63 protein-coding genes and 2 pseudogenes (1 of these 65 running past the window's edge) are annotated in these 55865 nt (G+C 53.4%); 19 read left to right on the plus strand and 46 right to left on the minus strand.

Going from position 1 to position 55865, the window contains the following annotated elements; genetic code table 11:
* Complete coding sequence (locus tag C1N62_RS21500) at positions 1–522, plus strand: hypothetical protein (RefSeq protein ID WP_137765785.1); 522 nt, start codon at positions 1–3, stop codon at positions 520–522.
* 210 nt (positions 523–732) lie between these two features.
* On the opposite strand, the gene C1N62_RS21505 is transcribed toward C1N62_RS21500, so the two are convergent.
* Positions 733–1014, minus strand: coding sequence for a hypothetical protein (locus tag C1N62_RS21505; protein WP_137765786.1), 282 nt, complete (start codon positions 1012–1014; stop codon positions 733–735).
* 236 nt (positions 1015–1250) lie between these two features.
* Here C1N62_RS21505 and C1N62_RS21510 point away from each other — a divergent pair, with 236 nt between their 5' ends.
* Together C1N62_RS21510 and C1N62_RS21515 are read left to right on the plus strand one after the other, a co-directional pair.
* Positions 1251–2201: a phosphoribosyltransferase gene (locus C1N62_RS21510; protein ID WP_137765787.1), complete on the plus strand. Its 951-nt coding sequence runs from the start codon at positions 1251–1253 to the stop codon at positions 2199–2201.
* A 3-nt stretch (positions 2202–2204) separates the two neighbouring features.
* On the plus strand, positions 2205–3167 hold the full coding sequence (locus tag C1N62_RS21515; protein ID WP_137765788.1) for a DNA-processing protein DprA: 963 nt from the start codon (positions 2205–2207) through the stop codon (positions 3165–3167).
* A 476-nt stretch (positions 3168–3643) separates the two neighbouring features.
* Here the strand turns inward: C1N62_RS21515 and C1N62_RS21520 are convergent, their stop codons facing one another.
* The 3 genes and pseudogenes from C1N62_RS21520 to C1N62_RS21530 form a co-directional block, all read right to left on the minus strand.
* Positions 3644–3994 carry a hypothetical protein gene (locus tag C1N62_RS21520; RefSeq protein WP_137765789.1) on the minus strand — a complete coding sequence of 117 codons (351 nt, stop codon included), beginning with the start codon at positions 3992–3994 and terminating at the stop codon, positions 3644–3646.
* A 333-nt stretch (positions 3995–4327) separates the two neighbouring features.
* Positions 4328–4729, minus strand: coding sequence for a VOC family protein (locus C1N62_RS21525; protein WP_137765790.1), 402 nt, complete (start codon positions 4727–4729; stop codon positions 4328–4330).
* A gap of 392 nt (positions 4730–5121) precedes the next feature.
* Positions 5122–5763, minus strand: a pseudogene (locus tag C1N62_RS21530) (SAM-dependent DNA methyltransferase); the annotation flags it as partial.
* Between the two features lie 79 nt (positions 5764–5842).
* On the opposite strand from C1N62_RS21530, the gene C1N62_RS21535 reads away from it, so the two are divergent.
* The 13 genes and pseudogenes from C1N62_RS21535 (at position 5843) to C1N62_RS21595 (ending at position 14473) form a co-directional block, all read left to right on the plus strand.
* Positions 5843–7582: a phage portal protein gene (locus C1N62_RS21535; RefSeq protein ID WP_206057805.1), complete on the plus strand. Its 1740-nt coding sequence runs from the start codon at positions 5843–5845 to the stop codon at positions 7580–7582.
* The gene (locus C1N62_RS21540) at positions 7579–8616 is read left to right on the plus strand and encodes a head processing protein (RefSeq protein WP_137765791.1); all 1038 of its coding nucleotides are present in this window, start codon (positions 7579–7581) and stop codon (positions 8614–8616) included. Before C1N62_RS21535 ends, C1N62_RS21540 begins: the two co-directional genes overlap by 4 nt.
* Positions 8617–8773: 157 nt before the next feature.
* Entirely contained in the window at positions 8774–9013 is a 240-nt protein-coding gene (locus C1N62_RS21545) for a hypothetical protein (RefSeq protein ID WP_137765792.1), read from the plus strand.
* Between the two features lie 53 nt (positions 9014–9066).
* Positions 9067–10044 carry a hypothetical protein gene (locus C1N62_RS21550; protein ID WP_137765793.1) on the plus strand — a complete coding sequence of 326 codons (978 nt, stop codon included), beginning with the start codon at positions 9067–9069 and terminating at the stop codon, positions 10042–10044.
* Positions 10045–10206: 162 nt separating this feature from the next.
* Positions 10207–10527, plus strand: a pseudogene (locus C1N62_RS23655) (ProQ/FINO family protein); the annotation flags it as partial.
* A 216-nt stretch (positions 10528–10743) separates the two neighbouring features.
* The gene (locus tag C1N62_RS21560; RefSeq protein ID WP_137765795.1) at positions 10744–10962 is read left to right on the plus strand and encodes a hypothetical protein; all 219 of its coding nucleotides are present in this window, start codon (positions 10744–10746) and stop codon (positions 10960–10962) included.
* Positions 10963–11169: 207 nt separating this feature from the next.
* Positions 11170–11466 carry a type II toxin-antitoxin system RelE/ParE family toxin gene (locus C1N62_RS21565; protein WP_137765796.1) on the plus strand — a complete coding sequence of 99 codons (297 nt, stop codon included), beginning with the start codon at positions 11170–11172 and terminating at the stop codon, positions 11464–11466.
* A 55-nt stretch (positions 11467–11521) separates the two neighbouring features.
* The gene (locus C1N62_RS21570) at positions 11522–11854 is read left to right on the plus strand and encodes a HigA family addiction module antitoxin (RefSeq protein ID WP_137765797.1); all 333 of its coding nucleotides are present in this window, start codon (positions 11522–11524) and stop codon (positions 11852–11854) included.
* A 121-nt stretch (positions 11855–11975) separates the two neighbouring features.
* Positions 11976–12371 carry a type II TA system antitoxin MqsA family protein gene (locus C1N62_RS21575; RefSeq protein ID WP_137765798.1) on the plus strand — a complete coding sequence of 132 codons (396 nt, stop codon included), beginning with the start codon at positions 11976–11978 and terminating at the stop codon, positions 12369–12371.
* A gap of 209 nt (positions 12372–12580) precedes the next feature.
* On the plus strand, positions 12581–12955 hold the full coding sequence (locus C1N62_RS21580; RefSeq protein WP_137765799.1) for a helix-turn-helix domain-containing protein: 375 nt from the start codon (positions 12581–12583) through the stop codon (positions 12953–12955).
* Positions 12956–13008: 53 nt separating this feature from the next.
* Entirely contained in the window at positions 13009–13374 is a 366-nt protein-coding gene (locus tag C1N62_RS21585) for a hypothetical protein (RefSeq protein ID WP_137765800.1), read from the plus strand.
* Positions 13375–13861: 487 nt separating this feature from the next.
* On the plus strand, positions 13862–14017 hold the full coding sequence (locus C1N62_RS21590; protein WP_370465629.1) for a type II toxin-antitoxin system HicA family toxin: 156 nt from the start codon (positions 13862–13864) through the stop codon (positions 14015–14017).
* A 48-nt stretch (positions 14018–14065) separates the two neighbouring features.
* Positions 14066–14473, plus strand: coding sequence for a type II toxin-antitoxin system HicB family antitoxin (locus C1N62_RS21595; RefSeq protein ID WP_137765802.1), 408 nt, complete (start codon positions 14066–14068; stop codon positions 14471–14473).
* A gap of 713 nt (positions 14474–15186) precedes the next feature.
* Here the strand turns inward: C1N62_RS21595 and C1N62_RS21600 are convergent.
* The 33 genes from C1N62_RS21600 to C1N62_RS21755 form a co-directional block, all read right to left on the minus strand.
* Entirely contained in the window at positions 15187–15450 is a 264-nt protein-coding gene (locus C1N62_RS21600; protein ID WP_137765803.1) for a ribbon-helix-helix domain-containing protein, read from the minus strand.
* Positions 15451–15482: 32 nt separating this feature from the next.
* The gene (locus C1N62_RS21605; RefSeq protein WP_137765804.1) at positions 15483–16130 is read right to left on the minus strand and encodes an AAA family ATPase; all 648 of its coding nucleotides are present in this window, start codon (positions 16128–16130) and stop codon (positions 15483–15485) included.
* A gap of 572 nt (positions 16131–16702) precedes the next feature.
* Positions 16703–17590, minus strand: a complete 888-nt coding sequence (locus tag C1N62_RS21610; protein WP_137765805.1) for a RepB family plasmid replication initiator protein — start codon at positions 17588–17590, stop codon at positions 16703–16705.
* 307 nt (positions 17591–17897) lie between these two features.
* Complete coding sequence (locus tag C1N62_RS21615) at positions 17898–18383, minus strand: glycoside hydrolase family 104 protein (protein WP_137765806.1); 486 nt, start codon at positions 18381–18383, stop codon at positions 17898–17900.
* 125 nt (positions 18384–18508) lie between these two features.
* Positions 18509–18838 carry a hypothetical protein gene (locus C1N62_RS21620; protein ID WP_137765807.1) on the minus strand — a complete coding sequence of 110 codons (330 nt, stop codon included), beginning with the start codon at positions 18836–18838 and terminating at the stop codon, positions 18509–18511.
* Positions 18835–20430 carry a hypothetical protein gene (locus tag C1N62_RS21625; RefSeq protein WP_137765808.1) on the minus strand — a complete coding sequence of 532 codons (1596 nt, stop codon included), beginning with the start codon at positions 20428–20430 and terminating at the stop codon, positions 18835–18837. Before C1N62_RS21625 ends, C1N62_RS21620 begins: the two co-directional genes overlap by 4 nt.
* Before the next feature lie 51 nt (positions 20431–20481).
* Positions 20482–20883 (minus strand): hypothetical protein, encoded by a 402-nt coding sequence (locus C1N62_RS21630; protein ID WP_137765809.1) that lies wholly within the window; start codon positions 20881–20883, stop codon positions 20482–20484.
* 2 nt (positions 20884–20885) lie between these two features.
* Positions 20886–23069 carry a hypothetical protein gene (locus C1N62_RS23250; RefSeq protein ID WP_168195930.1) on the minus strand — a complete coding sequence of 728 codons (2184 nt, stop codon included), beginning with the start codon at positions 23067–23069 and terminating at the stop codon, positions 20886–20888.
* Positions 23059–23694: an odaE gene (locus tag C1N62_RS21640; protein ID WP_137765810.1), complete on the minus strand. Its 636-nt coding sequence runs from the start codon at positions 23692–23694 to the stop codon at positions 23059–23061. The genes C1N62_RS23250 and C1N62_RS21640 overlap by 11 nt, the downstream gene beginning before the upstream one ends.
* Before the next feature lie 45 nt (positions 23695–23739).
* A complete protein-coding gene (locus C1N62_RS21645) occupies positions 23740–24126 on the minus strand; it encodes a lysis protein (RefSeq protein WP_137765811.1) in 387 nt (128 codons plus the stop codon).
* Entirely contained in the window at positions 24123–24449 is a 327-nt protein-coding gene (locus tag C1N62_RS21650) for a holin (RefSeq protein ID WP_137765812.1), read from the minus strand. The genes C1N62_RS21645 and C1N62_RS21650 overlap by 4 nt, the downstream gene beginning before the upstream one ends.
* Before the next feature lie 113 nt (positions 24450–24562).
* Positions 24563–24790 (minus strand): hypothetical protein, encoded by a 228-nt coding sequence (locus C1N62_RS21655; RefSeq protein WP_137765813.1) that lies wholly within the window; start codon positions 24788–24790, stop codon positions 24563–24565.
* Positions 24791–24869: 79 nt separating this feature from the next.
* On the minus strand, positions 24870–25451 hold the full coding sequence (locus C1N62_RS21660; protein WP_137765814.1) for a tail fiber assembly protein: 582 nt from the start codon (positions 25449–25451) through the stop codon (positions 24870–24872).
* Positions 25448–25789, minus strand: coding sequence for a hypothetical protein (locus C1N62_RS21665; protein ID WP_137765815.1), 342 nt, complete (start codon positions 25787–25789; stop codon positions 25448–25450). The genes C1N62_RS21660 and C1N62_RS21665 overlap by 4 nt, the downstream gene beginning before the upstream one ends.
* Entirely contained in the window at positions 25786–28632 is a 2847-nt protein-coding gene (locus tag C1N62_RS21670) for a tail fiber protein (RefSeq protein ID WP_137765816.1), read from the minus strand. Before C1N62_RS21670 ends, C1N62_RS21665 begins: the two co-directional genes overlap by 4 nt.
* On the minus strand, positions 28629–29069 hold the full coding sequence (locus C1N62_RS21675; protein WP_137765817.1) for a phage tail protein: 441 nt from the start codon (positions 29067–29069) through the stop codon (positions 28629–28631). Before C1N62_RS21675 ends, C1N62_RS21670 begins: the two co-directional genes overlap by 4 nt.
* Positions 29070–29229: 160 nt before the next feature.
* Positions 29230–30102 carry a phage tail protein gene (locus tag C1N62_RS21680; RefSeq protein ID WP_137765818.1) on the minus strand — a complete coding sequence of 291 codons (873 nt, stop codon included), beginning with the start codon at positions 30100–30102 and terminating at the stop codon, positions 29230–29232.
* 2 nt (positions 30103–30104) lie between these two features.
* Entirely contained in the window at positions 30105–30413 is a 309-nt protein-coding gene (locus C1N62_RS23395) for a hypothetical protein (RefSeq protein WP_240775858.1), read from the minus strand.
* Positions 30395–31531: a bleomycin hydrolase gene (locus C1N62_RS21685; protein WP_240775859.1), complete on the minus strand. Its 1137-nt coding sequence runs from the start codon at positions 31529–31531 to the stop codon at positions 30395–30397. Before C1N62_RS21685 ends, C1N62_RS23395 begins: the two co-directional genes overlap by 19 nt.
* Positions 31531–31875, minus strand: coding sequence for a hypothetical protein (locus C1N62_RS21690; RefSeq protein ID WP_137765819.1), 345 nt, complete (start codon positions 31873–31875; stop codon positions 31531–31533). Before C1N62_RS21690 ends, C1N62_RS21685 begins: the two co-directional genes overlap by 1 nt.
* A gap of 11 nt (positions 31876–31886) precedes the next feature.
* Positions 31887–35855, minus strand: a complete 3969-nt coding sequence (locus tag C1N62_RS21695; RefSeq protein ID WP_137765820.1) for a hypothetical protein — start codon at positions 35853–35855, stop codon at positions 31887–31889.
* 91 nt (positions 35856–35946) lie between these two features.
* The gene (locus C1N62_RS21700) at positions 35947–36840 is read right to left on the minus strand and encodes a morphogenetic protein (RefSeq protein ID WP_137765821.1); all 894 of its coding nucleotides are present in this window, start codon (positions 36838–36840) and stop codon (positions 35947–35949) included.
* Positions 36841–36853: 13 nt separating this feature from the next.
* Positions 36854–37438, minus strand: coding sequence for a phage tail protein (locus C1N62_RS21705; RefSeq protein ID WP_137765822.1), 585 nt, complete (start codon positions 37436–37438; stop codon positions 36854–36856).
* Positions 37439–37440: 2 nt separating this feature from the next.
* Entirely contained in the window at positions 37441–37923 is a 483-nt protein-coding gene (locus C1N62_RS21710) for a hypothetical protein (protein ID WP_240775860.1), read from the minus strand.
* 196 nt (positions 37924–38119) lie between these two features.
* Entirely contained in the window at positions 38120–38614 is a 495-nt protein-coding gene (locus C1N62_RS21715; protein WP_137765823.1) for a baseplate protein, read from the minus strand.
* Between the two features lie 13 nt (positions 38615–38627).
* On the minus strand, positions 38628–38858 hold the full coding sequence (locus C1N62_RS23400; RefSeq protein WP_240775861.1) for a hypothetical protein: 231 nt from the start codon (positions 38856–38858) through the stop codon (positions 38628–38630).
* Positions 38859–38884: 26 nt separating this feature from the next.
* Positions 38885–39211, minus strand: coding sequence for a hypothetical protein (locus C1N62_RS23405; RefSeq protein WP_240775862.1), 327 nt, complete (start codon positions 39209–39211; stop codon positions 38885–38887).
* A 45-nt stretch (positions 39212–39256) separates the two neighbouring features.
* The gene (locus C1N62_RS21725; RefSeq protein ID WP_137765824.1) at positions 39257–39982 is read right to left on the minus strand and encodes a hypothetical protein; all 726 of its coding nucleotides are present in this window, start codon (positions 39980–39982) and stop codon (positions 39257–39259) included.
* 10 nt (positions 39983–39992) lie between these two features.
* Complete coding sequence (locus tag C1N62_RS21730) at positions 39993–41576, minus strand: hypothetical protein (RefSeq protein WP_137765825.1); 1584 nt, start codon at positions 41574–41576, stop codon at positions 39993–39995.
* 59 nt (positions 41577–41635) lie between these two features.
* Positions 41636–43339 carry a hypothetical protein gene (locus C1N62_RS21735; protein WP_137765826.1) on the minus strand — a complete coding sequence of 568 codons (1704 nt, stop codon included), beginning with the start codon at positions 43337–43339 and terminating at the stop codon, positions 41636–41638.
* A 513-nt stretch (positions 43340–43852) separates the two neighbouring features.
* The gene (locus C1N62_RS21740) at positions 43853–44320 is read right to left on the minus strand and encodes a hypothetical protein (protein ID WP_137765827.1); all 468 of its coding nucleotides are present in this window, start codon (positions 44318–44320) and stop codon (positions 43853–43855) included.
* On the minus strand, positions 44317–45066 hold the full coding sequence (locus C1N62_RS21745; protein WP_137765828.1) for a hypothetical protein: 750 nt from the start codon (positions 45064–45066) through the stop codon (positions 44317–44319). The genes C1N62_RS21740 and C1N62_RS21745 overlap by 4 nt, the downstream gene beginning before the upstream one ends.
* 275 nt (positions 45067–45341) lie before the next feature.
* Positions 45342–46157, minus strand: a complete 816-nt coding sequence (locus C1N62_RS21755) for a hypothetical protein (RefSeq protein ID WP_137765830.1) — start codon at positions 46155–46157, stop codon at positions 45342–45344.
* A 188-nt stretch (positions 46158–46345) separates the two neighbouring features.
* Here C1N62_RS21755 and C1N62_RS21760 point away from each other — a divergent pair, with 188 nt between their 5' ends.
* From C1N62_RS21760 to C1N62_RS23410, 3 genes are all read left to right on the plus strand, one after another.
* Positions 46346–46660, plus strand: a complete 315-nt coding sequence (locus C1N62_RS21760; RefSeq protein WP_137765831.1) for a hypothetical protein — start codon at positions 46346–46348, stop codon at positions 46658–46660.
* 52 nt (positions 46661–46712) lie between these two features.
* Entirely contained in the window at positions 46713–47381 is a 669-nt protein-coding gene (locus C1N62_RS21765; protein ID WP_137765832.1) for a hypothetical protein, read from the plus strand.
* 105 nt (positions 47382–47486) lie between these two features.
* The gene (locus C1N62_RS23410; RefSeq protein ID WP_240775863.1) at positions 47487–47678 is read left to right on the plus strand and encodes a hypothetical protein; all 192 of its coding nucleotides are present in this window, start codon (positions 47487–47489) and stop codon (positions 47676–47678) included.
* Positions 47679–47911: 233 nt separating this feature from the next.
* Here C1N62_RS23410 and C1N62_RS21775 read toward each other — a convergent pair whose 3' ends face one another.
* The 9 genes from C1N62_RS21775 to C1N62_RS21815 all read right to left on the minus strand — a co-directional run.
* Positions 47912–48988 carry a hypothetical protein gene (locus tag C1N62_RS21775; protein ID WP_137765833.1) on the minus strand — a complete coding sequence of 359 codons (1077 nt, stop codon included), beginning with the start codon at positions 48986–48988 and terminating at the stop codon, positions 47912–47914.
* Between the two features lie 102 nt (positions 48989–49090).
* Positions 49091–49894, minus strand: coding sequence for a hypothetical protein (locus C1N62_RS21780; protein WP_137765834.1), 804 nt, complete (start codon positions 49892–49894; stop codon positions 49091–49093).
* A 41-nt stretch (positions 49895–49935) separates the two neighbouring features.
* Positions 49936–52002, minus strand: a complete 2067-nt coding sequence (locus tag C1N62_RS21785) for a Dam family site-specific DNA-(adenine-N6)-methyltransferase (RefSeq protein ID WP_137765835.1) — start codon at positions 52000–52002, stop codon at positions 49936–49938.
* Positions 51999–52586, minus strand: coding sequence for a hypothetical protein (locus tag C1N62_RS21790; protein ID WP_137765836.1), 588 nt, complete (start codon positions 52584–52586; stop codon positions 51999–52001). The genes C1N62_RS21785 and C1N62_RS21790 overlap by 4 nt, the downstream gene beginning before the upstream one ends.
* Entirely contained in the window at positions 52583–53146 is a 564-nt protein-coding gene (locus C1N62_RS23315) for a hypothetical protein (RefSeq protein ID WP_206057804.1), read from the minus strand. The genes C1N62_RS21790 and C1N62_RS23315 overlap by 4 nt, the downstream gene beginning before the upstream one ends.
* Positions 53143–54057, minus strand: a complete 915-nt coding sequence (locus C1N62_RS21800) for a recombination-associated protein RdgC (protein ID WP_137765837.1) — start codon at positions 54055–54057, stop codon at positions 53143–53145. Before C1N62_RS21800 ends, C1N62_RS23315 begins: the two co-directional genes overlap by 4 nt.
* Positions 54057–54305: a hypothetical protein gene (locus C1N62_RS21805; protein ID WP_137765838.1), complete on the minus strand. Its 249-nt coding sequence runs from the start codon at positions 54303–54305 to the stop codon at positions 54057–54059. The genes C1N62_RS21800 and C1N62_RS21805 overlap by 1 nt, the downstream gene beginning before the upstream one ends.
* Positions 54306–54390: 85 nt before the next feature.
* The gene (locus C1N62_RS21810) at positions 54391–55047 is read right to left on the minus strand and encodes a phage baseplate assembly protein V (RefSeq protein ID WP_240775851.1); all 657 of its coding nucleotides are present in this window, start codon (positions 55045–55047) and stop codon (positions 54391–54393) included.
* Positions 55034–55865, minus strand: partial view of a phage tail tape measure protein gene (locus C1N62_RS21815; protein ID WP_137765839.1) — the 3' portion only. 182 nt of this gene lie beyond the right edge of the window; 832 of the gene's 1014 nt are visible here — the last part of the coding sequence; its start codon lies off the right edge, out of view; the stop codon is at positions 55034–55036. Before C1N62_RS21815 ends, C1N62_RS21810 begins: the two co-directional genes overlap by 14 nt.

A 55865-nucleotide genomic window follows, 5' to 3' on the forward strand; every position in this document is an offset into this window, starting at 1 on the left:
ATGAAGTATTTTCTGGCTTGCGCATCAGCTCTGGCCTTGTCATTTGCAGCAGTTGCTGCTGAGAAGAACGAAAATGTTACGTACACAGAACCGTCAGCAGGAAGAGACCTACATCTTACCTGCAAAGGTTACCAGGTGAAGGGGACATCCGTAATCCAAATAGAGAGAGCTTCTTACCTTGAAGGGACGGGAGAGCAAGTTGAATTTGCCATCATTGCGCCATATGGTCCTTCTGATGGATTCAAAGTTTTTTTTGATTCTTGGGGTTTTACTTCTTTTGGATTGATTGAAAGTCATGTGATGCATGAGAACTGGTCTTTAGTTCATGTCGGAGGGAAGGTGTCGGTTAAGGAGAGTAAGATTGATTACTCCTTTTTTGATAACCGACCACAGGATTTATTGAGCTATAAACCGAAGGCAGAAATATTTCTATATGACTGCCGCAATTCTGATAAAAGGCCATCATGGGTGGACAGAATATACAAGAGAACAGAAATCTTTAAGGGGGACATAGAAGGCTAAAATACTGCATATAGTATGAAAACCACCATTCACCTTTGTGCATAGCCATGCAACCGCGCCAAAATCATCAGGGGCGTTTTTTCACGATGCGGGCGTGGAAAGGTACCGGAAAACAGCCCGGACGCGGCAGAAGCGCGCTGAAGGCCTCTGCGGGGGTGCGCCCAAGTACTGTTATGGTAAATGCGAAGAGCCTGGAGCACATGCCTCAGATTACTGCATTACTCTGAGAGCTTGGAATACCCATACTGCAATGGGATAGAACAGGTATAGAAAGACGGTGGCTTGCAGCCCTTTGATCAGCCACCGGGTATGACGCCAGAGGTTGCGTTCATTTTCATTGGCTTCCTGAATACGTTTCTGCGTCTGCTCCTGAAGCGGCATAGTGCCATCCTTGAATGAGGGGTCTAGAGTCCAACATAACGAAAAATGCTTTTCCATCAAGTGCGTCACCGGAATGTTATGTTTGTTTTGGCAGAGTTTGCCTGTCGCCATCACTTTGATGTCCGCTTTTCGCTCAAAGCGGACCTGACGGACAACTGTACAGACCGCTTTGTGCCAGAAGCGGACTGTTCTAACACCTTGCGGATTTAATAAGCTGGGGACAGACCAGTGAGGAGGTTTACGAAGATTAAATCAGTGACTAGAAAATCAAAATATGCTAAAAACTTCCGAATAAAAAATTTATTATAAATTTTGTATAAATTTAAACCACAGCAAAGGAAAAGATCATGACGATCATTTTATTCATTATTGGTATAGTTGTTGTCTCATGTATTTATGAAGCTCTTTTTAAGAGTAGCTCAGTTAATGACATCAAGAAAAGCAATAGTGGGACTCAATTTAAGAAAGTTGAACCAAATAAAAATGCAGTAAAAAAAACATCGCTGGAATCATACGAAAACATTTCAAAAAAAGAAGACAACCCATCATTTAGTGAAAGCAATGCTGCAATAAATTACATATTATTTAATGCGAAAAAAAATTCAGAAACATCCCTTGCAGAAAAAGAAAGCAAAGCAGTAAGTCTTGAAGAATTATTTAGCCAAATACAAAACCTGTCTGATAAAAAGTTTGTTTTTTTCGATGCATTTGAATCTAACGGTTTGTCATGTTATTTTCTACATGACTATTATCCGTTAAAATATACTGACATCTCTGAAAAAAACAAAGAAAATAGAAAGATTGTTTATGATTTTAAAGATGGTTTGTTAAATGAAAAAACAAAGAATATCCCTAAAGAGATAGCGACAATTTTGCTGAATAGTTTTAGTAAGGATTTACTAAAAGAAACAATATTTATATGTCTTCCTTCCTCTACACAGCTAAAATATAGAAGAAGATATACGCGCTTCAGTGAAGAAATTTGTAAATCTTGTGGAATGATAAATTTTTTCCAGCATGTATCCTATCTTTGGGATAGGAAAGCAAAACATATTGAGGGAATCTCTGCGGGCAGTGAATTATCTCACATTTATTTCCCTGAAAAAATAGTAGAAAATAAGAATATAATAATTTTTGATGACGTTTTCACTACAGGGAAAACACTCCACGCCATGGAATCAAAATTAAAGCTATACGGAGCAAACGTCGTGGCAGCCATTTTTATTGGTAAAACTTATGATCAGCATAGAATCAAAAAGGGCATGCTCCGAAAAACCTATTCTTTGATTGAGGATTAAACTATGGGATTGAGTGCATCAAATATTTTATTCCTAAAATCAGTTCCTTACGTAGGAAACCAATCAGTGTTAAAACTTTTAGGGCAAGATAAGGGAAATGATTATGTATCTGTAGCCGATATAATTGACTTCTTTCTAAGCACTTCAAAAATGAAGACCATTAGGTTGGAAACTTTAGATTTCCTGAAAAGCAGAGAAAAATGCAATAAGTTATACAATGAAATAGAAAGAAAAATTGATATAGGTTATTGTAGTGGTGTCATTCCTCTTGGTTATAATGACGACAATTTTCCTACATCATTAAAAATTATAAAAAATAAAAGCGGGGGTAATATTGCCCCTACTGTTATCTTCTACAAAGGGAATGTCGATTGTTTAAGCTATAGTCAAAATGCTACTGTTATTGGCTCTAGAAAACCTACTGAGCGGACAAAGAAAGCCGGGGAGTATATAGCAAAATTTCTTTCGGATAATGATTTTAATATCGTAAGCGGCTTAGCCAAAGGATGCGATGAAATAGTCCATTCGGTTGCAGTATCTAGAAAAACAAAAACCACTGCTATTTTGCCACAAGGTATCGATAAAATTTACCCTTCCACTAGTACAAAGCTAGCCGAATCTATCGTTGATACAGGTGGTATTCTTCTGTCTGAGCTTATGATTGGCGAACGTGTAACTAAATATAGCTTAGTAGAAAGAGATAGATTGCAAAGCGCTATTTCAGATAAAACTATCGTTTTACAAACAGCAATAGATGGAGGAACTATGCATGCAGCAATGAGTGCGCTATATAATCTGAAAAAACTCTATGTCATCGATTACAAATCTATAAATAGTGAGGATGCTGTTTTTTATTCAGGATTTGAGCATTTACTAAGCAATGGCGCGCAAAAATTGAATTCGAATGAAATGTATAATTTAGTGACAATGAAAGAGAACAAAAAACAAGAATCTTTATTTGACTAATAACTTTACGTAGCTAAGTGGATACATAATGGCAAGCTGGTCAACTGCCTAATAATCAGTTATCTGGTACTGACCTGCTTTCCGACGATCATCACATGTTAATATTAGTCATGCCGCCCGACGGTAATGAAAAATGAGAACATCCGCTTCTCGCTCAAAGCCGACCTTATGCCGCGTCAAGCCACGTTATGGCAAAACAGCCCGTGCTGTCGATAGCGTGGATAGCCAGAGATTATCCCCTACATGGCCCGTACCGCCGTAGCTAGTGCGGACCATCGGGAACCGAAGTAGGGGGATCCCTACAACTGGCACGTGCTGTCGTTAGCAATTGGGCGATTTGAGAGAATTGCCTGCCTGTCGCGGACAGCTATGAGAGAGGTGAGATCGGTCGTGTTTAATCCGCCGCCTGTTCTGCCGGCTCCGCCCACTTATCCACCGTTTCTGTGGATAACCCGCGGCCAGGTCTGCCTGACCTGCTACCACAACGCCGTCATGATGCTGGGTTCGCCGTCGGCCATGCCCCAGAACATCACCTGCAACCGGGGCATCAGGCCCATTCCCGCCATCACCGGGTTCAGGGCCTGTGCCGGGTCAGGGTGAGCCTCCCGTTCGGCCTGGAGTGTGATCTGTAACGCCTCAGCGTCAGCCAGATGTTCAAAGGTCAAAGCCATGGACACGTCCCGCCCCCAGTAGCCTGCCCCCAGGTAAAACAGATCGCCCGTCACGTCCGGGCGCCGGATCACAAATCCCATTGGGCGAATATCTTGTTTATTGTTCGACTGCACAATGTGTAGCCAGAATTCCCGTGTTCCCGCTTCTTTACTCATCACTACCTAATAATCAGCGATATTTTCCAGTCAGGATGCCATAGCACGTCTTCTTTCCCATACGACGGGGGACTCAATTCAGGCAAAATCAGAAGGATGCCAGGTAGCGCGAGGATCCCGGGCAGCCCGAGATACATAACAAGGCCGTGGATGAGCCGCGGCGGCACGACCCATGTATGGGAAACATGTCTATTTTGGTTCCCGGCGATCCACGCTAGCGACAGCACGGGCTGTTTTGCCATAACGTGGCCTGACAGGGCGAAACGTCCGCTATGAGCGAGAAGCGGACATGGTATGGGGCCGATTACACATTAGTAACCTGACCCAGAAGATTTAATTTTGCTTGTTCTGGTATAGATCCCAGCGGTTACCGTAAATGTCTTCAAACACCACGACCATCCCGTAATCCTCCTCCCGCGGCTCCTGGCAGAAGTGGACACCCTTCGCTTTCATGGCGTTGTAGTCGCGCCAGAAGTCGTCAGTCTGTAAGAACAGGAAAACCCGTCCACCGCACTGGTTGCCGATAAAGCCTTCCTGCCGCTCGTTTGAAGCACGGGCCAGGAGAAGATTACAGTCGCTTTCCGGATTTGGCGTCACAACGACCCAGCGCTTACCCGGCTGCGGGGTGTCTTCTACCAGCGTAAAGCCCAGCTTATCGGTGTAATACTCAATTGCGCGGTCATAGTCGTCGACCACGATCGCCACATAACCCATGCATCGTTTTTGCGTTCTCATTTCTGCTCCATCAGGTTTCAGACACAGCTTTCTTGAAACAACTTTTTAACACAATCTAACGCTACTAGCTGCACAGATGAGGCCAAAATAATAACGTCCGCTTCTGGCACAAAGCGGACATATCTCATCCGGCGTTTTGTCGCCGTCAGTCAACCTAGTCTCTTTGTATCAGGCACGGCGGTTGCTCCAACTTTCTCGTATCATTTGTTGCCATAGATGCACTGCAACGAGGCATTCAACTGCTGTCGCATTTGTCGCCGTTAGGCTGGGAAAACATCAATCTGACAAGCGATTATTGAAAGCAACCGGATACCGGCTTTTCGGTAAATTTCGTCAGCGGCGACCAGCTAAAGTCCAAAGGTCAAAAAAATAGTCCTGGCGTACAATAATTATCGATATCCAAAATAATCCCTGTCGCGCTCTTTGGCATAGGCCTTATCCAGGTTAAGCGTATCGCCGCGCGCATCGCCAAACGGCACGTTGCCCACGCCCCCATCAAAGCTGTTATCAGGCGACCCGGCGGCCAATGCCTCGAATGGCGTCACCCTTACGTCATCCTCGGGGTGCAGCAGCTGGTTGATACGGCCGGATACGGCGCTGATCTCGGTGGCAGTCATAATGGTGCCGCGCGGCTTGGTCTCGTTAAAGACCCCGACACCCGAAGACGGCTCCAAGGTATTGCCCGAGTCCGCTCCGTAGAGCTTCATGATCTCCCACGTACCCTCAGCTACATGCTGCGGGGAGTAATACTCATGCGTCGATCCGCCGATCCCGCCCTCGCCGGTGTACCCCGCCAAGGTCTGACGCTGCTCGTCTGTCAGCTGCGCACCGTCTGGCAGGCTCTCCAGCAACGCGATCGCTTTCTGGTTAGCTTCCTTGCGAGCGCGCTCGATAGACACCCCCGCCTGCTTGCGGATCCCGAAGGTCACAACCGGCCGGCGGCTGGCCAGCGATCGGATGATCCGCACAATCTCTGAAATCGAGTTACAGCCCTGAATGGCGGCACTGATTTTGTTCCGTAAATCGTCAGGCATTCGCCATCTCCAAAGTGAACATTTGCTACGTTGCCGCCACATTCTAGGAATTCTTACATCTAAGAGGGTTGTGGCTCCGATGCCGAAATTTGCATACGACACCATTCGCAAAGCACTGGAAGCAGCAATGCCCGGTAGCGCATCGAATAAGGGGGTTCCTTTGGCACTGGGTCCCACCAGCAGCGGCGGTAATGGCGTGGTTTATTCACGCTCTGCCCTGTTTGGCAACGATGCGGCGGGAAAAGACTTCACTGACACGCTGGTTAATCCTGGCGGGCAAGTCTTAGATGAGGCGGTGCTACCTGAAGATCGGCTAATGCGCTATCCGTTTTTAGAGGAGATGGCCGCTTACCCAACCCTTTCGGCCGCGCTCAACATCCATATCTCCTATGCGTTTTCGATAGACAAAACCACCAATCTTTCGTTTCGGCTGAAGCCGGTAACCAATAGCGAAGACAAGGATTTTGAGTCTGCACAAACGCTCTGCGAGGAGCTGATGGCGGACATTGGGCGCACCATCAACGACGAATTACCGGGCTGGGCAACCATCATGGCTGTGTTTGGCACGGGCTATATCCGGCCGCACACCAAGCCCAAGGTAGGTATTACCGGCTTTGAGTCCAATTTCTACACCCTGCCCTATTTCATCCGTGAGTATGAAGTGGGTGGCCAGCTGGCCGGCTTCACCGGGGACTACCTGAAGGATGGCAATGGTGCGCTGGTATTTGCCAAGCCGTGGGAAATGGTGCCAATGCGCATCCCCTATTGGCGGCCGAAGAAAAACCAAATGCCGATGTACACCGGCACCGAGCAATTCAGCCTGTTATCTGATCCTGAAAAGCGCGTTCCCGTTGAGACCCAAAACTATGGGACCAGCCTGTTTGAGTATGCCTATGAACCGTATCTCAACCTACGGGCGGCCATCCGCTCGGTAAAGGGCACCCGCTTCAATGCCAGTAAGGTCGATCGGCTGATCGGGGTTCAAATGTCCTCCCTTGACCCGGCGCGTGGCGCGGAATACAGCCGTACCCTTTCCCAGCAGCTCAAGCGGTCTGCCGAACAGGTTGAGAAGCGGGCGCGCGGTCACAAAACCGCTCCGACCGTGATCAATACCCTGCTGCCTATCCTGGGGGCGGACGGCAAAGGTCAGCTGCAAATCGACACGCAGACAATCCCGGTAGACATCACCGCTCTGGAAGACGTGATGTTCCACATCAAACAGCTGACCGCCAGTGTTGGAATGGATTACACCATGCTGGGCTTTGCTGACCAGATGTCTGGCGGGCTGGGGGAAGGCGGTTTCCTGCGCACGTCCATTCAGGCCGGCATGATCGCCAGCTGGTTGCGCGGCGGTGCCGCTGAGATGATTTACCGGATGTGTGACATTCACCTTGCCTTCAAATACGGGAAGGTTTACCCGCCCGGACAACGCCCGTTCGAGATCGAATTTAACTCGATGGCCACCAGCATCGAACTGGAAGAAAACGCCGCGCTCGATGGCCGCGCCAACTACGCCAGTGTGCTGGTGACCATCATTGATGCCATTTGCAATAACCCATCACTGGCCGGCTCCGAGACGTTCAAGCAGCTGGTGATGGGAGACATTTTAAAGGTGCCGCAGGAGCGCCTCTCCCTACTGCTGACCGAGATCAAAAACGCCCCCAGCACAGAGGGCAACAACATGATGGAGAGCTTGGGCATCACGCCAGACCAGACGATCAGCGACCCGGATTTGCTGGCCATCATGAAAGCTATGCCCCGTGGCGATCTGGAGGACGTCATATTGAAAACATTCTGTAACCAAGAGGAAAAGCCATGAGTCAGAAGGTACTCGCTACCCATACCGATCGCTTCTCGCTGTTTGAGAAGGTACGCAAGGGCAAGCAAAACAACCGCAACTACATGCTGGAGGCGGTGAAATCGATGATTAACAGCCCGGAGACCCAAGAGGGGCTGCGACTGGGTGAGCTGTACGGCTATTACGGTCACACCCGCCGGGTAATGACGGGCAATATGGAGCTGCCGGAGACAGCGGTGGTGATGGTGGAAGGCAAAGCCGTGGTATTGGACAACGTGCCCTCCAACCGCACCGTTGAGCTGTCGGTTGACGATGACGGCGTAGTAACCCATACCGAAGAGATTTTTGAGACCCCCACCGGCAAGATCGTGGCCTCCATGCTTGAATCTCGCGCGGGCGGCTGGTCATGGGTGACCACCGGGCGCGATTCCCCGGCGATCTCGATCCCCAAGGCATTCTATGGTTTCGACTATGTGACCATGCCGAATTTCATCAGCAAAGACCATCCAGCCGCAATGCATGAAAGTGCAGATTCACGTACAGCGGCGATGCTGGAATCTCTGCAAAATCAGGGCTTCAGCAGTGACGCAGCCACCAGCATTATCGAGCACTATGATTTGCTGAGCCACCGCGAAGCCATGATCGAAAGTGTGCTGCGCGTAGAGGAGCTGGAGAGCACCACCCTCATTGCTACCGGCCAACTGTTGGCAAAGGAGCGTGAGCTTGAGGAAACCCGCGCCATGCTTGAATCCTTACGCACTGCGAATGCCCAGCAGGGCAACATGATGGAAGGCCGTAAGTCCATGCTGGCCAAAGCCCTCGACCGGCTGCCGGTATTCGTCACTGAGCGCCATCGTTCAGCACTCGCCAACATGCAAACAGAGGATGATCTGGCCGTCGCAGTAGCGCTGTTTGAATCGCTTTCTCGCCCAGAGATCCGCACCCTACCTTTGCATAATGATGCAATTTTTGAGAGTAAAAAAACGAGTTGCGCTGTAGGGTACGACGACAATTCGATCGTATCTTTCACCAATGAAGTACCACGATTCGGGTAAAATTCAACGCCTTAAATATACCCATATGATAATTGTGGATTAAAGGTTTAGTATTGCCGCTTGATCCTTTACACGATCCGCGATTAAACTCCTCGGCGCATTGAGATCCTCTTAGGTTTCAATGCGCTTTTTTTTCAGTCACTCAAGGAGCTATTCCATGGAAAACCAGCACCGCTTGATTAAAACCTATCGAGAGCTATCCGCTGAAGAGATCGCCTTAATGAATAGCGGCAAAGAGCTTGAAACAGCCGTACAGGCCTATGTTAACCGCCTGCATGAGGCGCATAACGCTGGGGAAGTGGTGATTGAGCAACGTTGGCTGGCTATCGGCAAGACCGATATTGAGAAAGGTTTTATGGCCGTCATTCGCGCTATTGCAAAACCTGACGTGGCATAAAAAAAAGGCCACCGAAACGGTAGCCTTACAAATAATTCAAAAATCTAAACCTGATGAAAACTATACCAAAAAAAACCTGTTCTTTCAAGGAGACAGGTGATTTAAACGGCTATGGCCTGCGTCGCGCCATTGAAGCCCTGACCAATGATTGCTTGCCCCGCCCCGCGCGCGTTGTCCTGTCACAATGCTGCTCCGTCGCCGCCAGCACCAGTGCCTTCAAAATCACTATGGCTCGCTCCAAAATGGCAGAATTGTGCGGGGTAACCTCTGCAACCATCCGCCGTCGCTTCAAAGACTCTGTGAGTGCCACGATCATCACTGAAACTGCCGTATTTGATCGTAAGGCAGGCGGGTTCGGCCAGATGCCTACTGAGTACCAGTTTACCAAGCCATTTTTACAAGCTGCCAAGGCCTTTTGTAAGGCATGGGATACGGGTACAAGAGAGGTTAAGACATTAGCCCAAAAGGCCTTTAATGAGGCCATAAAAAATCTTCAAAATAAGCCACTTACCTCGGACACCCCCCGATCAAAATTATCGGCCACCCCCGATCAGGATGATCACCAAATACTTGGATTTACTGAATACGAGAATCCAAAAGACTATGCGGCTCCGCCCGCAGATTTTGACAGGCCAAAGGCCAAAAGTTGGGATGATGCCCGTGCAGAACGCGCCACGACGCAAGCACAGGATCACAAAGCCCGGCAGGAAGCAGCCCGTGCCAAGCGCCAGCAGTCCACCAGCAAGCTCAAGGGGCTGGCAAGGTGGGCATTCAATGGCAGCCGCGCCACCGGCAGGGCTACGCCACAGACAAGCCACAATGCCGCCCGCATGAGAGAGTCAGACCAGCGGCATGAGCAAACCACCAAAGATGCGGCACGGGCACACCGCGAGGCACTGGCAAGCGGGTATAGCCCTCTTGATGCTATTCGCCGTGTGATGCCCGGCTACCGCCCTACTACCACCAGCAAGGATCACCATGACACATACCGGGACGTTAACCAGCCCACGCAAGCCAAAGGGGCGTTTTAAGCCTCGCCAGCCGTCTGCCACCCGCTCTCCTGCCCCGACGTCGGAGGAAATCAAAGCGGCGCACACGCAGGTAGGGACTGAAATCACCCGAAAGAAAAACCATAGCCAACGGATGTTTGTGAAAAAGCTGTTCCCGGCGCTGTTTTCTGGCGATCACCCCTCCCGATGGAGAAAGGGATCAAAGACGCCATGCTGACGTCGATTGTGCGCCGTGGGCTGGACGTATCCGAGGCACGGCTACAGGCCGCACTTCGCGCCTGTTGCGCGTCGCTGGTGTACCGGGCAAGGGTATGCGCTATGCGTTTTCGCCGTGACATAGATGGCAAGCCAGTAGAGGCCATTGAGGAAGAAGACAAGAACCACGCATGGCAGAAAATTGTGGAGTATCGGGCGCGCCACCAGCTCCCCAGTTGCCGCCGGTGTGGAAGAAAAGCGCCGTTAAGAAGCGTCCGGCCAAGCCCGGCAAGCGTCGGGCACGGGTAGTAACCAGACCCGGCAGCACAGATCGGGCATCAAAACCCACGGCCAAGTAATCCTGTACTGGCGCGATGCCCGCGCCGGTCATATAATGCACAGATATCCCGTCCGGGATAGTTTGTAGTGGTGTTTGCAATGGCCTTGGGTTACTCTTGGCCTAAGAATAATCCTATAAAATGCCTCATTGGGGCAGATGCTGACACACGTCTTGAGAGCTATTCCATGAACGCAGAAAAATCTTTACGCAATTTAGAGCTGACCAAGCTGTTTGGTATCTGGCGCTCCAAGGGCTTTGAAAAGCCCGTGTCGCATGAACCCCGGATCACCCGGCCTGATTGCTCGGTCTATTTTGCCCGGAAGAAATGGATCATCATTGACGATAGCGGCAATAAGATCGCTACATGCGATACCCTTCGGGGCGCATTAAACCGCACTCACTGATCATCTGCGCTGACGCCAAAGAAAGCCGCCCCACGGAGCGGTTTTTTTATGTGCATTAAAATCCTTTTGCGTTCATAATCGCACACAATGACCCCGAAAAAGGCATGCCATGAGACCAATAAGAGGTATGTGTGTATCTTTTTTGGTTGCATCATGTAACCGATTTGGATACAATGATTTCACTCAAGGCAAGCACTAAGGGAAGTGATGATTAGTAGTTTCCGGGGTGGCAAGGATAGCAATCTGAGCCAGTTTATGCAGGAAGGGGCGCGAGTGCCGACTATACCGGCCTCAATTGAAAGTGCTCTCTCACGAAAGCTTAGTGTTATTGACTCGGCTACGAAAGAAAGAGACCTTTTCAACCCTCGGAGTAACAATTATGAGCGACTGTCTGGCACCCTTGATGGATGGTCTAGCATAAGAGTTAATATCCACTGGAGGTTAATATTTCAGTGGCGTGATGGATGCGCCTACGAGATATATTTAGACCCCCATAAGTATTAGAAGCATGGGCGGGGCGAAAGCCCCACCCATTTTCTTTACAGTGATAGGTGAGATTATGAATAAAATGATGGCAAATCCTCCAAGCGTTGGTGAAATTCTGGTCGAGGAGTTTTTGAAGCCCTGTAACATCACTCAGCAGCAGCTTGCCGACGCTATGGGCATCTCTCGTAAAGTGGTTAGCCAAATTGTGAATGGGAGCCGTCGCCTTACTGTGGCCGAGGGTGCCTTGATTGCTGCCCTGTTCGATATGAGCTGTGACTTTTTCCTGAACATCCAGCACATGAGTGATCGCTGGGAAGCGCATTTACTGACAGAGAAACATCGTTGGACGCCTTTAGTGCCCAGTGAATTTCCGTATGATGATGAAGTCGCGGCACCAGCGAAATAGTCCTGCATGTGCTTGAGTGTCGAATGGATGCGCGCCCCTCCCCAGTTAGCTGGGGAGCGTTTTACGTTGTAGGGAAAGCTGGTAGAAGGCCTACTGGCCGCCTTGCCCAAGGAGAAAGAAAATGACATGCCTAAGTTGTGGTTATCATGAGTTTGTAGCCGGGAAACGCAGTGTGCCCTACCGTTACAAGGGTAAGGAGACAGTCCTGCTCGATGTCGATGCAAAATATTGCGCCATGTGCGGTGATATTAATCTCTCAGGGGATTTGGCTGATGACTACATTGCCAAGGCGAAAGCCTTCCAAGCCTTGGTAGACGCAGATTACCCGGATGCGAAATTTATCGCTGATGTGCGCATAAAGCTGCACCTTACGCAGAGAGAGGCCAGCAAAATTATCGGTGGTGGCAATAGTGCATTTAGCCAATATGAGGCAGGCAAAAGGAAAGCATCACGCTCTACGATGATGTTGTTGCAGTTGCTGGATATGAACCCTGACTTGCTGAACATAATCCGTTAATACGCTTTTGCGCGGCAGACAATCCCTCGCTACCTCCCTGCACTGAAACAGAGAAACCGCCTCTCAGGGCGGTTTTTTTTACAACCTTTTGAACCCTAAAACCTCAATTAAGTTGTTTTAATAAAACCAAATGCTTGCTAAACAACCCACAAAAGGTTATATTGTTGTTATTCCGCAGGGAACACGCTCTTTAACAAGTTGAGGGAATTATGATTGAAGTTCAATACTTGACCGATGCTGAAGGTAACCGCACCCATGTAGTGGTGGAAATCGGGCTGTTCAACCGCCTTGCAGCGAGTGCTGATATCCCGGAGCAATGGGAGGATATCCCCTATGAAGCCGGTGAAAATGATTCAGAAACCATCCCAACTGAAGTTGTCGGCATCTCCATCAAAAAAGGTGTCACGCTACTGGCGGCATGGCGTATCCATCGCAACATGTCCCAAAAAGAGGCCGCCGATGCGCTGGGGATCACCCAAGCTGGCATCTCCAAAATAGAGAAGAGTGAGCGCCCCCATGCGGCAACGCTGGAGAAGTTCGCCAAACTCTATGACTGCCGCCCTGAGCAATTGACGACGGCATAATCGCACCCCTTCCCCAGTCCGCTGGGGAGCGCTACACGTTGCAGGGAAAAAGCATGAATACAGCAATTATTGAGTCTACTACCACTAACCTGATGCTGGTGGAAGGTGTCCAGATGGCATCAGTACAGCCCAAGCGGAAACTGCTTGCCCGAGCCTATGAGTTAACGAAAGGAGACGGAGAGGCGCGCGATGGCCGCATTTTGATGTCCATCGAAGGTCCCCGCGATTTTATCGAGTGGGCAGAAGCAGATCTTGAGCAGGATTTTGTCAACGTGAAGATAGAAGAAGAAGGAAAAAACGAAGATGAAATCGGTTTGATTTTTGGCTTGGATCGCGCGGACAAGTCTGTATTCATGGCTCGCTGGAAGCAGCTCAAGGCCGCATGGAAGAAAGGCCAAGGTTATCCTGCTTCAAAGTAAATCACTGGGTAGGTCAGTGGCAGGATAGACCCCCGCTAGATCAGCAACGTAAAAAAGGCCAGTCAGTAGACTGGCCTTTTTCTACTCTACAGCACCAGTACAGGCTGGTAGCAGCGCGCAATTGCCTTTACTTGGTCAATGAGTTACCCCCCGCTCACGCGGGGGCAATACAGTGCGATGCCTTAGAGTCGCCTAAAGAATAGCAGCCCTCACCCATGCCCGGCAATGGGAAAGCCCTAGGCTTGACGTGCCTCACGTTTATGGGACCAGGCGTGGCAAAATCCCTCGCGCCTGCCATGATCAATGGTGCACATCCATGATTAAGTATCCATAGTAACCCGGATATTTGCCCGCCTCGCGCGGGCTTTTTTATGCGCCTAACAAATACCCACCAATAACCACTAAATTAGTTGCATTGGTGGTTATTGGTGGGTATAATCATTTCCGAGTTGAGCACATGGGAGGTAGTTTGAGCAGTAGGGAATTGATGAAGTTGCTAGTGCAACACGGGTGGGTTTTAAAGCGTGTGAAAGGAAGCCATCACACCTATACCAAGGTGGGGCGAGTAGACATTATTACCGTCCCCCATCCAGAGAAAGACGTAGCGACAGGTACATTGCGCGACATTCTCAAAAGGCTGTAAACAAGTGGCGCGCCCAGCGCGCCCTTTTAAGAACCTAGAGGTTTAATTATGATTTTTCCAATCTACATTCATCAGGCTGAAAGTGGCACCTACTCCGGGTTCGTGCCGGACATTGCAGGATGCTACTTCGCTGGTGCAACCATTGACGCAACCATTCAAGACGCTGATGCAGCCATTGACGCGCATCTAGAGTTCTTGGCGGATGAGGGACAGGCGTTACCTGTCGCCAACACTATCGAGTTTCACAAAAGCAATGACAGCTGCGTAGATGGTGTCTGGGCTTATGTGAACGTTGACTTGTCCAAGTATGACGGCAAGAGCATTAAGTTAAATATCACATTGCCGCAGAATCTGATCGCGCGCATTGACCAGTATGTAGCAACCCATCCAGCCTACGGCTCTCGCAGCGGCTTTTTGGCCGCCGTGGCGCGTAACGAGATTCAGAAAAGCGCCTAACTTCCCTTTTATGCTCAACTCATTTTGCCCGCCAAGCGCGGGCTTTTTTATGCTCCGTACCCAGCTGGTGGCTACAGGCTGTCAGAGTACTCCCCCCATTAAAAGACGTTAATTTGAAGTTTTTTAATATTAAAAAACATTCATTTCATCTTAATAACCATTTCCCTGAATGTTTTTTCACCAGCTCCGTTATCCTTGACTGAAGATAGCTCACTAACTCTGAGCCTTTCAGTAAAAAGCATTATATGCGGGTCATGTGCTGGTGGCAGCTGGACAGGGCAGTAAAACAACAAGCCATTATTTCAATGTTTTTTAATATTAAAAAACACTAAAACAGTTGCCATTTGCATTTTTTTACACGCATATTCATCGGTTCGCATCCCCTTCAGTGGCAGACAGCCATACTTGATTTTCACCCTTTTCTGTAACGAGAGGAGTATGTCATGTCCAAAAGCGGCAGCGGCAGTAGCAAAGGTCAGTCATTATCCAATGGAGCCTCCAAGCCCCAGTCTGACCATCCAGATCCGGGCGGAAACTGGCCGAGCAAGGTTACAGGGGCGGAGTCAGGAGGCGGGAAAGGTAATGCTAAGCAAAAGGGAAAATGAGTATTGAGCAGAGAGGATGCTTTGTAGAAGCCCGCGCACGTTGCGGGCTTTCATCAGGATTGTTCGGTTGACAAGGCATCGCCATAATCCTGGGATGTGGACAGGCGGTTACTCGCCCCCTACCGTTGCCCCTTTATTCAGCAACTGTCGAATAGCGATGTTGATGAGCGCGGCGCGTGATACTCCTTCGGTAGCGCTCCGGGCGTCAAGCTTCTCCAGCACTTCCGGGTCGATGGTAAAGGTGATCTGTTGCTTCTTACCTTTCATCACGCCCTTCTTCTTCACCTCAACTCCATCAGGCGCTGAATTGATGAATTTCTCCTGCTCCACCTCAGAAGGGGTCGCTTTTTTAGGCAGCTTATTAATCGCCATTTAATATCACCTTAATATTAAAAACCTGTATTTTAATCGTTAAACAATGCTTTTACCAATGCCTCAAGCTCTGCTGATGCTTTGGGGTCAATGGGCTTATATTCCTGTACACACATGCCACCGCCTGCGGCATTGGAGAACGCTTTGCGGCCGACGATGGGGGTGGATAAAAATGCCAGCTCGGTATAGTCGGTGATGATTTCAGCGGCTTCACGGTTGTCGATAGAGTGAGGGTTGGCATCGGCCGCGTTGATGATGGTGTAGGCAATGAGGTCATCGCGCATACTCCGAGCCTCTTTAATCAGCTCCGAGATGTCTTCAAGCGCCCAAACGTCAAAACTGCCGGGGCGGTAAGGAACAAGTAGGACGTCAGTCAGGATCAGCGCAGCCCTCAGAGCGGTGGAGTCGCGCCCGCCCGCATCAATGATGATGTCGTCATATTTCCCGCGCTGCTGGAGCAGCTGGGAGCGGAGGATAGAGCCATCTGGGTATGCCGCACAGGCGATGCCCGGCAAGTCCTCACGTTCTGCCCGGAAGCCTATCGCGGTTTGGGCTGTACCCTGACGGTCACCATCGATCAGCAACACATCCCGTCCCTGCTTTGCTCGCGCAGCTGCAATGTTGATAGCAAGTGTCGTTTTACCCACTCCACCTTTGGTGTTACCCACGGTCAGTATCATATTAATTTCATCCTTTTTAATATTAAAAAACCTCAATCGACATCATCATGTTACCTCGCCCAGATGCGCTGTCAATAAACCAGAATACAGTGAAAGAGCATTATTAAACATTACTTTAATATTAAAATAATGTTTTTTGATGGGGTTATGAGTAACAAGTAGAGAATTCTCAAGGAGTTGGACGTGAAGTGGTGAGAGAAGGTGACAGGCTAGTAATGCAGGTAGCTTTCGATGTGTGCTGGTGGGGCATTCAGCCGCTCGATGTGTTTAGGTATTTGGTAGCACGTATACATATGCGATCGAGGTCACATTATATTTACTTGCACGTATAAGGGGGGTGTGAACCTCGATAGAAGTTCAGAATGTATTTAGTTACACGTTAACAAGGCTACAATCTGTACTTTCACGTGTTTCTAAATACATTCGCATGAAGATATGGCTCAGGATTGCTCATAAATTAAGCTTTTCGAGGCCACCAAGATACAAGAACGTGTTACTAAATACATTTCATGAATGATTACGTGCTTGTAAATACCTTTTCGACGCCAACGTGCTACTAAATTCTTTTGGTCTTATTCGATGATATCTAAGGATTTTAACTTAGGATGACGCTCGAAAATGATAAACTGTATTTCTCTACCCTTCTTCGTCTCACTGTATGATAAATATCCAATTTTCTCTAAATCAGCCAGGGCACGGCGAATGATCTGATTTTGCACATTAACTGGGGATTCCATAGCTAATCTTTCACGTAACCTTTTCATTGATATGAATAAAGTTCCGCTAGGCATACTCTCGAAGTAGATATAAAGGGATTGTGCAGCCTCTTTCTTCGCCAACTCAGCTAATGCCTTAAGCCCTAGCAACACTTTATGGTCATATCGATAAAGCTCCCATAACCGCTTGTCTCCAATGATTTCTACGGTATCGTTTTTGATGTCTAAAACAGCACTATGAACCAGGTGAGTGATCATAGATTTCTGTCCATCTTTGGAGCTGAAGGCGAGTGTAAGGCTTGAGATATTGAATAGTGAGTCGTGTAAGCGAGTACGCAAGCGCGCTTTGATATCGACTGATTTGATACCACATAGCTTAGCAAACTCAACGAAAGGGAGGTTTATCTTTTCGCTTGAAAATCCATAAGTTGAGAATGCAGATATGATGCCTATCCATGTTTTGAAATCAGTAGACATATTCAATTTTGCACCTTGAATCTTGATGTTCGAATATCCCTCCTGGCGTGCAACTTCAAGGCTAGACAACTCTTCAGATGCATCAATCTGAAAATCACGCTTTCCCTTGTTTTTTGGGGAAACAGGTGTGAATACGCTTAAGCGTAACAGTGCTACTGGTTGCACAGTCTTATGGCTATTAGGTACTAGTTCATAAACTGTGCCAGACTCCTTCCTAACCACCGCAAATGGATTACCTAATTCGTTGTTTTCAGCGTTCTTTTCCATTTATCCACACCTATGATGAGAATTTAGCATTCAACGTGTAAGTAAATACATATGGTACGTGAAAGTAAATACATTTTACGTGCAAGTAAATACTTAGATCGTGCAAGTAAATACATTTTACGTGTAAGTAAATACACAAAGTGCCTTTTTTATTATTAAAATCATATAGATACAAGCTAGGTGATCTTTATTGATCTTGTTTTGATCTTAATTGAAATAAAAGAATTGATCTAACCAGTGGATAAGTGGATAAGTGCCTGATAGCGCTCAGAAGCGCCCTACATTGCATAGGGCGCGCGCTGACGGATCAGCCGGTAAGCTTGCCGCCAAAGTCCTGATAGGCCTTCAGGAGGCGATTGAGGTCGTTCTCATGCTGGCCATAGCCGGCACCTGGCAGGCTTGCCCAGATATTGGCGCACTTCTTGACAGCTGACGTGATACGGCCGGCTTCGATATCAGCCAGTGCCGATCGCTCCTTTAGGAGCTGAATGCACAGCAGATCCTGGCTGGCCGCACTGAAATCCTTCAGGCCGAGCTGCTTTTTGTAGGCTGGCCACCAGCGATAAAGCTGCTGGTAAGCACCTGACGCCGTGGAGCGCTGCCCATTGCGGTTGAAAACCTTCCCCGTTCTGCCACTGGCAAAGGGGTGATCGGTGTAGTCGGTGAATACCTCTGGCTTACCGTCGATGCCGGTCACAATGACATCATAGCCGCCGTTGGTGGTCAGGGGATGGTGAAGGGTGCCTTCAGAAAAGCGCAGCATCTTCATGAATGCTGTGAGGTTTGCAGTCATATTTACTCCAGATATAACTTTTGGGATATTCGCTGGCGTAAATCCTCATGTAGCAACAAGGACTCTTTTCAGAGTCCTTTTCCTTTTGCGCAGATTACCCAAAGTTACATCTGTGCCCGTGGGCTTTAGCAAACATCGCCCTCCTCAAGGCGCTGGCGGTGCTCTTCCTCCATCGACTCCAGCTCATCCACCCAATCCTGCGGCAAGCCAGCCACTGAGATCGCGCACATGTCCAGCGCGCGGATCAGCGCGAACGGCTGGGCGACATTGCCGCGTAATGGATAGATACCCTGTGCCCCTGCTTCAGCGGTCATTGTGATCATACCGACCATTGCGTCGATATCCTCAAAGGCAAAATCCCCAGACACATCGAACTGGCATGGCTCTGTCACCTCATCGCCATGAAACGCCAATACCCCATGCTGGGATCCGGTACTGATTTGAATCTCGATCATATTCCATGTACCTCTTTCAAAATGCCGGCGGCGAACTCAAGCAGCCCGTCACCATTGACCAGGGAAACCGCCCCTGCCTGGCTACCCACCAGGTACTCAAAGGCGGTAGAAAACACTTCTGTTGCTCTGGCACCATGGACATCTTTTGCCCCATAGATCTTGCCAATGTAAGGCGATGCAAAATTATCGATAATTGCAGCCTCATCTTTGTCAAAATTAGCGCCAGCATAAAATTTTCTGAGTGATGCAATGGCAGTAGTCGAACCTCCTGCCCGCTCCGTCAGGAAGGCCAAAGCCAACTTGAGATAATCCGGATTGGAATACTCAAAGTGATGGCCGATCTCATGCCACAGGACACGCTTGCCGCCCGTAGGGTTGAGCGAGATGCTCTGCTTGGAACGGCTGGCATAAGAGCGTTTGCGATGCAGGTCTATTTGCTTAAGCGTCTTGATGCGTCCGCCTGCCAGCTTGAATGCTGCTGCCAGGTCACGGAGCATCGCTCCTTCCCCAGCTGCTGCATCATACTCAGACATCAACATTTTGCTGATTTTTATGCCATTCGCCCATTCCTCAGCAGCCTCATCGCTGACGGTATCCATGCTTTCCAGCTTCTGGCGCAGCTCCTCAATCACGGGGGTTACTTTGCTAAGTGAATAGCCCATAAACTGTTTAAGCCACGACGATGCGGCGTAGGAAGCGTCGTATGAGTAATTGCGGCACCCATCTCTTCGCTGGGGGTTACCATAGCCAAAACGCCCCTGAATGAGGGCATCTTTCACTACCCCCGCTTTATCCCCGAACATGTTCTTCAAGTTTAACCATTCGAGCGAATCACCATTGGCAGGATCCAGCATATTGACCACATACTCTTTTGCAGCGCTGACCATGGCATCGGCGGGGCTATTCAAACCAGAAAGCAGCGCCACCCCATCCGCTTTTTTGGTTTGATACGCGGCATTGGCCTCGTCCTGGCTGACACTGGCCTGCTCTACAGGCGGAGCAAGTAGCGTAAAAATCCGCACCAGCTCACCATCAAGAAGATCCCCAACACGGTTTTTGAGCAAAGCAACTGATGAGCCTTTGAGGGAGCCGTTTGACTCCTGCATAAATTTGAGCACGCCCTTGAGGTTCTCAATGCTGTCGTCAATCTCTTGTGGTGTGGTCGCTGCCATTCGCGCTTCCACAGCAGGCCGCAGACGATAAGCAGCACCGTTGACGAAAAACATTTTCCAGGCTTTATCATCGGACAGGCTTAAACCAGGAACGCCGATGATGTCAGTGCAGCTGCGGACAAAGCCCCAAAATGATGCGCCTGTGCCGTCCGGTAACAGGGCTTTTTTTGCGGTGTTGTAACTGGTGCCCATGGTAGCGGTGGCCAGCTTCAAAAAAGCATCAATTACTGCATCGCTTGGCGAGTCCTGCTGCACCAATGCCAGGAGCTTGGTTTCAATGAAATTCTGCTTGCCTCGGACGCCGGCGCTGCCCCAAAAGCTGCTGATGGCTTGGGCAACCTCAGAAGCGGAGTCACAGGCGTTGATAATGCTCAGGGTTTGCTTATTTGCCCTGGGCATTTTGAGGGTATTTTTTAACATTTTTTCTGTTCCAGGGTGACCCGCCTCACCGGGCGCGGGTCACAATCGCCGTTAAGCCGCCTCAGCGGGTCGCTGTTGAATCCAAAGCACTGCCCCTGCCTTGATGTCATTTAACGTAATAAATGCGCCCTGGAAGGCCTCCAGCGCGTTTAACGTCGATATGAAGTCATCAACCGGCTGCTGCTTAAAATCGCCAGCAAGGAAACGGGTCACAATCTCAGGTGCCCCCTGTTCCTCTTCAGGAGCTGTTGGCGCAGGGGCTGGTTCAGGTTTTGGCTCCGGCTCTGGCGTGGCTGCCGGTGTGCCAGCAGCCCCATAGCCAAGCTTCACCAGAACTTCATCAATCTGGTCATTCAGATCCAGCAGGTCGAGGCCTTTGGCCGTGGTCAGCTGCTCCAGTAACGCATCCAGCTCGTCATTGAGGTCGAGGCGCTCTAATGCCGTCAAAGCCATGGTTAACCCCCCTGCCGCGCGACTGCGGCCAGCAGATCAGACAGGTGTTGCGCGGCAGCGTTTACCAGGTCTTCGTTTTCGTCATAGATGCCGGCATCGGTCAGGGCTGCAATAGCCTGGCGCACGGCGGCGCGCGCATTGCGGATCTCCACAATGTCAGCAGATTGCAAGCTGGCGATAGACTTCAGGTAGTCAATGGCCTGTTGTGCGGCTGAATCTGCTTCTGGCTCTGGCTCCGGCGCGGGTTCAGGCTCGGGGACTGGTTCAGGTGCCGGAGCTGGCGCGGGTGCCGGCTCCGGTTCAGGTGTCGATGCTGCCCCACCACCTTCTGCCAGGGTCGGGAAGGGTTGGCCAAATGACACGGCATTGTGTACAGCAGCAACGTTGGATGCAGACGGATTCATGGCCAATTGGTGCGCCATCTCTCGCAAGGTATCATCGCTATAGTTGCGTGTTTCGCCCCAGGCAGCGACCAAATCACCCGCGTATCCGATCATCTCACCCAGCTTGTCGGCACCCGTTAAGATGGCGGGGGTCGGCTCTGGCTCCGGCTCTGGGGCAGGTGTTGGCTGCGGGGCGGGAGGCGGATTGTCTTTCTTCACCTGCTTAAACAGATCAATAAATTTCTGGGTTGTTTTAGCGCCATAGCTTTGACGGACAGCCTGGAAACCACCGGCATCCTTCATGCTTTGCGGCAGATCATCGGCCTTCGGAGCATTATTGTTCAGGTAGTCCAGATAGAAGAGGTTTTCATCGCCCTGATATGCCTTGATGAGAGGGATCAGATCATTCAGCAAGGCGGTGATGCTGGCTTGCGTCTGGACTTTCTGGAAGTCCACCAGCTCGTAATTAGCAACGTCGCTTTCGTCGAGCGGCGAGACATAAGCCACAGCCCCATGGCGGTAATTCGACGGGTCAAAATCCTTAGATTTCACAATGGCAAGGCTTGCAGCCTCCTCAGCTGTCGCAATAACCACAGGTTTCGGAGCTTGCGGAATTGCCCCCGGTCCAGCTGCGCGCGCGCGCAAACCATACCAGAACAATTTGCGCGGACCAGGATCGGTGTTGCCAGAGGAAGTGCCCATGCGCGCCTTAAGCGCCGGGATATCGCCCAGGTCAGATACCTGGCCTTTGTACATGATGAGGTCTTTCAGATCGCCTACGCTGATTGAGTCCAGACGGCTGGCAAGGTCAACCAGATCACCCGTGGAGATATTCTGGTTAAAAGCCCAGTTGGCAACATACGTGTCTTTGTAGTCGGATTTTGCCCGGATGGCATCGAGGGCGCTGGCGCGCGCCTGGCGCTCGGAAACTTGTGCCGCTGCATCGTCTTTTTTCTTCTGGGCAGCCGCCAATTCAGCCTGCAACTCCTCGTTTAGCTCTTCCTGCTGGTCAGCCTGATGGGTCAGCTGTTGCAGCTGCTGCGAGAGGTCATTGCTGGAAGCCTTCAGCTCGTCCCCCTGCTCCACCAGCGAGGCCTGTTGAGCTTCCAATTTGTCGCCCTCCTCCTGCACGTTGTCCAGCTCCGCCTTGAGCATTTTCTGCTTGGCCTGGGCGTGTTGGAACTTCGCGGTGTTTCGCTCAATCAGGTTTGATAGGGCATGAGTAACCTGCTTCAGGGAAATATCGCGGCCGTTGGAGGGGGAAACGGTATGGGTGACATCTTTCTTGTTCAGCAGGAACTGAAACGCAACCAGGGAGTCAGTGGCGGCAATGGTGCCGACATTGCCCGAAGGGCTGTGAAAGACCAGGGTCACCGTCTGACCATCCGAGAGCGGGATCACCGCCGGCATAACGGCCAGGCCTTGTACCTTGCGCACCCGGCCGATGTTCGCGCCACCGATAGACTGGCCGCCATCGTCAGTGTCGCCGTTGGTATCGTTGCCGGCCGTGATACCGGTGCCGTTAAGTCCCTGGTTCAGGGCGCGGACAAAGGCGCGCATCGTGCCGGAAAGGCGCGCCCGGGTCGAGGTCACCGCCTCAAACATGGCGCTGGCCTCAGCCATCACGGGGATGTCATAGAAATAAGTGGCCTCGATGTCTTCCAGGCTCACAGATTCCACCATGAAATGCTCGCCGTCGCCCTGATAAAGTGCAGCGATGGCGGCGGCCGGAACGGGGCGGTTCACCACGTCCTGGCGGTTTTGCAGCACCATGCCGGTGCTCATGCGGATATCAGGCAGCATTGCTGGCCTCCAGGGCTTTAAGTTGCTCTTTCAGTTGCACGGTCACCCCTTGCGCGGTACTCAGGCGCGTTTTCTGCGCCTCAATGCCTTGGGTCAGAGAGGAAACCTGTGATTGCAGGCGGGTATTGGTGCTGGACATCTCACTGACGCTGCTGGACAGGGCATCACGGCGCGTCTTGGCCTCTTTGAGGCGCTGCACGTTGGATTTCACGGCCGGGCGAGTGTTGGAAGTGTCCACCACCTTAGCGGCCTTCTTGGCCAGGCCATCCGTGAACTTTTGGGAGTTTTGTTTCACCGCGCCGGCCAGGGAGCTGGCCACCTTGGTGATGGTATCCGCGTGTTGCACCCCGATGGATTTCCCGTTGAGCTTGAAGCCCACCAGGTCGCCGGAGTCGTTCACCTGCACGGTGACTTGCTGCTGATCCTGGAAGCGTAGCACTGCCTGTTTGACGCCTACCCCGTCTTTTTTGGTGGCGCGGTTGCTGGCTTCAACGTTCTCAACGGTCACGCCCTGCTTGGTCAGGGCGTCGATGAGCGGCTTTAACCCCTTCTCGGTCACCTGGGCAAAGTCGAGCTGGGCATACTTCTGGCCATTGCTGGAATGGAGGCTATGGGAGTTAGGCATTATCAGGATCCCGGTCAATCTGGATGTTCAGGTTTTTTTCCACGGTCATGTCCAGGGGAAAATGCGGTAGAGCGGGTTATAGAAGGAGTCGCCATGCACAATTTTCACGTGCACGATCCAGGCACCATTCGTACTGATTTTACTGGTTGCCACATCCAGATACTCGCAGTTGGAGCCGGCGCGGGAGTGCTCCAGTGTCCGGCGGCCGCCGGTGATCACCGTGGTCGGGAACTGCGCATCACGTAACGTGTACTCGATGGTCGCGCCCTTCAGGCGGTTAAATTTGGTGTCGAAGAAGAAAGGGATCCGCAGATACCCCTTTTCAACCTTATGTTCACCCACGCGCAGGCCGGTGATTTTCGACCGTTTCATGACAAAGCGATCGAAAACCATCGAAGCCCCGGCAGTGGAGAGTAAAAGCAAACCGATCATCTGCCCCCCTTGCTAAAGAGCTGTGTTAATACTTTGCCAATGGCCTCACTGTTGAGGCGCTTGGCGATATGGATCACCTCGTTCCCGTTGTTGCTGGTAAGCAGCACGGAAAAGTAGATGATGGATTCATCAAATTGCTGATGCCGCCCGATGTAGAAAGCCATCAGCCCAGCGGTGATGGCGATCGACGTTTCGGTTAAGAAGTCCAGAAAACTCCCTTTAATCCGTTCTTCTCTGATCCCCATGAGGAACACACCAATACCACTCAGAAAAGACAGGCCTACGGCGATGGCAATCGGCACAAATTCGGTGGTATGCAGCACCTTTAACTCCTGTTCGCCTATGTCATGGCGGCCGATTTTATGGAATGTTGCATTTCCCCTTGCCGGCGCACGGGCGTAAAAAAACCCGCCGGAGCGGGTTTTATGATGAATCGTCAGGATGTTTCGGATTCTTCTACTGGGTAGGAGAAGGTGCCATCTGCGGCGTTGTAAATCATGCCGGCCTCGCAGGCCACGCCCTCCGGGATCAGTACCAGGGTGTAGCCTGGCATTTTGAAGGTGTTGAGAGTCTCAACAACCAGCTCCACAACGTCACTATTGTTGGGGATCATTGCGTACCAGCCAAACTGCGGTTCATCGTCGTAACTGTCTTGGGCGCTCATATAGCTTCCGATTTTATGGCGTATCACGCCTGTAAAAGATGGGCGTGAAAATACCGCAAGTTACATCTCCTCCCTTGGGCTATACCGTAGGCCAGACAATATTTGGCGCGTCACTAAGATCCAGTGCCTTCAATGCCTTGATGTAGGTGATCCACTGCACCAGCAGCGCCTTGTCATCGTCAGTGATGGTGCCAAGCGCAAGCTCGGTCTGCCACAGGCTGATTGTAGAGTTGGCGTTGGCCAGCAATTTATTGCGCGTGGCCTCAGCCTGCCCTACCAGATCCGCAGTGGTGTAGATCCGCGCAGAGATAGTCCCGTTGGCATACACCCAGGAGCCATCCAGGGTCAGGCCGTCAGGCACAGCGTCCGCACTCACCTCAGCAATGCTAAAACCGAGAGGCCAGAACCCGGAGACATCCATGCCATAAGAGCGGATAACGCCGGTATCAGGCTCGTACATCACCTTCATTGTGTCACTGGCGAAGGTCTTTTGTACCTCATACCAATCCTGGCCATCCTCAGTGCAGGCAAAGGCCACCCCGATTTCTACCAGCCGTTGCTTCTGCTTGGCGGCCTGGAGCTGCTCGGCCGTGGGATTGTCTGCGGCGGTATAAGTGATCACCGTTGGCTTATAGCTTGTAAATTTCTCGTAGTTTTTCATGATGGGTATGTTGTTAGGCCATTCACATAGGTTGCGGTATACCAGGTGCCGTTGACGTAATATTGCAGTGGACGGGAGTAATAACTGCCGTCATCTGCCCCAAAATCGCCGCCAGCAGTAATCACATGACCATCATACATCTCCCTCAACCGGCCGCTTAGGTGTATGAACACGCTCTCACCCATGCGGATTCCGGTAATGGCACCATTGATGACGGTAGACAAGTAGTCACTCAGCAAACCATTGTTCCAGGCCGCCCCCTCAATATCGCCGTTTGAGGTGATCTTTGCGGCCTCCTTGAGCTGCAAAGCACCTTCGGCTGTGAAGCGGGCAATCAATTCCTGATCGTCGCCACTGCTGCCATTGAAGAAGTCATATCCCCCTCACCTCCGCCCCGCTGGTTCAGGAACGATGCCCGGCCATAACCATCCACATAGTTCCAACTGAGGTACATGCCCTGGGCATCAATTTGAGCAGCAGTCGGCCGTTCTTTGATACGTGCCCAGCTGTTGAGATAAAGGGGTCCGGCCATTGTGGCGGAGCCTGTAACGGACAGGGTGCCACCTACAACCGTACTGGAACCGGCCAGAAGAGCCGTTCCGCTTACCGTGAGCGCCGTCCCCACGCTTAATGCTGTAGTGGTTGATAGCGCTGCGCTGGTTCTTGCGGTCGCAGCTGTCAGCTTCACGGTATTGTCGAAAAGCTGGACACTTGCGGTGGTCAGGTAGCTGCTCAATACGACGACATCACTGCTATCTACCGATTGCCCCAGGAACCAGTGCCGGGTGCCATCGCCTTTCTGCGCCTGGATATAGTAGGCCTTATCCAATGTGGCTGGCTTGAGGTACAGGATGCCGTTATCTGCCTGCATAACTGTACCGCCAGCCACGTTCATGCCACCGTTAAGCGCGGTTTTGCCTGCTACAGTGAGCGTGCTATTAGTGCTGACAGCACCTACAACCGAGAGCGTGCCCTGGTCACCGTCCATAGTCAGCTGAGACGTTACGGCGCTCAAGCTATTACGTGCCTGGATGACATTCCGCCCACCGCCCAGGGTGGTGTAGAACGTTGAAAATAACCCAAGGATCCGACCTGCATCAAAGTTAGTGTTGGTAGAGCCAGTCTTGGCCTGGATTGCCATCACCTGAGTATCTGCGGTCGGCAACGTACCATCAGGCAGATCACTGCGTGCGTAGGTTGTGTAAGGCAATCCACCGTTGCGGATAACGCCCATGCGGTAATTGGCGACCACTGATTGAGTAAACGTGGCATCCGTTCCGCTCAGTGCGCCAGTGACATTCAGGGAGCTGCCCATCGTAGCTGCGCCAGTCAGGATCAGCGATCCGGAAGCGGTAATGTCACCTCCTGCACTCACGGCACCGGTCACGGCCAGGGTGCTGGAAAGCGTGGTCGCACCGGTAACCTTAAGCCAGTTTGAAAGCGTCGTGGTGCCAGTTACGGCTAATGAACCTGCTGCGCCAATCGAACCCGTGGTATAGAAATAACCAGTTCGCGTGTTGATGTAGGCAGTGATGCCGGGAGTGCCAGCAGAGCTGGTGTTATAGAACCCAATCCCATACCAGGACTTGAGCAGCATGTTGTTTGCGGTGGTTGAAGCCCCATCTGCGCCACCATAGATGCCTGTCGATTTGCCGTAATCCCCACCGGTGTAGGTGCCACCCAAATTCAGGCCGCCGCCAAATGCGGCCTCGGAAACCACAGTTAACGTATTGGATAAGGTGGTTGCGCCGCTCACTTTGAGCGTACTGCCCAGGACTGCGGCACCGGTCAGGGTCAGCGCCCCGGAGCCGGTAATATCGCTGCTGGCGCTCAAGGCGCTGCTGACAGACACCGCGCCGGTCATCGTGATCGCCCCACCTGCCCCCAGGGCAATCGCACTGCCGCCCAGGGAGTTACCCCACTGGACTGCATCTGTGCTGTTCGCCGCCTGGCCGAAATACCAGTGGCTCGTCCCGTCGTATTTTTTCCCCCGGATGTAATAGCCCGTGTCAGCAGTGGCAGGTCGAAGAACCATAGCGATATTGTCGCCCATGACGGACAGGCCATTGGTGACATTGACACTCCCGGCAAGGGTGGTTACACCGGCAACCGTCAATGCCTTGGAGGCGGAAACATCCCCTGCCGCGCTCAATGCGCCAGCTACTGATAGTGTGCCTTCAGCTTTCAGTGCGCCTGTGAAAGTGCCGGTGGCGGTATCTCCATTGATAACGAGTTGCGCTGCGATGGCATTACTGGCATTGCGCGCCTGCAAGTACATTCGACCGCCACCGGAAGTTGTGTGATACGTGGTGATGGCAGAAAGAGAGCGCCCCGCGTTGAAATCGTTAGAGGTTGAACTGGTTTTAGCATAAATGCCCTGCACTAACATATCGGCCGTAGGTGCCAGCCCATCAACCGAATCTGTACGTGCGAAAGTGATATATGGGTTATAGCCATCACTGCGCACAAGGCCAATTCGGTAATTTGTCAGCATTGAGCCAGTCAACGTAGCGTTAACTCCGGTCATATCACCGTTCACGGCCAAAGCTTTGGTGGTGACTGAGGCGGAAATATCGCTATTGACCTTGGCAATGGCGTTCTTCACTGCCAGGGAGTTGGCGGCCACGGTTTCGTTGCTGCTATCGATAGCCGAACTCAGCTCAATACCAAGGGTTTGCATGACCCGGCCGGACTGATCGATCATGGCCTGGGTGATCTGCGTGGCTCCGGCGGGGATAGTGACCTTGCACAGCTCCAATTGGTTGCCGGCCAGCGCGGTGCCGGCTTTCAAGATCACTATCTCAGCCGCCTGAATGGTCGAGCCACTGTTGACCTGGCTCGTTTCGGTGCCGATGGCATAAGTGGCCTGAAGCGCCACTACCCAGCTGGCACCAGCGGTAAGGGTCAACGTCACGTCTGCCTGTTGGCGCACGGTCAGCTGGTAATATGCCCCGATGTTGAATGAGCAGGTGCCACCCTCTGCGCCAGAACTGATCAGTAGCTTGAGACCCCGGCCTGCCGAGGGTGTAAAGCCCTGGTAGATCCCCGCCCCGATGATGCCGCGCAACTTGCGGTTGATGGCCGCCGAGCTGTACGGCTCCCGGAACTGCACATCAGAAATCAGCGTAAGCGTCTCGGGCTGCGGAAAACTTTTTGCAGTGACGATCGCGGAATCACTCATGATGCACCGCCTGTTTGCAATTTCAGCGTACAAACAAAGCCTTTGCCTTGGTATAGCTGATCCTGCTGAATGCACAGCACCCCACAGGCCACCCCTTCGCTATCGCACAGCACCAACGTATCAAATGGGTAAGAGGTGTTTGCTGCCAGCGTCGAGGTATCGAGGCTGACGTTGATGGTGATCACCCCGTTGCCATAAGACAAGGTAAGATTAGCGGTCGCAAACTGCGAGGTGAGATTTGCCAGGGTGAAATCTTTCGGGATAGACGCAATGTCATACGTGCCCTTACTGTTTTTGGTGACCAGGGAGGACGTACCGAATACGGCGGTTTTCAGCAAAAAACGCTGGCCGGCACCAATCTCTGATTGCGCGCGCCGCGCGTAGTAGTAAGAAAGCAGCTGTAGCTTACTGAGGCTGGCTGGTACTACGGTTGTCATTTTTGGGTGTCCTCTAATCCAGCGGCCAGGCCGCATGGAAGGTTGAGCGCACCACATGGCATGACGAATGCCCCTGCCTGGAGGCATTCGTCATGACGTGCGGCAAATTGGTTAGGTCATGGGGAGTGTAGGGAAACTAGCATCTCACCTTTGGCCAGCATTAGGTGTCAGCCCCTTCAATGCCGCTCAGGCGATCCATCTCCCAACCATCCAGCAACACATCGTCGTAAGCCACCAGATCCTGCGTTTCGATGATGAGATCAATTGCCTCGATCTCCCCTAGCTCAACGGTCACTGTCTCCAGCACGGCCGCCTCAGTAACTTCCACCAGCGGCGCTATTTCCTCACTCACTGAGATTATCCGGAGATAGGCCGAGACTTCCGGCTCTGTAATTGTCCACTCATAGAGCAACTGTAATCCGCCAAAAACCACGTGCAGGGGTAACAGTGGCACCACCACCTGTTTAAACTTGGTAAGCGCCGCCTGAGTCACCTGAGCGACTGTAGTAATATCTGGGTTATTACCTATTGTGATCAGGTCGGTCAGCTCCTGATATGAAATGCTCACCACACCCCGAGAGGTCAAGAACATCTCGCCATAGTTACTACCTACCGATTCCAAGTTGTCCTCAGAAACCAGGACGGTGCCATAGGGATATTTCTCCTGGTTTATCGGGGCATAGATAGGCTGCCAGGTGATCGGGACGCCATGGAACTCGCGGTAGAAGGTCTGGATAATGGGGCGTTGAGTCCCTTTAAAGTGGATCTCGTCAAGCCGTTGCTGCAAAAGCATCGGCTTACTTGAGGCGTCGCTCGCTCGGATGGTAAAGAATTGCCCCATCTCGCTGATTCGGGTGTCAAGATCCTCATCCGTCATTGAGAAGAAGGATTTTCTCTCGGTCAGGCGCTCGAGGTAAGGCTCTACCGCGTCAATAAACAGCGTCTCAACAATGTCCGCAAAGCCGCTTTGCATCACGGAGTTTTGCTTGGCTTTGGTAAGCCGGTTTTTAAACCAGCCCGAGGTTAACCCCATGATCAGGCCTCCGTATAGGTGATATTGAAGGTCGAACCGCCAACATCCAGGTAGACAAATTCGTCATAACCGTTCGGGGAAAACATGTTGGCCACTGTGAGGGTGAACTCGTCGAAATAGCCCTGCTCATTGATAAAGCCCCAGATGTCTTTCAGTTTGATCTGTTTGAAATCACCGGTGCCATGGGGGTCAAACTCAGCAGAGTCGCGGCCAAATCGGGTTTCCAGGCCGGCTTTCAAGTCAGCAAGGATGACGGACTCAGTGAGGCTTGCAGGGATCTCACCGGTAAGCGTCAGCGTAAAAGGCAGCATCTTCGCGGGGTATAGGTGAAACGTTTGTTCATGGCGTTCGGCACCGTTGCCAAAGCCTCAAATACCAATGCTTGCATCTGCGCCTGCGTTTTGCCCGGATACCAGCCGGAGATAAAGATCCGGTTGATGTTTTCGAGCTTCATCACTCCATCAATCTTTTCCTGCTCTCCCTCCCCCCAGGCACTTAACCAGGTGCTGGCCGGTATGTTCTGCTTCAGGTAATAGGTATAGTCCTCAGCCCAAACTACCTGGTTGTCGTAGGACAGCGCATACTGCGCGCGGTTACGTGTCACTTCGGTGCTTTCAACATCAGAGCCGCCAGTGATAGAGGTAAGGCTTTTAACCGTCATGGCGTCAGCCAGGCTGGCAGAATCATCTGAAGGTGTCAGTGTCTGGCCAGCCAGCAAGGTGACATCGCCCGAGCTGCACCAAACCCGCAATGTGATGGTAGATCCTGCCGGCGGCATCATGCCGATGGTGCCGTCACCAAAGCGCACCCCCAGCTGCTCAGTGGGTTTATAGAACTCTACATAGACCTGGCTGTCATTGGTGGCCAGACGAAACATGGTGCTTTTTTTCCAAGTGGTCGTTTCGCCGTCAATCGTCACCAAAACATCGATTTTGTAGCACACCTCTGTCAGCGCGCGAGACAGCAGCACCTGCTGGAACTCTTGCGCCTCCGTCACAGTCGTTGAAACCTCCACGATCTCCAGCTGCTTCACCATGGCTTCAGCCGTGCCGCCGGCCGGAACCTTCACCACGTCCATAGTCAGATACGGATACTGGTCATCGGACAAAAATGTAGTGTACTGCGGCACCGTCAGCACCATATTCGTCAAGTTGGTGATGACAGCGGAGCCGCTGGACGGATCAACCCGGGAGCCGACATATCCCCGGTCTTCAGCGGCCGCCAGGATGCTTGAGCGCTTCGTTGCGGTGGAGATAAAGCCCTCACTGAGGGCTGCATCTGCGAACTGCTGGCATCGGTAAACCATTTGGCCGATGAATGTTGCCAACATGGTGACAAACTGGGATCCGGCAAACTGGGACCAGTATTCGTTGCTTTCCACCAGGGCATCGAATTTTTCTTTGACAGCGGATAGGCTCAGGATAGCCATTATGGTGTTACCTCAGTGTTGATCGTCCCTTCTGGGAGCTTGATGATTAATTGCGCCCAGTCGATAGCGCGCGGCACGTAGCTGATGCCGGTGATCCGCAGATTGGGTAAGTCCTGTGACAGCTTCTGTAACAACCGGCACTCAACGTTGACCTGTTCGCGGATCGAATCCATTGGCTGGTGCTTAAACTGATGCAGGATGCAGCCCCAGCTTGGCTGCCCATACACACTTCCCACGGGTGTATCCAGCCATTCCCGCAGCTGGGATGCTTTCGATTGCAGCTCGCCGCCGTACTCCTTCAGGCCGTTTGTTTCCAGGGTCATGAGATGGTCAATCTCTTTCATATTGAGCCTCCTCAGCTATTGGCCACATTGGCCATTAAGGGATCGTTAATGGAAAGCGGTACGCTATTGCGCGGCGCTGGCTGTGGCGTGTTGGCCTTTGGTGTCTGGTCGCCGGCCTTCTCTGCCGAATCCTTGGTATGCCCACGGATCTCGTCCAGCGTATCGCTCATTTTCTTTAACAGTGCAGTGGCTTCTTTTGGGAAAGCCGGCTGGCTGTTTGCCACGTTTACGCTGGGCTGCACGTGGCTGGCCGAAAAGTCTTGCAACATGGGCATTCTGACTGGAATAGCTATGCCCGGTCGGCCAACTGCGGCCGACTTTCTTGGGCGTGGCGGCGGCGCGCCCCCAAATAAGGATTGCGCCAGGGCGGCAGTGTTTTGGTGTCGCAGGCCTTCGGCATTGCGCACCTTATCTCCGCCCAATTTTTTGATAACTGGACCCATGAATGAGTTCTCAAGCGGTAGCTTGGCACTGGTGTACAGCGGGGCATTTTTGGCGGTCGCGGTCGCGGTAGCAGCCGCAGACGGTTTGGCCGGCGCGGACGCCTTGCCATGCTCGGCATCGTATACCGCCTGGATTTGCTCCTGAAGTGGTGTGGCCGGCGCGGTCGGCGCGGACGCCTTACCCTGCTCGGCATCGCGCACCCGCTGGATCTGCTCCTGAAGTGGTGTAGCCGGCGCGGCCGGCGCGGACGCCTTGCCATGCTCGGCATCGTATACCGCCTGGATTTGCTCCTGAAGTGGTGTGGCCGGCGCGGCCGGCGCGGACGCCTTACCCTGCTCGGCATCGCGCACCCGCTGGATCTGCTCCTGAAGTGGTGTAGTCGGTGCGGCCGGTGCGGACGCCCTGCCATGCTCGGCATCGTATACCGCCTGGATTTGCTCCAGAAGTGGTGTGGCCGGCGCGGTCGGCGCGGATGCCTTGCCCTGCTCTGCGTCGTGCACTGCCTGGATCTGTGCCTGGAGCGGTGTCAGTGGCGTGTTTGTGGCCGTATCCTGCTGTTGCGCCTCATGGGGCGGCTTTTTGGCCGCCTGGGCATGTTGGATAACCTCCCCACCGGCGGCCGGGGGAACGTTGGCTAAGTTAGCCAATGAGGAACCATCACCGACTGACTTGCCGTGCACCGATGCCAGCCCTGAGAATTGAGCATCCTTGGTAATCGCTGCCTTGCCCAGCTCATGGCGCTTTTGGTTGATAATGCTTAACGTAGAGTCGTTAAATTCACCGACCCATTTGCCAGGCTGGCCATTCTTGCCCTCATGGTATTGGCCGATCGAATTTTGGATGTAGGCATCCTTAACCTGCGGGTCACCCCCCTCAGCCTGGGTGATGGCGCGCATAAGCTTTGTCATCACCTCTGGATTTTTCATATCCAGCTTGTCGTTCACCCCAACATTCAAGTCCTTCGACAACTTGGCCATGTACCGCTGGGTATCGTTCTCCGTTGCTGGCGCAAAGTTTGGGAAAATCTCGCCAATAGTCTGGAGCTTTTTGTTACCCACAACTTTGGAGGTGCCCTCAGAATAGCTGGTGAGCTGGTTGGCCAGCGCCCGGAATCCTTCTTCCGGCGTATCAAAGCGGGCAAAGCGGCGCTCCCCATTGGCGTTGGCGTTCTCCAGGCGCGCGCCTTCCTGCCCAGCATATTGCAGGTTGCCAAAATTATTGTTTCGGAAGTTACGGTTTGCCGCGTTGCTGCCACCAATGTTCAGCTCAGGGCTAACGTTATCTGTCTCAGGCTGGGTAAAACGGGCATAGGTGCGGGCACCAAAGCTTTCTGCCTGCGAAGCCGCTTCGCTTCCCATCTCGCCCACTTTCTCAAAGAAGTCCCCTGACCCCACAGCTTTCGCCAGGTCACCTACTGCTTTCGTGGTCGCGTTAGCGCCGGCCTCAATGGCTTTGATAACTTGGTCAGTGCGGTCTTCAGCGGCCTGTTCCGGGAGGTTGCTTGCCACCGCGCCAGCAGCACCTGCCATGCCTGCAACACTGCCGATACCCAGCGCACCGCCGGCTTTGGAGGCCAGGGTTTTGGCCGCTGTTACCTTACTGTCTAGCCCGCGCGCAATATCGCCCGTGTTGAATGTTAGCGCCTTTGCCGCCCCGTCCCAGCCCATGGCCGATGCGCCCTTAGCCAGCAGACCCGCACCGCCAGAGACCAGGCCGCCCATATCCAGGACATTGGCGGCCGTAAATTCGGCCTTTTGCCGCTTGCTGGCCTCCTGGCCTTCTTTGAGCTTAAAGGCGTCCGCCTGGCCTTCCTTATCCCTCCAGCCTGTTACCGCGTCATAGCCGGCACCAAGGACTTGCCCTACTACCGGCACTGCCCGGAGCGCGGTTTTCGCTGCCGTTTTGGCCGCCAATTTGGCCGCTACTTTTTTTTCACCCTTTTCTGCCACGCCCTCAGCCGCTGCGACTACCTCTTTACCCGCAGTTTTTTCAACCCCTTCCCCTACTGGCTTCAGCTTGCCCGGCTCTTCAGCCGGTGCTGCATTGGGTTTGCTTTTAGTTGACTCGGTGCTTGAGGTTTTAGGCTTGTCTTTTTCAGGACGCTTTTCAGACCGATCGCCAGCCGCCTCCTCGGCTGCTCCTGCGGCAGCGGAAGGTTTACCGGAACTCTTGCCTGTTTTGGCAGCCTTACGGGCTTCACGTCGCGCGCGACGTGCCTCACGGCGCTCCTTGCGGGTCATCTTGCGCTTTTTCTTGCCGTCATGCCCTTCGGGCAGATCGCACCCGCAATCATCACCGCCACCCAGCCCGCCCAAGCCATGGCCAGGCTTTTTCTTGCGGCCTGGAATAAGCTTCGTCAGTGCGCCAAGGCCAAGGCCTGTCAGCAGCCCGCCCAGCAGCTTTTTGCCAAGCTTGGCCAGGGCAGCGCCGCCCAGCAATGCCCAAATACCACCGCCACCTTTCGAGCCGTGATGTTGCTTTAGCAGCTCGTCAAGGCGATCGACAATCTCCCCATCACCCTTCTGGATGATGTCAGTTTGGTGCTGTACTGCCTGGCGTTGTTCGCGTTGCTCATTACGCGCGATGACGCTCGCGGAGCTGTCTTTGGTCTTGCCGGCGCGGCTGAAAGCGCGATTAAGCAGCCCAGGCCGCTTGGCTGGACTTGTCGTTTCAGCCTCTTTCTTATCGGATTTGAGCACATCACGCATTTTTTTGACGGCACCATGCCCGCCTGTCACGACGCCTTTTGTACCGCCATAGATCTCGCGGCCAGCTCGCCAGAAGGATCCGCCCGTCGCCACACCGGCGGCGTCAGTGCCATCGGCATCCATGGGATCACCGGCATCAGAAAGCATTTTGACGATGCGTGTTAACACCGCGTTGTTCTTTTTATCCTGCGCCCCTTGATTGCGCGCGCGCTGTTCGTCACGGTTCTGCTGTGCTTTATCTCCTGACGTAAACCGCCCGTTAGCGCCGCGTGCTTGCCCACCTGCTGGTGATGACGCGCGCAACTGGGCAAGCGCAGCATCGCGGTCTTGCCCAGTGTTTACATTTCTGTCGTTATTTTGGTTACCAAATTTACCGCTATTGGATGCCTTTTTGTTTGCATTAGGTTCCCTATTGGTCTCACGTTTATCTGATGCATTTTGTTTGCTTTTAGGTTTCCCATTAGCCTCATTTTGGTTACCAAAGTTACGCCTAACAGTCTGTGAATTAGGTGGTGCGCTTTTATTGTCATTTTGGTTACCAAAATAACCGCTTTTTTGTGTACTTTTGGTGGCGTTTTGGTTTGCACTATTTTTGGCTTTGAGCCTGTTCAATCGCTCTTGCTCACGTGCCTCTTTACGTTCTTGGGCGCGTAAAGCGGATCGGGGAGCAGATGAAGATGAGACAGATTGCCCAGCTGGTGACTGGGACAAACCATCAAGCTTGCGCTCAATTTTGCCCAGGGCTGCCAGCTCTTTCGAGCTGGCGTTATCTACCGAGTCGATGACTGCGGAAAAGACCAGGGCGTTTTTATCGTTTTGTTCGGCCACTCAGGATTACCTAGTTTTGGTTTTTGTTTTGAGCTTTTCAGCTAGGGCGTTGTTAAGGTCGAGGGCGAAATCGACGGGCAGGCGGCCAATGTCAGAGATCGGCTGACCACCATACAAGGCCAGATTGAAAACTAAGGTTTGCAAGCGATCCGGTGCCAAGGTCTGGAATGAATTGCTGATTCCGAAAGGGCACCAGCAGGCGCGTAGATGGGCGCACTGCTTCCTCCTTAAACTTGTCAGCGCGGCAGTAATGAGGTGGCAGCAAAATGGTGCTCAGGCCTTTCTCATGGGCAATGTTCAGACCATGGCGTAGGGTGGCCTGCATATCTGCGACATAGTTCGTCAGCGCCAGCAGCTCAGTGCCCAGATCCATTTTGCTGATCAGGTTGTAACGGATTTGGGCTGCCTTATCAGGATCCTGTTCTGTATCGCCCACCAGCCGCAGTTGGTAGGCCAGCTCCCATACCAGCAAGTTTTTGACTTCTCGCTCATACGCCCGCGCGCGATCAATATCTCCTCCGCGTGGCGGCAAGCAGGCGCGCAGGCGCTCCAGCTGCTCTACGGCATGGCCATTGAGCGGCATTGCCACAAACTCATGCGGTTCACCCTGTACGTTAAGCGTCGCGGCCGGCATCTCAGCAGGGCAGGCCAGCACCTCTAGCTCCTCCGCCAGCTCGCGCATATCGCAGTCATGCCAATGCTCCTCGCCGCAGTGCGCACAGTCGTAGTTAAACGAAATGGTGGCGTCCTTGCGGGAGTTGATGAAGATCCACCACAGCGCTGTGCGGCGGTCTTGGGTTGTCCACGTCTTTGAGTCGCTGAAGGAGTCAGCTAACTGGAGCTTGTTCAGGTACTCCGTTGTGTCAGCCTCCTCAGTTTCTGGCCGCGCCTTGCAGAAGTAGGTGGCCATCTCCACATTGGGAGCCTGAAACTGCACCACCGTGTCAGGGCGCGAGGGCAGCGGAAAATAGGGGATCAAAAACATACTTCACCTGTATTTAGAGGGGGATGTAGTCACCGAATGTCTTCCACTGCACAAAGGACAGCGGGAAGGTAAGGAACTCAGTTACCTGATCTTTGGATTGGGTGATCGCGCCCATTTCTGTCGGGATTACCGTAAATTCAGAGTCAAGGATGGGGACGGCGGTCGCTTCCAGGCGGTAAACGCGCAGCGTCATCAGGTATGCGCCCGGGAGGTTAATCGTGCCGTCATCATTGACGACATTGCGGATGCACTCGCGGAACCATTGGCGGATCAGGCCTTGGTTGGTATCGCGTACCATCATCGTAATGGGCTGTGCGCTGCGGCCGACTGGCATGTTAAAAACATTGGCACCAATGCGCTTTTCTTCGGTCTCTATCGTGTACTCGCCATAGGTAATGTCCTTGACGAAAAACTCGATGCCGGCCATCCCATCGACCTCTACGGCGAACTGCCAGCCCTGGGCAAACAGGATTTTATTGAGCGCCGCAGAGGTGAGGCGGCCAATCACTGGCTCACCGAGGCCAGTAGCCATCATGAAGGAGGGGAGCGCGCTGGCGACCGATTTGGCGGCCTGGGTCAGAAGATCGGATACAGCCATGATTACACCTTTCCAACGGCTGAATAGATGGCCACCGCGCGCGGGATCGCGCCACGGGCTGCCATGTCCTGCTCCAGCTCGATTTTACGCTGATAAAGCGAGGCCTCATCTGGCAGGTTGGACACATCCATTTTCTGGGCGATATAGGCACGGCGTACCCTGTCCATATTGGGGATGGCAATCAGTGCCTCGAGGTAGTTTTGCAAAATCCCCCGGATGGTTCGCGGCACGGTGCCCGCATCCAGATCCAGCGCGGTGAGGTCTTGCAGGTACTCTACAGTCAGCGGGTAGCGAAGCCCCGGGTTTGACTCAATCTCAATCACGCCATCAAACACATCGGCATATGCCCAGTCGCCCGAGGCGTCAGTGACAGCCACCAGCTCCAGGTAATCCGCCGGGCAGGGGAAGGAGAGGGGATCGCCCCGCTGGATGCGGGCGCGCGTGACAATGCCGGCGCGATCTTGATAGGCGGTCAGTGCTGCCACAAGCAACGCCTCAAGCTTGTCTGCCTCATCATGCATCAGTGGGGTAAAGCGGAGCTTCACGCTCTCAAGTAATTCGCGGGGGTCATGAGGCCTCCAGGATTGAAGATGGCCACCATCGTAAGGAAAGTAACATTTGTGCCCGTGCCGGCAGCGAACATAAAAAAAGCCCCTGGCGGGGCTTTGGGGGAACCTGGGATTATTCGATGAAGTTATAGACAACACGCAGGTTAGGGCGAACCAGCGCCGTCACGTCCTCATAGGAGAGGTCGGTACTGTCAACGTAGATCTTGCAGTCGTACAGGTTGATGGTCAGGGAGTCCGGCGCAGTGCCACCCAGGGATTCCGGCGCGGCACTGATAATGACGTCAAAATAGGACTTGTTGTTTACCGCGTCCTTAATGAAAGCCAGCAGCTTCCCGGTGATGGTTTCCACCGCCTGGCAAGCCATCTCGCCGGCATTGCGCAGTGGACCATGTTGCGTGAACTTCATGCCACCGGGTCCGAAGTCTTCCACGTCCTCGCGGGTGCGCTCTGGCAGCTGCGCGGTACGGAACAGCGCGGACAATTCTTCCTCGCCAACGATGGTCATCAGGAACTCAGAGCCATTGAGCTTCTCGCCCATGGCCTTGTTCATGTTGTAGCGTGTTTTCAGGTATGCGGCATTGCCTACCGCGTTGTTGTGACCAGGCATTAATACATCCTCTTCAGATAAATAGCCCCTGCACCTGGGAGCGGTTTTGCACCGCCATACCCGAGAGTTGCAGGGTCACCGTGTTGGAAGCGAAGTAGCCGTCGCTGGTGCGCGGGGCGTCCAGGTTGTAGCTCACGTCCTGGATCACCACATCCGCCAGGATGAAGCGCCGGCCAATATTGATGACGCAGACCTCCGGCCGGCGCCCGAGGGGTTCCACGTCTTCCAGCTCGGGCGACACCATGGCGCACAAGGCCTTGATAGCGCCGTCTACTTCGATTGAAGCGTCATAAATGGCCATAAATTCAAGCGGCAGACTGATAGAGGGGGCTGTGCGCCCTGCCACACCATCAGGCTGTTCCAGCGAGATACGGACGTCGTGTTAGTCACTGACTGCCCAAGGTTCGCTGCGGTCTCAAAACCGGCAATGGAGCCTGCATTATCCCCCTCGAAAGGGCTTGTCCACATCGAGGCAATCTGGAGCGATGCACCCTGGCCGATATAGCCGGCCACGGAGAGATCGCCTGACACGATGTAGGCTTTTAGATAAGGGCTGACACCATCAAAGTCGGATGCGCCGAAAGAAGATATTTCCATTTCCTATCCTCAATGCGGCCACCAGCTGGCGGCCGCCTTACTTACTTAGCGGCCAATACGCTTGGCGCGCAGTTTCATCGACTTTGCACGGTGCAGCTTGGCCTGTGCGGTGAAAGCCTTGGAGCGGGCTTTCTTCAGCGCCATGCGCTGTGCAGAGGTCATATGACGCTTTTTGAATGGCTTGCGGATCAGCACCACTTTGCCCTTACGCACTACCTTCTCTACGGCCTCGGTCATGGCGCTGTTAGAGGACAGGGAGTAAGCCGTCACCAGCTCGCTGCGGTCGGAGTCATCTAGTGCCTGGAACTCGTCACCCAGTGAAGCAGCAATGTCATCGTCCTCGTCGTCAAACAGCGCTTGCACGGCATCCTCATCAGCGCCTGCGGCAACCATGAAATCAGCCATATTGCCCAGCACCGTGAAATAGGCGTCCAGCTGGTCATCGGTCGGATCGGAATCGTCGCCAATGCCGGCCTCGGCCTGTGCGTAGCCGTCTAGCGCGTCATAGGAATGGTCATCACCATCCGCCCAGGAGAACACTGCTTGCGCGGCGTCACCCAGCTGGTTGGAGGCCACCACAGCGGCGGCCGCCTCCAGGATCATCTGGTGCGCCGCCTCCAGGGAGATTTCCTCCTTCACTGGCTCTTCTGCCGGCGGGGCGTCCGACGTGGCCACCCCCTCCAGCATGGCGGCCGGCTCAGCCTTGGCACCCATGGCAAAAGCCTTCAGGCCATCAGCCAGCAGGGCACCGCTTTGAAAAAAGTTGCTCATTGTTTACTCCTTACTTAATCAATGCCGGGACGCCCAGCAGGCGACGGGCGGAGCCAGTTGGGCAGCAAGCCCATTCAATTTTCCAGTAGTCGAATTCGGTCTGCGTAACCTTCAGGACATATGGCGCGGTGCCATCGGAATCAGGATCGCGTGGGGCAACCAGCGCATTTGACGCCACAAAACGATCTAGAATTTTGGTCATTTCACGGGTCAGTGACTTTTCGGTCACGTTGTCTGGTTGGTGCTTGAGCTTGCGCCCCAGCTGGAAGAAGGCGCGGCTGATCGCGTTCATGATGGAAGACACGTGCTGGAAGCGAAGGTAGTTCTCTTCCGGGTAGGTGGTCAGCGCATCGTCGATGATCATCTTGCCGGTGGAGCTGACGGCAACCTTGTTGATGCGGGCGTTATACATCGCCTCCTCATCAGGGGTGCCAGAGCCTTCAATCGGCTTGATGTTGGCGCGGTTGATGACCCCACGCTCTTCGCCAGCTGGGGAATAGTGCCAGCCGCCCACATCGGAGTTTTTCTTGATGCCCTTGGCCTTGCTCGCATAGGCGGTGCCAGACAGTCCCACGTTAACGCGGCCACTCGTCCACTGGTCTTTATGGGTGAACGGGAAGTGATAAAGGGCACAGGCGTTGTTATTGGCGGTTTTCAGGCCAGAGTCTTCCGCTGCGGTGAGTGCCTCGGCGTAGGTCAGGTTGCCCTTGAGGTCAAAGAACCCCTCAATGCGGCGATCGTTCACCAGGTCAGCCAGCAGCTTTTGGGTTGCCAGGCTGTAGCATCCCAGCCCCAGGACGTGGGTGTAGTTCACGTTGGCGTTGGAAAGTGCGGTTACGGCCTTGCTGTACTGCGCTTCAGAGATGTTGGCCTGGTTGCCGTTGGTGCCACCAGCAAAGGCGATTGCCTCGGTCGCGGTGAAGGCCACGCCGGCCGCAGCCTGTGCGTCACAGGTTGCCATCAGGTAGCCAGAGCGGGCTTCCAGCGCGGTTTCGATGTAGCACGGGCGCCCCATGGAGTCTGTGTCTTCAGTACCGAAGGAAATCACCGTGGTTTCCAGGGTGGAAGTGACGCCCAGGCTGTTGGTTTCAGCGAGCTTTAGCTCGAAACGGGTTGAACTGTTCGGATCTGCTTTGAAGGTGACGTGACGATTTGTCGATGGGTCACCGTCATTCACGTATAGCGCCAGGAACTGATTACCCGTCAGCTCCACTTCAGTGCCATACGTCAATGCAGTGGTTGAATGAGAGATGTCACCATCTGCCTTGGAGAAGATGATCACCGGAAACTTGGCGTCATCAGCCACCACGCGCACCGCGTAACCGTCAGTCTCCTGGACTGCCTCGTACACATGGCGAATCGGCTCAAATTGGGAACCGGACGCCGGGTGGATCGGCTGCCCCAGGACATCTAGGTAGTTGGATTTGGTGATTTTCAGTGCTGTGAAGGGCTTGCCACGGGCAAACGCCCCGACGCCTGCCCAAAGGGACTGGCCTAGGTTATCGCCCACGGTCACGGTGCTATCAGCGTTGATCGCTGACACCGCCACGGCTGAGACATTCGTCATAGCCGATGGGATACTGTAGTTAGACATTCAGCATGTTCCTTAAAAGAGCGCCCATTGGGCGCTCGGGTTACTTGTGGGGAAGTGGATTAGCTGGAGGCGCTTTCGATGATCTGGCCGGTGCGGAAGTTGATGCCGCCTTTCTTGGCGTTGGTCAGCGTCAGCAGGGTGAAATACTGCGAACCGTTACGCGGGTGGATGCGGTTGATAGCCGAACCCCACAGAGTGGTGCGGTTGCGCAGGCCTGGCGTGGTCGGGTGCACGAACGGGATCGCCGGCACGGCGTCGCCGGTGACAAAGCCGGCTTTGCCCGGGTTTTCGTCGCGGCAGTAGCACAGCACGTCATAGGAGCCGAAGGTCACGCCCTGTTTGGTGAAGGCATTGCAAACACCGGTCGGGACTTCATACACCTTGATGCTGCCGAAGAGGGTGCCCACGAAGTGCACAAACGGCACCTGGGTGTAATTCTCAGCTGGGGTGAACATGGACGGCGGCAGCATCTTGAAGAACAGCGCGGCATCGGAGCCGGCAAACATACCGCTTGAGCCGCTGCTCTGGGTGCGTTCAGCGATATCACGGTAGATCTGCTGCATCTTCGATTTGAAGATCAGGCTCCACACGTCCCAGTTGGTATCCTGCGGGATAGCCAGGTCGAAGGTGTCAGTCTTCATGGTGCGGCGGATCATGATGCGCAGGCGCAGCATATCCTGCTCATGGGACAGGTAGTCCTTCAGGGTGCGGTATTGCAGGCTGCCCAGGTCAATGCCGAACTCGCGTTGCGCGTCGTAGGCGGCCATGACGGTGTGCTCTGCTGCCAGGGCATACTGTGATGGGCGCACGGTGTACTTTTTCATTTCCTGGTTGATCAGCGGGATCAGCTCAGGCGCGGCCTCGATGTTGATCTCAACTTCTGCTTCCAGCTTGGTGCCGGAGGCCGGTGCCATGGAGAAGGTCAGGGTGATCTGGCCTTTGGTGTAGTCCAGGGAAGAGGTCAGGGAGACCGCCGTGCCGGAGGCATCAGCGTAGGAGTGCAGCAGGGTGCCTTCACCGTTGTCTTCCGGGGTCGGCTCATTGCCGATGTACAGCACGGTACGCCCCTTACGGATCGGGATGTCCTTGCCTTCAAAGTCAGAGATTTTGAAGGTGAACACCTTGGTGGTGCCATCGCCCAGGGCGGAGAGCACGTAGTTGCGGCGCATCTGGGAGTAGGCACCCACAGACTGCATATCCAGCTTGTCACCGATCGCGTAGTCACCGAAGGTGGTGCCGGCTACGTTGAAGATCTCGTAGATGTTGGACTCATCGCGCGGAACCGGGATGAAGGTACAGGCGTCGCCAGTCTGTGCGCCCAGCGCAACCGGCAGGATCATCGCCAGGAAGATAGCCTGGTGCAGGATGCCATCCTGACCGCTCATCATCTCAGCGTTCACGCTTTCCAGCATGGATTGGTTAATGGTCTTCTGGCCGCCGGCGTTGCGGCTTTCTGCCATCAGGCAGTTTTCCAGCGTTTGGTGGCACATGGCCAGCAGGTCTTCGCGCGGGGCGGTTTTGTGCTTCGCTGCATAATCAGCATACGCAGCGCCCCAGGCGGTCACGATCTGGGAAACGGCAGACGGGTTAACACCCTCGAAGATCGGCTCTTGTTTCGCCGCCTCAAGCATGGCCACACGGCGTTCTTCCGCATTCTGGATAAAGCCGCCTTTGTTGAACTGCGCGTCAGACACGATGCGGGTCACACGACGCGCACGACTGGCGATGTCAGCAATATGCTGTTGATACTCTTTATTACTCATTAAACCGAGCCTCTTGGGTTTGTTAATCGGCTCGATCTTATGGAATGTTACATCTCCTTTTTTTGGGGTTAAGTTTTTTTCTGGGCAAAGAAAAAGGCGCTCAAAGCGCCTTGTCAGGATGATGCGAAGTGTCCTTCGCCTTAGAGGTTTTCCGGTACTTGACAGGCGGCCGCTCATCGAGAGCTACAGCCTGAAAATAAGAGAAGGCACCGCGTGGGTGCCTTGTGGGGACTTCAATGAAAGAAACAGTTTATTGCATGTCGGGGACAAACTTCTTTGTCCTCAAATCCATACTTCAAACAGTGGCGCTATTCTGAGGCAGTTTTTTTTCTTTGTCCAACACCCCCCACCGTCACACCGTTCACCCTGTTAACGCTGATGTTGTGGTCATTGATGGTAGCCAGCAAGACGCGCGTTTTCTCCACGTAGGCGGGGTAGTCGCCATAGGTTTTCACCGTGAAGGCCGGCATTTGGCACATCCAGGCGCTAACCTGTGCCGGCGCGGCCTCAACCTTAACGTTGATACTGGGCGTTGAAGTCGCTGACGGCTTGCTGCTGCACCCTGACAACACCGGCAGGCACAGCATGGCCAGCGCAAAGATCTTGTGCCTGGAGCTGCCGGAGCTGCTGTTGTGCGGCCTCACTTTCGGCCTGGTAATGCTGGGCTTGCTGCTCATTTTCCTGGTTCTCCTGGTTTAATGCCTCGGTGCGCTGCGCATAGGCGTCACGCTGGGCGTCTGAAATGGCTTTGCTGGTGGCCAGCTGCTCTTTTTCGTTGGTCAGGGTGGTGATGCTGGTGCGCTGGTTGGCCAGCTGCTCGGCCTGCACCTGATTGACGTCCTTCAGGTCAGACACCCACAGCCAGCCCGCCACCAGCCCGGCCGCGATCGTCATGCCCATGCAAATCTCCACCTTGGCGCGGGTGGATAGGCCTGAAAGCAGGCTCCAGCTGGTTGAGAGGGCGGTAAACATGCTCATCATGCACTTTCCTTGAGTAATGCCAGCACACTGGCAGGGGTGATCGCGCTAACGGCCTTTGCCACCGCCGCGCTGTTAATCGAGGCACCAATCAACGCCACAGAGATGGCATTGCTATATGCCTGCTGGGATGTAGTGATGCTGCTGCTTGCCGCGTCGTACTGGGTGGCCAACGTCTTTTGTGCGGCGGTAGCAGTGGCCATCTTCGCGGTGAAGCCCGTTACGGCAGTTTGGAGCGCAGCTACCTGGCTGGTAGAGAGCGCCGCCGGCACGGTAGCAGTGCCGCTGGCCAGCGTGGCATTGATGCTATCCATGGCGGACGATAGCGCGCTGATATCCAGGGCGGTGAGGGCGGCCACCAGCGCGCCGGGCGTGGCGGCATCACCGATCGCCGTGGAGATGGCCAGCTCACTGGCTTTTAGCCCGCTGGCGCGGCAGTGCACGTCCCAGCCCGTGGTGAGCTGGATAAGGGTCGAGGGGTCACTGTAGTTAGCCAATAGTGTTGCGTGGCTGGTGGCCTGGGTGGCCGTGCCCGCCAGCACCTTCGCCCAGCTGCTGATCTGCGCTACGTTGGCGTTGATGCTACTTGGGTAGGTCACGGTAGACAGCACCAGCCCAGAGAGCGTGGCACTGGCCTTAGTGGCCAATTTGGCCGCCTGAGTGGATTGGGTGGCGCTGGCGGCCGTGGCCAGCCCGCCGGCGGTTTTGAGCGCCTGGTAGGCGGCAATTTGGGCAGGGGTAGAAAGCATAGGTTAACTCACTGACAGGAGCGGCTCGCCGCTGGTTACGGTGGAACCACAGGAAACCGGATCGCCCTCGCAGACCACGGCCTTGCCGCCTACGGTAAACCAAGGGCGGGTAGACATGGCATTACCGGGGTGTGATGACGTTCCGTCTGTATGGGAGGGATAGGCGTTACCATCCACCAGCACTGCAACGCCATTGACCGTGAAGAAATCCACGGCCTCGGCCGGCGGCCGGGAGGCAAACCCATCATGCCCAGAACACACGGAATTTTTTGTCGCTATGCCAGGCATTCGGCCGGCTCCAGCTCATGGGGCACCATATGCAGGCACTCATAGATTTCTGGCGTATCAGCGTAGCGCTCGCGCTGCTCGGCAAGGCAGGAGGTGGAGATGAGGGAGTTTCCTTTTTGGGATAACTGGATAGCTTTCACCTGGGGCTGCTGGCCAAGCCAGACCAGGGCGCTTGAGACCTTATAGCCCGCCACCACCAGCCGGCACTCTGGGGAGACAAGGTTATAGACCAGGCGGATAAAGTCCGGGTGATATTGGTGAGCGTCATCGATAATCACCGTGTTTACGCCTGGCAGCACCGATTCAAGGTACTCGCGCGTGGCGTCCACCATCGGATCCCAGCACAGCCCCCACGTCAGCTTTTCATCCGTCGCCAGCACGTACTCTGTCCGCACAGAAAATAGGGCGTCCGCCAGGGCTAAGCCCGCGCCGGCATACCCATAGCGCAACATCTTGCGACACTTCAGCATGATGTCTTGGGTAGGGGAGATGACCATTACCACCTGATCACGATTCATCACCAGGTCATGCAGTGCCACCATGGCACATGCTGTGGTCGCGCCTGTTTCTGGGGCGTGGAAGGCCAGAACATGGCGCTGGCTCTCCATGGCTGCCAATAAGCGCTGTTGCTGCCGGGTCATGCTCAATTCGGGGAGCACGTGGTTCGCAAAGTAGCGCAATGAGCGCTCTTCTGGCGTGAACTCGTCCAGCATGGCATAGCCCATATTGCGGACGCGGTTGCTTACCAGCTCGTTATGGTCAGGAAAAGTAATGCTCTCGAGAGTGGTTTTGAAGGAACCCATAGACAGGCCTCATGATTAAAGGACTGCCAGCCTATGGAAAGTTGCATCTGCTTGTTAAACGTAATTGTTAAAATGAAAGCACAAAAAATGCGAATTAAGAATTTATTAATTGCTTACGGGATGCAACAAGCCAGAAAGGATCATAGACTCAGCCCTAAGAACGGGAGGTATAAATTATGCGCAATTATATGTCTGCACTGACCGCTGAAGAGATCAGCCGCATCGCTGATCAAGCCGTAGCAGATGTTGCGAGTCAGAAACTTACGACGACGAAAAGTGCCGCTCCAGCAGCCTACGGAACCGCTCACCGCGACCGTACTGCAATGGCTCATAATGTTAATGTACGTTATAGTATCTCTGATAAAAATGTGCACCTCAGCAAGGGTAACGATGGTATTACAGTTATCTATAGCAATGATTTACATGGGGTCTCGAGTAAATTATCAATGGCAACTGGTAGAGATCTTTTCCGCACCGCATTCAATTTAGCTCGTAAGGGTTAAAAATACTTAATCAATGCCCCTCTGATGGGGCATTTTATTTTGCCGGTGAGACATGAACCAGCCTAAAAAATGGGTTTTTACAGAGCTTGTCCAAGACGCTGATAATCCAGAACAATTAATAGCTTATGCGATATATAAAGCGGATAAAGACGAACTGGCTAAGAAGTGCCGTCAAAGAAATAAAAGTGAAGATGATATTGGTATCGAGTTAGAACGGTTTCATGATAATCTCGCGGATTCAGACCGGCGGCTAGCTGAATATAAACGCCGTGCAAATCAAGTAGTAGAAGGTTTGGTCAGGGGGGTGGACAGCAGGGTAAGAGCAGAACTTGAAGCGCGTGAAAATGCTCATATAAGACACTTGGAACAACAACTTATTTCAGTTCAGAATGAATTAACGAGAGCTGAAGAGACAGCCCTAAAAAAATGGACAGAACAGGCCCATAACTATAGCGCGCATCTTAATAAACCGCCAACTTGGAAAGCTGTAGCTAAATGGATCGGTCTGTGGCTAATTTCTGGAATACCTGGTTTGTTCGCAACGGTAATCACGACTATCATATTGGTTGGGCTTGTTTCCTTATTTACTACTAATGCACTTCAGTCAACTAAAGAAGCTCTAAAAGCTAGTCTGGATGTACTGATGGTAGATCATGGGGGAGTGCCGACAGGAAATATCAATGATTCTGACTCAGTATTAAATGAAAAAAAGAATCAATAAATTCCAAACTATAAAGCCTCAAGTCGAGGGTTTTTTTATACTTTCGGGGAATGACCTATCTTGACGTGTTGTTAATGCATAAAAAACTTACTAAGGTGAAATGCGATGACCGATCATTTAAAAGCCATATATGAAATGACCCGGCGCTACAATAAATTAGGGGTAGTTTCTAATGAAGTTTTTGGTAGCATTGAGATAAGCATGAAGGCTCGTGAGCTTAAAGAAAAAATGCCTAATCTCCGTCCTATGGACGAAGAGCAAATCAAGGCCGTTCGAAACCGCTACGGTATGTCTTAGTCTGCACTGGCTATTACAATCGGTATAACCGTTGAAAACGTATCAAAATGGGAACGCAATGAAGGCAAGCCTGGTGGTGCCGCATTACGCATCCTTAACACGTTGGAGGCCAAAGGTTCCAGCGTTTTTGTATAGACAATTTAAGAGCGCGACAAATCAAAAAAATAAATCAGCACTTCGCCTATAAATAATTTATGTTATTTATGAGAGAGCTTGAGATAAAGAATTTGAGCCTAATTTTCAGAGGCTTCCTTATCGAAAAATAGATTTTTATATCTTGACAAAATACCTGGTGGAGCCATTGATTTAATTATTTTAATATGGGGCAATATCGATAAGAAAATCTGCTGGCCTTCAGTGCTTTTAGCACCAATGTACTTTCTAATAAATTCATTCTCATCTATGATCCCTATCAAGAACTTGTAAACTTCTTTTCTTTCAATCAATATTCCAGAATCAAATATTTCATCTAAAGTTCTTATTAACTTGCGAAGCTGGTATTCAAGTGAAGCAAGTCTTTTCCCGTTAAATTCCATAATATCAGATGTTGATTTTCCATTGTTCACCCCGTTGATTTCTAATTTTTCCAAATAATCACGCTCTTGCTGGGTAAATAATTCTCGTAAAGATAAAAAGGATTCGTATGTTTCGTCGTCATTGTGTTGGCTTATTATATAATCTAGTATGCGTACTGCCTTTTGGGATTTTACATAGACGGAACTAATTATCGCGGTCTGTGCATTGTACTCATTTTGCAATTGAGATATCTGCTCTTCAAGATTTTTTTTAGAATTGTTTAACTTATCAAGTTCATCTTTAGCGTTGTCTATTCCCATTCGCGCTAGCTCTTGTTTTTCTTTTTCTCGTTCAATTTTTGTGTTGTTTATCTCAGCCTGAAGAGCAAGCGCTGCTTTTGCGGCCATATTTGAATGCTCATCGGCTACAGATGCATCTGCTTTTTTTTGAGACAAAAGTATTTGTTTGTCTAAAATATTACCTTCAGCTTCAATTTCTTTTTTTAACTTATGATTGGCCGCCCAAGTTTGCAACCAATCAATGCCCATTTGCAAGTATGGATATGCAATTGCTAATATCAAACCCCACAGTATCGGCTGAAAAAATCTTTGTGAGTAATAGCTGGGTTCATTTAAAATGGCAGCAATGCGCTGCTCAATGCTGCTTTTGCTCAATGCTAATATAAGAATCGCGTCCCAATTTTTTACTAAGAAACTCAAGGCAACAAAACCAAATATTGGGCTTGTAAGCCTATGCTTAACCGCTTCTTTGATTGATTCTTTAAGCTCTTCCATACGAACTCCCACAAATATTTCAAAATGCGGCCTTTACACCATTGCAGATGATCATGGGAGTTTACTACTTCTAAGAAAAAGAATCCTCTTTGCAAAAGTTTTTTATGATTTAGGGAACAGTCCCAATATAAAAGAGCGATAGTAATCCGACTCTTCCCTATGCTCTTCTTGTAGACTCTCTAGTTGGCTACGATTAGCATTGGCCGCGTCCAGCGCAGACAGCCTAATCCGCTTTACCCCAGGTTCTTCACAGATCGCCCTAAATGCGCCCCCAGCACTCACAGGGACGCCTGAAACAAGTAAGGGCTGCCCTGGCATCATCGCAGCCCTCAACGCCTCCAGAAAGCCATTGGTGCAGTGCTCAGCACCGTCCACGAAGACGAATGAGGTGCACCCCTTGAGAGAAGCCAATTTCGCCTCTGTGAACTCCTGGGGGTTGAGCCACTCAATACGGCGGGCTGGCGTGCAGTCAAGATGCACGGCATGGGCGCTGAATGTCAGGTGTCGGGTCAGCACCGGGTAAAGCTGGGCTACCTGGATCAGGAGTGACTCGATGGTGCTCCAGGTACGCATATAGGGGGAAACAACATAGGCGCGGCCGTAGTAGCAGCACAGCATTGACCACACTGCCAGCGCTGCCGCCGGCGCGTGAATGGGCGCTCGCTCCCCATGGGTCACGGCAATGTATTTTTCAGCGCTATACCCTGTGAGCCGCTCCATGGCTGGCATGATGTCGGCCGGGAACGTGAGGCGCATCTCTTGGCAAAAAGCAGGGAAGGGCTGCACAAGCATCGCATCCAGGTTGCCTATGTTGAAAGTGGCGAACTCCGCCCGGGCGCGCTCATGCTGTGCGGTGATGCCAGGCTTGAACATGGGGATCGTAGTGTTGAGACTATGGCTTGGCATGGTTTTCCGGGATAGGGCGGCCGGCGCGCGGCCGCTGGTGGTTAGAGGATGGCAATGATGTCGTGGACGCTGCCGCGTGTATCGCTGGCGCAGCTAATGGCGCGCCGTGCCACCAGCCCGCGCAGGGTGAAGCCCCGCGCTAGGTAGAGAGACATCACTTTTGGGGCGCTGCTATTGGTGATCACCACGCGCGCGCCGCGCCCGTGCGCCGCCAAAAGGTGATCGACCAGGGTTACCTGATCCTCATACGTGAAGCCATGCTCAGTGTAGGAGGTGAAGTTGCCTTCGCCTGGCATTGGCTCATAGGGCGGATCGCAAAAAATGACATCCCCCGCGCCGGCCTGGGCTATCGTCTCCTGGAAAGGCGCACAGATAAACTCTCGCCGCGCACTGCTTCCAACAAAGTGATCCAGCTCCGCCGCCGGGAAGTAGCTTCCGGCCTTTTTGTTCCAGCCCACGTTAAACATCCCTTTGCGGTTATAGCGGCTCAGGCCATTAAAGCAGGTGCGGTTAAGCGCCAGGAACAGCGCCGCGTGGCGCGCCGGATTGGCCAGCCGCGCGTTAAACTCCTCACGCAGGGCAAGATAGGCCTCGTTGCTATCGCAGTCTGCCACTAACTTAGACGCGGCCGGGATAATGGCTCCTGGATAGTCAGACAGATGCTGGTAGAGGTTGATAAGGTCTGGGTTGATGTCAGCCAGCAGGCAGCGCTCAAAGCCGGCATTCATAAAGACCGAACCTGCTCCCACAAAAGGCTCTACCAGCCGCTGGCCAGTGCCCAGGGCGGGCAGCAGCGCGTCAAGGACGGAATATTTCCCACCCGCCCATTTCAGGAAGGGGCGCACCCGTACTGCACCCTCAATTGAGGGCGCGGCAGGCTGCATCACAGCGTTACTCACATTTTCCAAAATTCGTTGTCCTATCCAGTGCATAACAGGCACCGCCATGGAGTTACCCACTGCTTTGTAGCGGGGCGCATCAGGGCAGCTCTCGGCGGGCTTGCCTTTGAAGGGGATCATGGAGTGTCCATCAGGGAAGCCTTGCAACCTCTCACATTCCACGGGTCGAAGCCGGCGCACATGCTGACTGATCAGCGCGTGGGCTTTGTTGGAGCCGCCGCTGCCCGTACTTAAACAGTTGGCCACCTCCTCACCCAGCTCGGCAGTGGTGCCGCCCTCGCGGCCGCGCATCGATACCGCGCGGACAGGCATCACGGCGTGTACGTCTGTTCGGGTCAGGGTATGGCTTACCTCGGGCTTGTCGATCCCTAATTGGTTTCCGCCGTTGCGTCCGGTACGGTTAATGACGTTGCCGGCAATGCTATAGGATGGGGCGTTATCCCATTCAATAGCGCTGCCTTCAGCTCCGGTGGCAACGGTCGCCCCCGGGACTCGGCTCGGCGGACTATCGAGGCGCAGGCTGTCGAACTCAAATAATACTTCTGCGGGATCGAGGTCTTCTCTAGCACTTGCGACAACAAACACACGGCGGCGGCGTTGTGCCACTCCGAAGTATTGGGCATCGAGGGTGCGCCAGGCGATCCGGCGCTGCTGGCCATAAACACAACCCGAGAGTGGCCACTTTGGAATGTGATCACCGGCGGGCTTGCTCCAGCGCCAGTAGGCGGTGCTCTTTCCTGGCTCAGGTTGCTCACCAGGTGTAAGCGGTTGAGCTTCTCCAGCCAAGCCGGCCAGGAAGCAGCCGAAGGCGTTGCTGCCATCGGAGAGGACGCCTGGGACGTTCTCCCAGACGATAACGGCGGGGGGCTTTCCAGCGGCGGCGCGCTGGTGGTCGATTTCATTGGCTAACTCCACGTATTTCAGGGTTAGCTGTCCGCGCTCATCCTCCAGGCCAGTACCCAGCCCGGCCACCGAGAAGGCCTGGCAGGGCGTACCGCCCACCAGCAGGTCTGGCGCGGGAACGTTTCCGGCCTGCACCCGGCCGGCGATGGTGGTCATATCGCCCAGGTTGGGGACATCTGGCCAGTGGTGAGCCAGAACAGCGGAGGGGAAGGGGTCAATCTCAGAAAACCACGCCGCCCGGAAGCCCAGCGGCTCCCAGGCGACGGATGCAGCTTCAATGCCGCTGCATACCGAGCCGTAGATCATGGTTTTTTGCCTGCCTGCCGGGTTTTCATGGCCATTTTATCCGGGGAGGCGGAAATGCCCAGGCACCAGACAGCATCTGCTGGGAATACGCCCTGGCGCGGCAGGGCACAATAGCGGGTAGGCAGGGCGGCCACAGCGCCCGGTGCGCCGGTAGTCACCCCATGGAATGCCAGCTCATCGGTCACGTCGCACGTCTTAACGTACTCCGCCCACGCATCCACCAGCCGGACAGACACTGGGGTACGGCGGATAGAGAGGACGCACACATGCCAATTGCGCGGCATGGTCTGGTGAGGCACGGCCAGCACCGGGGCGGCGCTGTCATGCGCCAGGCACAGCGCCGGCAGTTGGCGTAACTCACCGTCACAGTCCACCCAAATGATGTGCTCATGCTTGGCCAGCATCTCCTGGATAAACGTCGCCTTCATGGCGGTGTTTTTGTTCCAGTTGCCCCGGCTTGCACGGGGCTGGATGTCATAGGCAAGCCCCAGCTCATCACACCGGCGGATCAGCGCCTGCGCGCGCGAGGCGTATTCCCATTCTGGGGTGTAAAACGAGACGATAACGGGGATAGGCCGGCTCATGTCGGTTTACGTCCTCCAGACGTGATAGGATTTGCGGCGACCCTCTGGCGCGCATCCTCCATCACAATGGCACGCTCGATTGAGACGCGCGCCTCACGCAGATCCTTCAGACGGTCTTTATGCCCACGCTGGCCGGGCATCATCAGCTTTTTCAGCGCATGTTGTGTCGCGCTGCACGTCACCGACCAAGCTTCCAGAATGTCGTAAATATCGATCACCACGCCTTTTACTTCACGATGGTATCGACTTGGCAGCTCAGGCATGGCTGGCGCTGGTTTTGAAGGCGTTGGGTGGCAGTGCGAAAAATGTTTATGGGTGGACATTGCCAGGCGCGAAACCATGCCCCTGAAATTTGTTACCACCTCGCCGGGCGGCAGCACTACAACGTGGCGACGGTAGTCGTTACACGATGCGCCCGTTTTATACAGACTGAAAGTAAGCACGTTAGGAAGGGAGCCTGATTCAATGACGCAGCACATCTCGTCTTTCTGCCACATACCCAAAGGACAGAAACGGTCTGCCAGAGACAAGGCACGTTCGAAGTTTTCTTCGATATTCATCGTTGCGCCACCCCGCCCAGGGCTTCAGTCAGCTGATTTGTTACCTGGAACAGCTCATCAGCCACCAGCTCAATATCTGCGGCACGGCGCTGGTGGGCTTCCTCGCGGTCGATATCATCATTCTGCCCGATCAGCTCATCGGCAAATGAGAGGCCTGACAATGCGCCAGAGTCACTGACCACCAGCCACACGCGATCTTGCCAGTTAAGCTCGAGGCGGGTTACCAGCTTGCCAGCATCGATCATGGCCTGGATTTCGTCTGATGCGAGGTCTTGCTTGGTCACCTTGGCCGCGCCGCCGTCAGCGAGAAGTGCTTGCAGCTCCGCGCGCTCGCCCAGCGTCCAGCCAGCTGGAGCTGAAGCGGTCTTGACCCACTCGGTGAGCGTCAGCTCAATGGGGCTTTCCATCGTCAGAGGAACAACCGGCAGTGAGCCAAGCGCCTTACGGATCAGCGCCAGCGCATCTTCTGCTTTCTTGGCCGGGGCATTCACAAATACGCGCATGTTTTGGATATCGAACAGCACCAGTGTTTGTGAATAACCCGAAAACGCGCGCGGCAGCAGGGAGTGGATCACCTCATCTTTCAGGCTCTCTTTCTCGCTCTTCTTCAGGCGGCGGTTCTGCTCGACCTCCAGGGTTTCGACCCGGCTGGCCAGGGCAGTTTTCACCACGGCACCCGGGAGCATCTTCTTTTCATGCTTGATGGCCACCAGCAGGAAACCATTGCCAGCTTGCACCAGCTCATCATCCGGGCTGAAGGTCAGCGGACTGATAAAGCCACTGCGCGCCATGTCCTGGGATGCACAGGGCGTAAAGCGGAATGCATCGAGCTGCTGTTGCATCTCGTCCTGGCTCAGGCCTACGTCGCGGCCAAGCTGGTAGATTGAGGCGGTGCGGAACTCCTTGAACATCAGGCGGCCTCCACCAGCTCAACATTGAACGAGTTGCAGTTGATTTGGCGGAAGAAGTCGAAAGCACTCTGGGGGTGCGAGAAGTTGCGCGCGTGGCCGTCGCGGGTGCCTAACACAAAGCTGGTGCCCTGTTGGTTAATGGCTACAACCTGGCAGCGCTCGCGGGTCGCCCTGATAAAGACATCGACCGCCGGATCATTAACGAGTTGGTCAATAAACTGGTGGCGGGTAACTACAATTTCGCTCATACAAAGCACCTCACAGAAATAGTGAGGTGATTGTACTAAGTAACTGTTTAAAAGCGGTAATCGTGTTTGTTGGTCTGGATGGGTATCAGCCCTGCGCAACCGAAACTTTAGGTGCAGTAATGGACATGCTGCTGCTGGCCTTCAGGGTCATGGCACCGCCCGAGGCCAAGCTCATTGCGCCGGCCGCTTGGACGCTTAAGTCCCCATCTCCCTTAACCGTGACATTACCGGCAGCGTGGATGAATAGCGTGGCCTGTGAGGAGATATAGAGCTGCCCACTGTCGTTCATGCCCATAGTGGAGCCGCTCGCCTTATGCGTCACTGACCAGCTGCCCGAGGCGTTGCGGATCTCCAGCAGCCCGTTACGGTCGGACACATAATCCTTTGTGGCGGTGACCGTGCCGGCCGGCGGTGCACCCTCTACTGCCGGCGGGGAGTAGGCGGTGCCCTTTCCGGAGGCCTCGGCCGCCACGTTGGGGGTGCCACCAGCTGCATCGGCGGCTCTGCCTACTATGCGCGGGCGGGTACTGTCGCCGCTATAAGGGAAATCCACCCAGACATCATCCCCGGCGATCAGCGGCACAAACGCCCCGTCATCCGGTAGCAGGCGCTCCGCCCATGGGAGGCTGTCGGCCGGGATGCTATCCCATAGCCCCACCAGGCGCACGGAGACGCGGAGAAGCCCGTTAGGATCGGCCGTGCTGACCACTTTTGCGCGCTGCGGCGCGTTAATCTGTGCCAAATGAAATCACTCCTAAAACGGCGCGGCAGGTATAGCCGAAACGGTCTTCCTGATGGGTGACGCGCTCGACAATCATCTTTGTAGGGACGGACTCATCAAGCCCGCTGGTGGAATCGTAGGTATGAACCAGCACCTTGATGACCATGCCAGGGGTCAGGGCGGTGTTGCCGCTTACCTCCATGTCAAACTTGGGCAGCAGGTAGGTGGCCATGTTGTTCAATGCTGCCTGGTCATCGGCGCTCACCATTTTCACAGGCCAGCTCTCCTTACCGGCAGACAGCAGCCCACCCGTCAGGGAATAGGCCATATAGCGCACCTGGCGCGACGCGGCATAAACCTGATCCTGGTTGAGCTTGGCAAAGCGGGTGATCAGCAGCGTGGCCTTGGAGTTGTTCGCCTCATACGTCAGGGTTGGGCTGGCTCGGGATAGGGCGGCCATGCTCTTCACGTGGATAACGCCCCGGGATGACCAGCACAGTGCGCCGGCCTCTTGCGCCATGCGCGCCAGCACACTGGCCGGCGTCTGCCCCATGTTGAGGTGATACGTACCCAGCTTTTTGAAACTGTCCGCATCGACCTGGAGCGTACCGGCCAGCCCCTTGAGGATCACCGCCGGCTGTTTCTTCACAAAGAACTGCGGCTTGGGTGCCGGCTCCTTGAGGGCTTTCACCTTTTCGCTGAAGGCAATCACCTTTACCATGTCCGCCTCATGCGGAGCCTTGAGCACGGTAAAGGACTCGGTGAACGAGGTGTTGCCTTGCCCCTGGGGGTCGCCAAGGGAGCAGGTCAGGATGGAGCCATATTTCACGCCCAGGTTA

The organism is Nissabacter sp. SGAir0207, from assembly GCF_005491205.1.
Lineage (GTDB): Bacteria > Pseudomonadota > Gammaproteobacteria > Enterobacterales > Enterobacteriaceae > Chimaeribacter.

Coding starts and splice junctions, on each gene's coding strand:
- C1N62_RS21500 (WP_137765785.1), top strand. CDS start 1: ATGAAGTATTTTCTGGCTTGCGCATCAGCTCTGGCCTTGTCATTTGCA.
- C1N62_RS21505 (WP_137765786.1), bottom strand. CDS start 1,014: ATGGCGACAGGCAAACTCTGCCAAAACAAACATAACATTCCGGTGACG.
- C1N62_RS21510 (WP_137765787.1), top strand. CDS start 1,251: ATGACGATCATTTTATTCATTATTGGTATAGTTGTTGTCTCATGTATT.
- C1N62_RS21515 (WP_137765788.1), top strand. CDS start 2,205: ATGGGATTGAGTGCATCAAATATTTTATTCCTAAAATCAGTTCCTTAC.
- C1N62_RS21520 (WP_137765789.1), bottom strand. CDS start 3,994: ATGAGTAAAGAAGCGGGAACACGGGAATTCTGGCTACACATTGTGCAG.
- C1N62_RS21525 (WP_137765790.1), bottom strand. CDS start 4,729: ATGAGAACGCAAAAACGATGCATGGGTTATGTGGCGATCGTGGTCGAC.
- C1N62_RS21535 (WP_206057805.1), top strand. CDS start 5,843: ATGCCGAAATTTGCATACGACACCATTCGCAAAGCACTGGAAGCAGCA.
- C1N62_RS21540 (WP_137765791.1), top strand. CDS start 7,579: ATGAGTCAGAAGGTACTCGCTACCCATACCGATCGCTTCTCGCTGTTT.
- C1N62_RS21545 (WP_137765792.1), top strand. CDS start 8,774: ATGGAAAACCAGCACCGCTTGATTAAAACCTATCGAGAGCTATCCGCT.
- C1N62_RS21550 (WP_137765793.1), top strand. CDS start 9,067: ATGAAAACTATACCAAAAAAAACCTGTTCTTTCAAGGAGACAGGTGAT.
- C1N62_RS21560 (WP_137765795.1), top strand. CDS start 10,744: ATGAACGCAGAAAAATCTTTACGCAATTTAGAGCTGACCAAGCTGTTT.
- C1N62_RS21565 (WP_137765796.1), top strand. CDS start 11,170: ATGATTAGTAGTTTCCGGGGTGGCAAGGATAGCAATCTGAGCCAGTTT.
- C1N62_RS21570 (WP_137765797.1), top strand. CDS start 11,522: ATGAATAAAATGATGGCAAATCCTCCAAGCGTTGGTGAAATTCTGGTC.
- C1N62_RS21575 (WP_137765798.1), top strand. CDS start 11,976: ATGACATGCCTAAGTTGTGGTTATCATGAGTTTGTAGCCGGGAAACGC.
- C1N62_RS21580 (WP_137765799.1), top strand. CDS start 12,581: ATGATTGAAGTTCAATACTTGACCGATGCTGAAGGTAACCGCACCCAT.
- C1N62_RS21585 (WP_137765800.1), top strand. CDS start 13,009: ATGAATACAGCAATTATTGAGTCTACTACCACTAACCTGATGCTGGTG.
- C1N62_RS21590 (WP_370465629.1), top strand. CDS start 13,862: ATGAAGTTGCTAGTGCAACACGGGTGGGTTTTAAAGCGTGTGAAAGGA.
- C1N62_RS21595 (WP_137765802.1), top strand. CDS start 14,066: ATGATTTTTCCAATCTACATTCATCAGGCTGAAAGTGGCACCTACTCC.
- C1N62_RS21600 (WP_137765803.1), bottom strand. CDS start 15,450: ATGGCGATTAATAAGCTGCCTAAAAAAGCGACCCCTTCTGAGGTGGAG.
- C1N62_RS21605 (WP_137765804.1), bottom strand. CDS start 16,130: ATGATACTGACCGTGGGTAACACCAAAGGTGGAGTGGGTAAAACGACA.
- C1N62_RS21610 (WP_137765805.1), bottom strand. CDS start 17,590: ATGGAAAAGAACGCTGAAAACAACGAATTAGGTAATCCATTTGCGGTG.
- C1N62_RS21615 (WP_137765806.1), bottom strand. CDS start 18,383: ATGACTGCAAACCTCACAGCATTCATGAAGATGCTGCGCTTTTCTGAA.
- C1N62_RS21620 (WP_137765807.1), bottom strand. CDS start 18,838: ATGATCGAGATTCAAATCAGTACCGGATCCCAGCATGGGGTATTGGCG.
- C1N62_RS21625 (WP_137765808.1), bottom strand. CDS start 20,430: ATGTTAAAAAATACCCTCAAAATGCCCAGGGCAAATAAGCAAACCCTG.
- C1N62_RS21630 (WP_137765809.1), bottom strand. CDS start 20,883: ATGGCTTTGACGGCATTAGAGCGCCTCGACCTCAATGACGAGCTGGAT.
- C1N62_RS23250 (WP_168195930.1), bottom strand. CDS start 23,069: ATGCTGCCTGATATCCGCATGAGCACCGGCATGGTGCTGCAAAACCGC.
- C1N62_RS21640 (WP_137765810.1), bottom strand. CDS start 23,694: ATGCCTAACTCCCATAGCCTCCATTCCAGCAATGGCCAGAAGTATGCC.
- C1N62_RS21645 (WP_137765811.1), bottom strand. CDS start 24,126: ATGATCGGTTTGCTTTTACTCTCCACTGCCGGGGCTTCGATGGTTTTC.
- C1N62_RS21655 (WP_137765813.1), bottom strand. CDS start 24,790: ATGAGCGCCCAAGACAGTTACGACGATGAACCGCAGTTTGGCTGGTAC.
- C1N62_RS21660 (WP_137765814.1), bottom strand. CDS start 25,451: ATGAAAAACTACGAGAAATTTACAAGCTATAAGCCAACGGTGATCACT.
- C1N62_RS21670 (WP_137765816.1), bottom strand. CDS start 28,632: ATGAGTGATTCCGCGATCGTCACTGCAAAAAGTTTTCCGCAGCCCGAG.
- C1N62_RS21675 (WP_137765817.1), bottom strand. CDS start 29,069: ATGACAACCGTAGTACCAGCCAGCCTCAGTAAGCTACAGCTGCTTTCT.
- C1N62_RS21680 (WP_137765818.1), bottom strand. CDS start 30,102: ATGGGGTTAACCTCGGGCTGGTTTAAAAACCGGCTTACCAAAGCCAAG.
- C1N62_RS23395 (WP_240775858.1), bottom strand. CDS start 30,413: ATGCTGCCTTTTACGCTGACGCTTACCGGTGAGATCCCTGCAAGCCTC.
- C1N62_RS21685 (WP_240775859.1), bottom strand. CDS start 31,531: ATGGCTATCCTGAGCCTATCCGCTGTCAAAGAAAAATTCGATGCCCTG.
- C1N62_RS21690 (WP_137765819.1), bottom strand. CDS start 31,875: ATGAAAGAGATTGACCATCTCATGACCCTGGAAACAAACGGCCTGAAG.
- C1N62_RS21700 (WP_137765821.1), bottom strand. CDS start 36,840: ATGTTTTTGATCCCCTATTTTCCGCTGCCCTCGCGCCCTGACACGGTG.
- C1N62_RS21705 (WP_137765822.1), bottom strand. CDS start 37,438: ATGGCTGTATCCGATCTTCTGACCCAGGCCGCCAAATCGGTCGCCAGC.
- C1N62_RS21715 (WP_137765823.1), bottom strand. CDS start 38,614: ATGCCTGGTCACAACAACGCGGTAGGCAATGCCGCATACCTGAAAACA.
- C1N62_RS23400 (WP_240775861.1), bottom strand. CDS start 38,858: ATGGTGTCGCCCGAGCTGGAAGACGTGGAACCCCTCGGGCGCCGGCCG.
- C1N62_RS23405 (WP_240775862.1), bottom strand. CDS start 39,211: ATGGAAATATCTTCTTTCGGCGCATCCGACTTTGATGGTGTCAGCCCT.
- C1N62_RS21725 (WP_137765824.1), bottom strand. CDS start 39,982: ATGAGCAACTTTTTTCAAAGCGGTGCCCTGCTGGCTGATGGCCTGAAG.
- C1N62_RS21730 (WP_137765825.1), bottom strand. CDS start 41,576: ATGTCTAACTACAGTATCCCATCGGCTATGACGAATGTCTCAGCCGTG.
- C1N62_RS21735 (WP_137765826.1), bottom strand. CDS start 43,339: ATGAGTAATAAAGAGTATCAACAGCATATTGCTGACATCGCCAGTCGT.
- C1N62_RS21740 (WP_137765827.1), bottom strand. CDS start 44,320: ATGATGAGCATGTTTACCGCCCTCTCAACCAGCTGGAGCCTGCTTTCA.
- C1N62_RS21745 (WP_137765828.1), bottom strand. CDS start 45,066: ATGCTTTCTACCCCTGCCCAAATTGCCGCCTACCAGGCGCTCAAAACC.
- C1N62_RS21755 (WP_137765830.1), bottom strand. CDS start 46,157: ATGGGTTCCTTCAAAACCACTCTCGAGAGCATTACTTTTCCTGACCAT.
- C1N62_RS21760 (WP_137765831.1), top strand. CDS start 46,346: ATGTCTGCACTGACCGCTGAAGAGATCAGCCGCATCGCTGATCAAGCC.
- C1N62_RS21765 (WP_137765832.1), top strand. CDS start 46,713: ATGAACCAGCCTAAAAAATGGGTTTTTACAGAGCTTGTCCAAGACGCT.
- C1N62_RS23410 (WP_240775863.1), top strand. CDS start 47,487: ATGACCGATCATTTAAAAGCCATATATGAAATGACCCGGCGCTACAAT.
- C1N62_RS21775 (WP_137765833.1), bottom strand. CDS start 48,988: ATGGAAGAGCTTAAAGAATCAATCAAAGAAGCGGTTAAGCATAGGCTT.
- C1N62_RS21780 (WP_137765834.1), bottom strand. CDS start 49,894: ATGCCAAGCCATAGTCTCAACACTACGATCCCCATGTTCAAGCCTGGC.
- C1N62_RS21785 (WP_137765835.1), bottom strand. CDS start 52,002: ATGATCTACGGCTCGGTATGCAGCGGCATTGAAGCTGCATCCGTCGCC.
- C1N62_RS21790 (WP_137765836.1), bottom strand. CDS start 52,586: ATGAGCCGGCCTATCCCCGTTATCGTCTCGTTTTACACCCCAGAATGG.
- C1N62_RS23315 (WP_206057804.1), bottom strand. CDS start 53,146: ATGAATATCGAAGAAAACTTCGAACGTGCCTTGTCTCTGGCAGACCGT.
- C1N62_RS21800 (WP_137765837.1), bottom strand. CDS start 54,057: ATGTTCAAGGAGTTCCGCACCGCCTCAATCTACCAGCTTGGCCGCGAC.
- C1N62_RS21805 (WP_137765838.1), bottom strand. CDS start 54,305: ATGAGCGAAATTGTAGTTACCCGCCACCAGTTTATTGACCAACTCGTT.